At 35.8% G+C, this 57,671-nt stretch carries 51 protein-coding genes, 2 tRNA genes and 5 pseudogenes (2 of these 58 cut by a window edge); 27 read left to right on the forward strand and 31 right to left on the reverse strand.

Annotated elements, in window-relative coordinates; translation table 11 throughout:
• From ABWU58_RS05605 to ABWU58_RS05630, 6 genes are all read left to right on the forward strand, one after another.
• Positions 1-265: the 3' end of a ParA family protein gene (locus ABWU58_RS05605; protein ID WP_353282839.1), read on the forward strand. Its footprint begins 578 nt before the window's first position; only the last 265 of its 843 coding nucleotides appear in the window; its start codon lies beyond the left edge, outside the window; it ends in the stop codon at positions 263-265.
• Complete coding sequence (locus ABWU58_RS05610; protein WP_353282840.1) at positions 262-1,113, forward strand: ParB/RepB/Spo0J family partition protein; 852 nt, start codon at positions 262-264, stop codon at positions 1,111-1,113. The genes ABWU58_RS05605 and ABWU58_RS05610 overlap by 4 nt, the downstream gene beginning before the upstream one ends.
• A 792-nt stretch (positions 1,114-1,905) precedes the next feature.
• Positions 1,906-2,307, forward strand: a complete 402-nt coding sequence (locus tag ABWU58_RS05615; protein WP_353282841.1) for a transposase — start codon at positions 1,906-1,908, stop codon at positions 2,305-2,307.
• 107 nt (positions 2,308-2,414) lie between these two features.
• On the forward strand, positions 2,415-2,792 hold the full coding sequence (locus ABWU58_RS05620; protein ID WP_353282842.1) for a transposase: 378 nt from the start codon (positions 2,415-2,417) through the stop codon (positions 2,790-2,792).
• A 35-nt stretch (positions 2,793-2,827) separates the two neighbouring features.
• The gene (locus ABWU58_RS05625; protein ID WP_353282843.1) at positions 2,828-3,037 is read left to right on the forward strand and encodes a reverse transcriptase domain-containing protein; all 210 of its coding nucleotides are present in this window, start codon (positions 2,828-2,830) and stop codon (positions 3,035-3,037) included.
• Entirely contained in the window at positions 2,982-3,290 is a 309-nt protein-coding gene (locus tag ABWU58_RS05630) for a reverse transcriptase domain-containing protein (protein WP_353282844.1), read from the forward strand. The genes ABWU58_RS05625 and ABWU58_RS05630 overlap by 56 nt, the downstream gene beginning before the upstream one ends.
• 73 nt (positions 3,291-3,363) lie before the next feature.
• On the opposite strand, the gene ABWU58_RS05635 is transcribed toward ABWU58_RS05630, so the two are convergent.
• From ABWU58_RS05635 to ABWU58_RS05650, 4 genes are all read right to left on the reverse strand, one after another.
• The gene (locus tag ABWU58_RS05635; RefSeq protein ID WP_353282845.1) at positions 3,364-3,555 is read right to left on the reverse strand and encodes a hypothetical protein; all 192 of its coding nucleotides are present in this window, start codon (positions 3,553-3,555) and stop codon (positions 3,364-3,366) included.
• The gene (locus ABWU58_RS05640) at positions 3,545-4,225 is read right to left on the reverse strand and encodes a recombinase zinc beta ribbon domain-containing protein (RefSeq protein WP_353282846.1); all 681 of its coding nucleotides are present in this window, start codon (positions 4,223-4,225) and stop codon (positions 3,545-3,547) included. Before ABWU58_RS05640 ends, ABWU58_RS05635 begins: the two co-directional genes overlap by 11 nt.
• Positions 4,226-4,230: 5 nt before the next feature.
• Positions 4,231-4,575, reverse strand: a complete 345-nt coding sequence (locus ABWU58_RS05645; RefSeq protein ID WP_353282847.1) for a recombinase family protein — start codon at positions 4,573-4,575, stop codon at positions 4,231-4,233.
• A 113-nt stretch (positions 4,576-4,688) separates the two neighbouring features.
• Positions 4,689-4,838, reverse strand: coding sequence for a recombinase family protein (locus ABWU58_RS05650; protein WP_353282848.1), 150 nt, complete (start codon positions 4,836-4,838; stop codon positions 4,689-4,691).
• Between the two features lie 341 nt (positions 4,839-5,179).
• On the opposite strand from ABWU58_RS05650, the gene ABWU58_RS05655 reads away from it, so the two are divergent.
• Positions 5,180-5,674 (forward strand): reverse transcriptase domain-containing protein, encoded by a 495-nt coding sequence (locus ABWU58_RS05655; RefSeq protein ID WP_353282849.1) that lies wholly within the window; start codon positions 5,180-5,182, stop codon positions 5,672-5,674.
• Between the two features lie 430 nt (positions 5,675-6,104).
• Here ABWU58_RS05655 and ABWU58_RS05660 read toward each other — a convergent pair whose 3' ends face one another.
• Together ABWU58_RS05660 and ABWU58_RS05665 are read right to left on the reverse strand one after the other, a co-directional pair.
• Positions 6,105-6,803: an IS4 family transposase gene (locus ABWU58_RS05660; protein WP_353282850.1), complete on the reverse strand. Its 699-nt coding sequence runs from the start codon at positions 6,801-6,803 to the stop codon at positions 6,105-6,107.
• Between the two features lie 217 nt (positions 6,804-7,020).
• Positions 7,021-7,248: a hypothetical protein gene (locus ABWU58_RS05665; RefSeq protein WP_353282610.1), complete on the reverse strand. Its 228-nt coding sequence runs from the start codon at positions 7,246-7,248 to the stop codon at positions 7,021-7,023.
• A gap of 522 nt (positions 7,249-7,770) precedes the next feature.
• Here ABWU58_RS05665 and ABWU58_RS05670 point away from each other — a divergent pair.
• The 3 genes and pseudogenes from ABWU58_RS05670 to ABWU58_RS05680 all read left to right on the forward strand — a co-directional run.
• Positions 7,771-8,796, forward strand: a complete 1,026-nt coding sequence (locus ABWU58_RS05670; protein ID WP_353282851.1) for an extracellular solute-binding protein — start codon at positions 7,771-7,773, stop codon at positions 8,794-8,796.
• Between the two features lie 203 nt (positions 8,797-8,999).
• Complete coding sequence (locus ABWU58_RS05675) at positions 9,000-9,896, forward strand: aspartate carbamoyltransferase catalytic subunit (protein WP_353282852.1); 897 nt, start codon at positions 9,000-9,002, stop codon at positions 9,894-9,896.
• A 331-nt stretch (positions 9,897-10,227) separates the two neighbouring features.
• Positions 10,228-10,380, forward strand: a pseudogene (locus ABWU58_RS05680) (IS4 family transposase); the annotation flags it as partial.
• A 121-nt stretch (positions 10,381-10,501) separates the two neighbouring features.
• On the opposite strand, the gene rho reads toward ABWU58_RS05680, so the two are convergent.
• Positions 10,502-11,905 carry a transcription termination factor Rho gene (rho, locus tag ABWU58_RS05685; protein WP_353282853.1) on the reverse strand — a complete coding sequence of 468 codons (1,404 nt, stop codon included), beginning with the start codon at positions 11,903-11,905 and terminating at the stop codon, positions 10,502-10,504.
• A 197-nt stretch (positions 11,906-12,102) separates the two neighbouring features.
• A complete protein-coding gene (locus ABWU58_RS05690) occupies positions 12,103-12,711 on the reverse strand; it encodes a cell cycle transcriptional regulator TrcR (protein ID WP_353282854.1) in 609 nt (202 codons plus the stop codon).
• A 334-nt stretch (positions 12,712-13,045) separates the two neighbouring features.
• On the opposite strand from ABWU58_RS05690, the pseudogene ABWU58_RS05695 reads away from it, so the two are divergent.
• The 5 genes and pseudogenes from ABWU58_RS05695 to trpS form a co-directional block, all read left to right on the forward strand.
• A pseudogene (locus tag ABWU58_RS05695) lies at positions 13,046-14,857 on the forward strand (SurA N-terminal domain-containing protein); the annotation flags it as partial.
• Between the two features lie 401 nt (positions 14,858-15,258).
• Positions 15,259-15,579, forward strand: coding sequence for a 30S ribosomal protein S16 (rpsP, locus tag ABWU58_RS05700; protein ID WP_006279266.1), 321 nt, complete (start codon positions 15,259-15,261; stop codon positions 15,577-15,579).
• A gap of 11 nt (positions 15,580-15,590) precedes the next feature.
• Entirely contained in the window at positions 15,591-16,577 is a 987-nt protein-coding gene (locus tag ABWU58_RS05705; RefSeq protein WP_353282856.1) for a polyprenyl synthetase family protein, read from the forward strand.
• A gap of 61 nt (positions 16,578-16,638) precedes the next feature.
• Entirely contained in the window at positions 16,639-17,208 is a 570-nt protein-coding gene (locus ABWU58_RS05710) for a nucleotide exchange factor GrpE (RefSeq protein WP_353282857.1), read from the forward strand.
• Between the two features lie 24 nt (positions 17,209-17,232).
• Positions 17,233-18,225 (forward strand): tryptophan--tRNA ligase, encoded by a 993-nt coding sequence (gene trpS, locus ABWU58_RS05715; RefSeq protein ID WP_353282858.1) that lies wholly within the window; start codon positions 17,233-17,235, stop codon positions 18,223-18,225.
• 86 nt (positions 18,226-18,311) lie between these two features.
• On the opposite strand, the pseudogene ABWU58_RS05720 reads toward trpS, so the two are convergent.
• Positions 18,312-18,520 (reverse strand): annotated as a pseudogene (locus ABWU58_RS05720) (IS256 family transposase); the annotation flags it as partial.
• Between the two features lie 10 nt (positions 18,521-18,530).
• On the reverse strand, positions 18,531-19,046 hold the full coding sequence (locus tag ABWU58_RS05725) for a gamma carbonic anhydrase family protein (RefSeq protein ID WP_353282859.1): 516 nt from the start codon (positions 19,044-19,046) through the stop codon (positions 18,531-18,533).
• A gap of 144 nt (positions 19,047-19,190) precedes the next feature.
• Between ABWU58_RS05725 and secG the strand changes: the two genes are divergently transcribed.
• Genes secG through ABWU58_RS05740 form a run of 3 tightly spaced genes read left to right on the forward strand, consistent with a single transcriptional unit; the run spans position 19,191 to position 21,564 of the window.
• Positions 19,191-19,511: a preprotein translocase subunit SecG gene (secG, locus tag ABWU58_RS05730; protein WP_182319295.1), complete on the forward strand. Its 321-nt coding sequence runs from the start codon at positions 19,191-19,193 to the stop codon at positions 19,509-19,511.
• Positions 19,511-21,115: a CTP synthase gene (locus ABWU58_RS05735; protein WP_353282860.1), complete on the forward strand. Its 1,605-nt coding sequence runs from the start codon at positions 19,511-19,513 to the stop codon at positions 21,113-21,115. Before secG ends, ABWU58_RS05735 begins: the two co-directional genes overlap by 1 nt.
• A 41-nt stretch (positions 21,116-21,156) precedes the next feature.
• On the forward strand, positions 21,157-21,564 hold the full coding sequence (locus ABWU58_RS05740) for a nucleoside deaminase (RefSeq protein ID WP_353282861.1): 408 nt from the start codon (positions 21,157-21,159) through the stop codon (positions 21,562-21,564).
• A gap of 30 nt (positions 21,565-21,594) precedes the next feature.
• Here the strand turns inward: ABWU58_RS05740 and ABWU58_RS05745 are convergent, their stop codons facing one another.
• Both ABWU58_RS05745 and ABWU58_RS05750 read right to left on the reverse strand, forming a co-directional pair.
• Complete coding sequence (locus tag ABWU58_RS05745) at positions 21,595-22,800, reverse strand: MFS transporter (RefSeq protein ID WP_353282862.1); 1,206 nt, start codon at positions 22,798-22,800, stop codon at positions 21,595-21,597.
• Between the two features lie 509 nt (positions 22,801-23,309).
• Positions 23,310-24,047 (reverse strand): annotated as a pseudogene (locus ABWU58_RS05750) (IS110 family transposase); the annotation flags it as partial.
• Between the two features lie 205 nt (positions 24,048-24,252).
• On the opposite strand from ABWU58_RS05750, the pseudogene tnpC reads away from it, so the two are divergent.
• Positions 24,253-25,619, forward strand: a pseudogene (gene tnpC, locus ABWU58_RS05755) (IS66 family transposase).
• Positions 25,620-25,767: 148 nt separating this feature from the next.
• Here tnpC and ABWU58_RS05760 read toward each other — a convergent pair.
• The 7 genes from ABWU58_RS05760 to ABWU58_RS05790 form a co-directional block, all read right to left on the reverse strand.
• The gene (locus ABWU58_RS05760) at positions 25,768-26,187 is read right to left on the reverse strand and encodes a DedA family protein (protein ID WP_353282863.1); all 420 of its coding nucleotides are present in this window, start codon (positions 26,185-26,187) and stop codon (positions 25,768-25,770) included.
• A 6-nt stretch (positions 26,188-26,193) separates the two neighbouring features.
• Positions 26,194-27,567, reverse strand: coding sequence for a cysteine--tRNA ligase (gene cysS, locus ABWU58_RS05765; protein ID WP_353282864.1), 1,374 nt, complete (start codon positions 27,565-27,567; stop codon positions 26,194-26,196).
• On the reverse strand, positions 27,560-28,216 hold the full coding sequence (locus ABWU58_RS05770) for an exopolysaccharide biosynthesis protein (protein ID WP_353282865.1): 657 nt from the start codon (positions 28,214-28,216) through the stop codon (positions 27,560-27,562). Before ABWU58_RS05770 ends, cysS begins: the two co-directional genes overlap by 8 nt.
• A 90-nt stretch (positions 28,217-28,306) precedes the next feature.
• Positions 28,307-28,963, reverse strand: a complete 657-nt coding sequence (locus ABWU58_RS05775) for an exopolysaccharide biosynthesis protein (protein ID WP_353282866.1) — start codon at positions 28,961-28,963, stop codon at positions 28,307-28,309.
• Positions 28,964-29,189: 226 nt separating this feature from the next.
• Positions 29,190-30,209 (reverse strand): hypothetical protein, encoded by a 1,020-nt coding sequence (locus ABWU58_RS05780; protein ID WP_353282867.1) that lies wholly within the window; start codon positions 30,207-30,209, stop codon positions 29,190-29,192.
• 281 nt (positions 30,210-30,490) lie between these two features.
• Positions 30,491-30,658 (reverse strand): twin-arginine translocase TatA/TatE family subunit, encoded by a 168-nt coding sequence (locus ABWU58_RS05785; RefSeq protein WP_006013840.1) that lies wholly within the window; start codon positions 30,656-30,658, stop codon positions 30,491-30,493.
• 173 nt (positions 30,659-30,831) lie between these two features.
• Complete coding sequence (locus ABWU58_RS05790) at positions 30,832-31,560, reverse strand: ABC transporter ATP-binding protein (protein WP_253309408.1); 729 nt, start codon at positions 31,558-31,560, stop codon at positions 30,832-30,834.
• Between the two features lie 148 nt (positions 31,561-31,708).
• Here ABWU58_RS05790 and ABWU58_RS05795 point away from each other — a divergent pair.
• From ABWU58_RS05795 to ABWU58_RS05805, 3 genes are all read left to right on the forward strand, one after another.
• A tRNA-Arg gene (locus ABWU58_RS05795) sits at positions 31,709-31,785 on the forward strand.
• Positions 31,786-32,195: 410 nt separating this feature from the next.
• The gene (locus ABWU58_RS05800) at positions 32,196-32,516 is read left to right on the forward strand and encodes a hypothetical protein (protein ID WP_341821083.1); all 321 of its coding nucleotides are present in this window, start codon (positions 32,196-32,198) and stop codon (positions 32,514-32,516) included.
• Between the two features lie 16 nt (positions 32,517-32,532).
• Entirely contained in the window at positions 32,533-32,730 is a 198-nt protein-coding gene (locus tag ABWU58_RS05805) for a hypothetical protein (protein WP_253309883.1), read from the forward strand.
• 346 nt (positions 32,731-33,076) lie between these two features.
• Here the strand turns inward: ABWU58_RS05805 and ABWU58_RS05810 are convergent, their stop codons facing one another.
• Positions 33,077-34,513: an ankyrin repeat domain-containing protein gene (locus tag ABWU58_RS05810; RefSeq protein ID WP_353282868.1), complete on the reverse strand. Its 1,437-nt coding sequence runs from the start codon at positions 34,511-34,513 to the stop codon at positions 33,077-33,079.
• 83 nt (positions 34,514-34,596) lie between these two features.
• Between ABWU58_RS05810 and priA the strand changes: the two genes are divergently transcribed.
• On the forward strand, positions 34,597-36,906 hold the full coding sequence (gene priA, locus ABWU58_RS05815) for a primosomal protein N' (protein ID WP_410542036.1): 2,310 nt from the start codon (positions 34,597-34,599) through the stop codon (positions 36,904-36,906).
• A gap of 17 nt (positions 36,907-36,923) precedes the next feature.
• Here the strand turns inward: priA and petA are convergent, their stop codons facing one another.
• The 4 genes from petA to ABWU58_RS05835 all read right to left on the reverse strand — a co-directional run bounded on the left by petA (position 36,924) and on the right by ABWU58_RS05835 (position 41,400).
• Positions 36,924-37,523, reverse strand: a complete 600-nt coding sequence (gene petA, locus ABWU58_RS05820) for a ubiquinol-cytochrome c reductase iron-sulfur subunit (RefSeq protein WP_353282869.1) — start codon at positions 37,521-37,523, stop codon at positions 36,924-36,926.
• An 86-nt stretch (positions 37,524-37,609) separates the two neighbouring features.
• Entirely contained in the window at positions 37,610-40,318 is a 2,709-nt protein-coding gene (gyrA, locus tag ABWU58_RS05825; RefSeq protein WP_353282870.1) for a DNA gyrase subunit A, read from the reverse strand.
• A 52-nt stretch (positions 40,319-40,370) separates the two neighbouring features.
• A tRNA-Val gene (locus tag ABWU58_RS05830) sits at positions 40,371-40,443 on the reverse strand.
• Positions 40,444-40,524: 81 nt separating this feature from the next.
• Complete coding sequence (locus tag ABWU58_RS05835) at positions 40,525-41,400, reverse strand: tetratricopeptide repeat protein (protein ID WP_353282871.1); 876 nt, start codon at positions 41,398-41,400, stop codon at positions 40,525-40,527.
• A gap of 752 nt (positions 41,401-42,152) precedes the next feature.
• Here ABWU58_RS05835 and ABWU58_RS05840 point away from each other — a divergent pair.
• Positions 42,153-42,326: a hypothetical protein gene (locus ABWU58_RS05840; RefSeq protein ID WP_353282872.1), complete on the forward strand. Its 174-nt coding sequence runs from the start codon at positions 42,153-42,155 to the stop codon at positions 42,324-42,326.
• Between the two features lie 24 nt (positions 42,327-42,350).
• Here the strand turns inward: ABWU58_RS05840 and ABWU58_RS05845 are convergent, their stop codons facing one another.
• From ABWU58_RS05845 to ABWU58_RS05870, 6 genes are all read right to left on the reverse strand, one after another.
• Complete coding sequence (locus ABWU58_RS05845; RefSeq protein ID WP_353282873.1) at positions 42,351-43,568, reverse strand: ankyrin repeat domain-containing protein; 1,218 nt, start codon at positions 43,566-43,568, stop codon at positions 42,351-42,353.
• 1,733 nt (positions 43,569-45,301) lie between these two features.
• Positions 45,302-47,131, reverse strand: a complete 1,830-nt coding sequence (gene typA / locus ABWU58_RS05850) for a translational GTPase TypA (protein WP_353282874.1) — start codon at positions 47,129-47,131, stop codon at positions 45,302-45,304.
• A 105-nt stretch (positions 47,132-47,236) separates the two neighbouring features.
• Positions 47,237-47,833, reverse strand: a complete 597-nt coding sequence (pyrE, locus tag ABWU58_RS05855; RefSeq protein ID WP_353282875.1) for an orotate phosphoribosyltransferase — start codon at positions 47,831-47,833, stop codon at positions 47,237-47,239.
• 3 nt (positions 47,834-47,836) lie between these two features.
• Positions 47,837-49,021: a dicarboxylate/amino acid:cation symporter gene (locus ABWU58_RS05860; RefSeq protein ID WP_353282876.1), complete on the reverse strand. Its 1,185-nt coding sequence runs from the start codon at positions 49,019-49,021 to the stop codon at positions 47,837-47,839.
• Positions 49,022-49,227: 206 nt separating this feature from the next.
• Positions 49,228-50,553: a dihydroorotase gene (locus ABWU58_RS05865; protein WP_353282877.1), complete on the reverse strand. Its 1,326-nt coding sequence runs from the start codon at positions 50,551-50,553 to the stop codon at positions 49,228-49,230.
• A 122-nt stretch (positions 50,554-50,675) separates the two neighbouring features.
• Positions 50,676-51,923, reverse strand: a complete 1,248-nt coding sequence (locus tag ABWU58_RS05870; protein WP_353282878.1) for a hypothetical protein — start codon at positions 51,921-51,923, stop codon at positions 50,676-50,678.
• A 201-nt stretch (positions 51,924-52,124) separates the two neighbouring features.
• Here ABWU58_RS05870 and ABWU58_RS05875 point away from each other — a divergent pair, with 201 nt between their 5' ends.
• Together ABWU58_RS05875 and secF are read left to right on the forward strand one after the other, a co-directional pair.
• Positions 52,125-54,068: a heme lyase CcmF/NrfE family subunit gene (locus ABWU58_RS05875; RefSeq protein ID WP_353282879.1), complete on the forward strand. Its 1,944-nt coding sequence runs from the start codon at positions 52,125-52,127 to the stop codon at positions 54,066-54,068.
• Between the two features lie 1,972 nt (positions 54,069-56,040).
• Positions 56,041-56,916, forward strand: coding sequence for a protein translocase subunit SecF (secF, locus tag ABWU58_RS05880; RefSeq protein ID WP_341812395.1), 876 nt, complete (start codon positions 56,041-56,043; stop codon positions 56,914-56,916).
• Between the two features lie 6 nt (positions 56,917-56,922).
• On the opposite strand, the gene ABWU58_RS05885 is transcribed toward secF, so the two are convergent.
• Entirely contained in the window at positions 56,923-57,438 is a 516-nt protein-coding gene (locus tag ABWU58_RS05885) for a TIGR02281 family clan AA aspartic protease (protein ID WP_182182693.1), read from the reverse strand.
• A 134-nt stretch (positions 57,439-57,572) separates the two neighbouring features.
• Here ABWU58_RS05885 and yidC point away from each other — a divergent pair, with 134 nt between their 5' ends.
• Positions 57,573-57,671: the start of a membrane protein insertase YidC gene (gene yidC / locus ABWU58_RS05890; RefSeq protein WP_353282880.1), read on the forward strand. It continues 1,611 nt past the right edge of the window; 99 of the gene's 1,710 nt are visible here — the first part of the coding sequence; the start codon lies at positions 57,573-57,575; its stop codon lies beyond the right edge, outside the window.

Consider the following 57,671-nt stretch of genomic DNA (forward strand, 5'->3'; position numbering starts at 1 on the left):
GCGCAACAAACTCAGTGAACAGATTAAAAACGATATTTGCCAGTATTTAAATGATAAAGTATACAAAACTATCATCCCATTGTATGAGACTGTTATTCCACGTAACGTACGGTTATCAGAAGCGCCTTCTCATGGAAAACCCGCTATTGTGTATGATCTTAAGTGTCCTGGTGCACAAGCATATATAAGTTTGGCAAGGGAAATTTTAAAAAAGCACGCGAGCAGTTGTAAGGAGAAGAAGCTAGTGAGCGAGGGCGTGATATGAAGGATGATAGACGCCTCGGCAGAGGTCTTGCTGGTCTCATAGGCGATAATTATGATAATAAAGAAGATCGACAAGAGTATTTGCCTATTTCATTACTGCACCCGAGCAAATTTCAGCCTAGGAAACATTTTGATGAGGAGTCATTAAGAGAACTTGCAAATTCGATAAAGAAAAGTGGCATTATACAGCCTATCGTGGTACGCAAAGATTCAAATGATGATGGTTACGAAATAATAGCTGGGGAACGTCGTTGGCGAGCAAGCAAGATTGCAAATCTTGATAGTGCACCCGTTATCATAAAAGATTTAAATGACAAGGAATGCTTAGAAGTATCCATCGTTGAGAACATACAGAGGCAAGATATTAATCCAATAGAAGAAGGTGAAGCGTATAAGAGACTGATAGATGAGTTTTCCTATACACATGAAGAATTAGCTTCAACTATAGGCAAAAGCCGCAGTCACATAACCAATATGATTCGGATGTTGTCACTCCCTGATAGGGTGAAAACAATGATCAACGAAAAAAAACTATCTATGGGTCATGCAAGAGCGTTGATTAATGTTGAAAATGCGGAAAGTATTGCAGAAAGAATAGTTTTTCAGGCCTTAAGTGTTAGACAAACTGAAAAATTGATAAAAGACTTACATCAAAGTAACAACCAAAAAGAGCAGAGATATACTAAAAATCAAGATATGGCAGCACTAGAAGGTGCTATATCTTCTCAACTTGGTTTAAAGATCAAAATTAATGACAGTAATTCTAAGGGTAAAGTTATGATACGGTATAATAATCCAAATGAATTGAATTTAATATTAAAAATTTTAAATAGGAAACTTGAGTGCTAGTAGAGCAAAAAGATAATATAAAATACAACTGTTGGTGTCACCCAAGTAGCTATAGAAACGAAAAAACTTACTTGACAAACTCCGCCAGCCCCCTTATCATGAAACTGAAGCTATTTATTTATCTTCTCTGTACAGATTAAATGACAAAAAAACTCACGTATCTGGCGTCTCATGTTTAATTTTTTGCACTATGTGCACCTTATGTCTTTATAAAATTTCTACCTACATAAGCTGAAACGCGCTTATAAAGCGTTTAAAACATAAAAAAACGCCAACTTAAAAAATGGATAGTGAATAACTAGCTACCCTAGGGTTTCTTTTGCCTTTTTTTCTGTTTAGTAAATTTCTTAACGTTTATAATTTAGGTTAGTTGCATTTAAAAGTAGCTGAATCGCGGTTATTAAGTGTTTAGAATAAAAAAACGCCATACTTGAAAGTATAATGTAAGTAATTAGCCAACCACGGGGCTTCTTTTGCCTTTTTTTCACTTGGTAAATTTCTTAATATTTATGGCTAAACGACAACCGTCATCCCGCTACTTGTTAGCGGATGAGATACCGCGGCGGTATGACGGTTCGCGGTGGCATGACGATAACCTCATCATCCCGCTGCTTGTTAGCGGGATCTAGAGATACCGCGAATGAATCGCGGTATGACGGTTCGCGGTGGTATGACGTAGGACTGCTGTCATTCCAGTCTGGGATAGCTTTGTTGCATCGCTCAAGTGAAAAGAACTGGCAGTTACTGACAAAATTCATTATAAAATAGCCATTTAACCTTTGAAGAAAAAATATGCCACAAAAAATGAGAGTCCGTAGCCAAAACGAATATAACAAATTTCTCCAAGAAAGGGGAAATATTTTTCGTTACATCAATGAAGCTATCGAAAATTGGTATGAAAATAGTCCAAAAATGCAGGGTGGCAACAATATTTACAGCAATAAAGTGGTAATTTTGATACATATAATAACCCATCTATTCAGAGTAGGTTTAAGACAAACAGTCGGGTTTATAAAAAGATATTTGCAACAAATAGGAAGAGATTTGGCAGTTATCAGCTATTCACAAGCATCAAGAAGGTTTAAGAAACTTAATATTAAGATCAATGATTGCAGAATTGATAAAAATAATATGGAAGATATCGAAATTGCCATAGATAGCACAAGCATCAGCAATACCCCAGAAGGAAAATAGTGCAGACAGAACGGCTATGAGCAGACACGGAAACTGCATGTAATGTTGAGTATAAAAAGTCATAGCAGCAAAATACAGCAGCGGAGTTTATTCGGATCACTTGCGATTTGTTAGAAGAAGTTCATGCTGTAAAGGTATTATATGCGGATAGAGCATATGACAGGCATAAGCTTTACGAATTATGTAACAAGTTTGGTATAAAGACAAAAGTTCTTCCGAAAAACAACGCAACAGAGCACCAAAAATTGGATTACATGGATGATAGAAATGCTGCTGTTAGACTAATAAAGTCATATGATTGCATAAAAAAGTGGAAAGAAGAAGTAGATTATGGAAAGAGAGCTCGCATTGAAGGATTTTTCTCAAGATTAAAGCAAATATTCGGATTTAGTTTTAGGAATAAATCTGAGATAAATCGAGAAAAAGAACTAAATGCTATTTGCTCAATAAATTCACTGATATTGGTATGGCTAAATTTGAGATAGTTACATGAATTTACCATAAATCACCATCTCATAAAGTGCGATGCAACAAGGCCGTATGGATTCCAAAACCTGGTAAGCCATTGGAACGTCGTCCCCTTGGTATTCCCACTATATCGTGTCGAGCAAAACAAACACTTGTTAAAATGGCGCTAGAACCCGAATGGGAGGCAAAATTTGAGCCGAACATTTATGGTTTTAGACCTGGTAGATCTTGTCATGAAGGCCATATTTTATGCACTTTATAAGAAATCCGCATTTATTCTAGATGCAGATATTTCTGGATGTTTTGATAATATAAAACATCACGCACTGTTGGAAAAACTTAATACCACTCCAACCCTTAAGAGAACTATAAAAAAGTGGTTAAGAGCAGGTGTGATGGAAAATGGAACTTTCCAACCAACCAAAAGTGGTACAATTCAAGGAGGAACTATTACTCCGCCAACAACGTTGCAAATTTTTCTTTTCTTCTCCATTATGTCTAGAAGAGTTTGGTAGTTCTTTTACGCGAAACACCACGTTTACATCCTCAAGATTAATTTCAATTCTCTTGACTAACGTTCTGATAGTATCACAGCCAGTCTGCGTTATCAAGGTTCAATGCAATATTAGAAGAAAAGTCTTCTAAATTGGTTACAACTAGAGTTAATTCCTGTTTTAATTTCTTTTGATCGAATATTCTTTTTTTCCCTTCTTCAATTGTTTTTAAGCTTTGTTTCATTGCTTTAATTCGTGGTTCAAATTCTTCTTGATTATTGAGCATCACTATCAATAAGTCTAGCAATACCTCGTTTTAATTTATTTTCTTGTTTCTCTAGTAAATCGCTTTTTTTATCCCACGATGATTTTTTAAACTCTGAAAGTCTATGTTTGTATTCTTCTAAAACCCTATTTGGATTTTTTAATAAATGCTTAACCTCTTCCCACACAGCTGTTTCTAATGCATCTGTACGAATGTGTTTATTATCACAAATTTTATTACCACCAAAACGGTAAGAATCTCTACCAATACAACGATAATAAGCATAATGATCAACTTTTTCTCCTCGCTTATTTCTTACAGGACTTCCGTAATATGCATAACGACAACGCTTACATACGATTAAACCTTGTAGTAAATGTTTTGCTCCTCTTTCTCTTGTCCTTGCTATTTTTCTATTCTCAGCTAATTGTTCTTGAACTATATCAAATATATCTTCGTCCACTATATTTGGCACTTTAACATAAATCCAATTTGCTTTTTCAACAGAATAGGTAGAGTAATTATCTTTCGGTTGTTCACAAGAATGTTTCTGTGGTCTGATATGTTGTAACTTTACACCTACTTTTGTTTTACCAAAAGCCGCTTGTCCTTTGTAAGCAGGATTTTTTAACATACCCCAAATCACACTTCTATCCCAGCACTTTTTTCCTGTTCGTGTTATAATAGACATAGTATTTAGCCGACTTCCCCAATACTTGTCCTTTCTCTTCCTACCCACAAAAATACTTTCCGAACAACATTAGCTTCTTCTTCGTTTATTTCAAATAAAGCTTGTCCTCCTCCCATATATTTATCTATATAACGATAACCATAAGGAGCTCCTCCCATTACGCTTACACAACCTTTATTAGCCGCATAAATCTTTCCGCGACGGCTTCGTTCCATAATTTTCGCTCGTTCATATTCTGCTATCATACCTTGCATTTGCAACAGCAATTGAGATTCTGGTTTATCGTTAACCTCATAATTTAAGAAAACCATTTCTGCTCCTGCTTTCTCAAATTCTTCAAGTAATACCATTTGATATGCATATTTCCTAGATAAGCGATCAGGTGAATGAATCTATCAATTTTACCTTCTGTTACTTTATCACGTAACTTTTCTAGATCAGGACGGACTAAATTAGATCCACTTTAGCCATTATCAATAAATTTATACTCTCTTAATAATTTGTACCCATCCGTACTAATTTGCTTCTCTAAAGCTGCAACTTGACTTGCTATTGTATTTTCTTGTGCTTGTTTCCCCGAAGAAACTCTTGCATATAAACTCACTGTTACCATTTGATCCTCCTTGAATCCCATTTTTATGTTTTAAATTTTTTTGGCTTACTTGCTTTGACACGGCTTTTTCATAAGTATCTAACAAATACTTTTCTGCCAACCGGTTAGTTTCATAGCTACAGCTAATCCGTATAGCTAATCTCTTATTTCCCATGAACTTTCCTTGAAATAATATGTTCATATCATTCATTGAAACTGATGGTTAATTGATTGTTGGCACTATAAATAAATGGCACTCTTGTCTTTGGACACAGAAGTTTTCGAGAAATGCTTTTCTCTAATTTTATGTTTTTTGCAACGTTGTTGGCGGAGTAGTAAGCCCAATCATTTCTAACATATTTATGCATCATGCATTTGATATGTGGATGAGGCAAAACTACCCCACAATACCATCTGAAAGGTACGTAGATGATGCAATAGTGCACTGCAAAACCAAGAGACAGGCAGACTATATGAGGGAGGCAATCGAAAGAAGATTGGCACAATGCAAACTAAAGTTAAATCCTGAAAAGACAAGAATAGTGTATTGTAAGGATGACAGTAGGAGAGGTGAGTTTCCAACACAGAGCTTTGACTTTCTGGGTTACACGTTCAGACCTAGACTGGCAAAGAACAATAAAATAGGAAACTATTTTGTCTCATTTCTACCTGCAATTAGCAACAAAGCCAAGAAGAAGATTAGTCAAATCATAAGGTCATGGAGAATACACAGGCAAACATCAACAACTTTGGAGGAAATATCGAAGAAGGTAAACCCAATAGTCAGAGGCTGGCTATGGCAGATTTTACAGGATAGAGATATACAAACCTCTGAAGAACATAGAGCGGCAACTTGAAAAGTGGGCAAGAAGAAAGTACAAGAAACTTCAAACTCATGGAAGACTAGCAAGGCAACTTCTAGGAAAAATGAGAAAAGAAGGACCAGACACTTTCTACCACTGGACATTAGGTTTGGGACAAAAGGCTGAATAATGGGAGCTGTGTGAGTCGCGAGGTTCATGCACAGTTCTGCGACTTACTATTACCCACAAATATAAATGTTTGTTGCATAGCTCTTAATGGCATAACTTTTGCTTGAAATAACTGTTTATATGGTGCAATTTACAGCTTTTAGTTGCTAAAATTATAACTCTTAGTTTAATAATTTTAATCCAATAAGCTTTCAGGTTAATAAAATTAAATTATTTGAGTAAATATAATACTATGTTTTTATTTGTGGGTAATAGTAAGGTTCTGCGAGAGACTGGTGCATAAGTGTTGAAAGTATCAAAAATGGCGTGATATAAGATGATCGACAACATGTAAATTACCTCCTGATAGTAAAACAATTGAGCGTATAAAAGAATCATTAAGATCTAGTGTAAATTGCAATAATGCCATTTTAAATCCATGTAAATTGTTTTTAATTTTATAAACGAGAAACAGCAGGGCTGTAATAATAATCATATAAATATATACTTTCATTCCGTTCATGCTATGGCTCAAAAAGTGTTTATATCCAAGGTTTTGCTTTATAAATTTGAAGAATACTTCTATGTCCCACCTTCGCCTATACGCCTGTGCAACATCATAAGCAGGCATTGTAAACAAGTTAGTTAAAAACCTTATTTCATTTCCTGCCTTGTTTTTGATTTTTATCAAACGTAAGTTATGCTTTTCTGCAATTTTGCCCTGTGCGCGATAAAGATTAACTATTATATCTTCTAAAATTTCTGATCCATCTTGCTGTTGTCCTTGAATAACTTTACTCCTACTTACAACATCATGCTTTCTGCTTGTTTCAACTCTTGTTATAAATTTGTATTCCTTCTCATCAAACTCAGCAAAAGTTCCAACCTTTCTGATTCCCCTATCAAATAGCAAAATATCCTCTTTTTTAACTTTTGCTTCGTTGATTGCCCTTACCAGTGCTATGTCTTCACTACCTTCTTCTTGCCCTTTACAAAACCTTATACTTGTTGGCAATTGTCCTTTTAATCCCAGACTTACTTTGACTTATTACTTTGGTTACCTAACTTTAGTCCATCTTTTATAAGATACCCTGATAAATTTATGATTGTTGAATCAAATCTATGTAAATCATGTGACGTTTTTTTGGGCAACAATTTTTCAACTTTGTTTATCAGATCAATATATACTCCCTTAAAATAATCAGAACTTTTAACCTTTTCGACAAGCCACTTTATGTGACTGTACTTTTGTCATCATTTTTATCTATCACACACCTGTTTATTACCATTGCTAATGCTCTTAAGCTTGTTTTCTGACCCATTAATATTAACTTCATTAAGCCTTTAAATATGATTTTGCCCACTAACTTAGTATTGCATTTATCTATCTCACTTAATTTTCCTAGCCTTTCCAAATCCTTGTCTTTAATTAAGCTTAATATGCCTTCTATTTGATCCATTATTGCCTCCATTTTTCTGCAATAATAGCTCTTTATATCCTTTTTGTATTACTTTCAACACTTATGGAGACTAGTGGGGAAGTTCCGCCGGTCTACTCTCCCTAGTCCTTTACTATCTCTGTCGAGTATTGGCATTTTTTGATATCTTGTAACGCTTTATAAGCGCGTTCAGCTTATTTAGATAGAAATCTAGATGTAGATGAAGTTTTGTAAAGACATACGGTATCTATATACTGCAAAAAATTGAACATAAGACGCCGATACATTAAGTAATCCTTACCTTTTAATCTGCAGATTGGCGAAAGCAAATACAATAGCTTCACTGTTATGATAAAGGGGCTGGCGGAGTTTGTCAAGTAAGTTTTATGGCCTAGCGTCACGCGCTGGAATGACAATTTCGATTATTTCATACATTGACTTCGGTAAATCCAAATTATATTAGCTACATCTAACGAATTTTACACTTGCTAAGATTGCGCTATTTGAGTATCTTTAACTGAAAGAAGTTATTTTTTATCCAATATGAAAAAAGCCTTTATATTCACATCCTTAATAGCAGTTGTATTAATAGTCATTACTTATTTATACAGAAACGACGGAACTAATGACTCACAAATGGTAAATGTTTATTCATCGCGCAAAGAAGAATTAGTACGTACTTTATTTGATGAATTCACGAAAAATACAGGCATTAAAGTACGTTACATCATTGATGATTATTCTCAGCTACTTTCACGAATAGAAAACGGGGGTGAAGCTGACTTATTTTTAACTGCAGATGCAGTGAACTTAATTCTAGCAAAAAAAAGAGGGCTTTTATCTCAAGTGGATTCAGAGGTTTTAAAAAGTGTTATACCTGCAAAATTTAGAGACAGTGAAGATTATTGGTTTGGTCTTACAAAAAGAGCTAGGATATTGGTTTACAATAAAGAGTCAGTAGATCCTAAGGACTTAAGTACTTATGAAGATTTAGCAAATGAAAAATGGAAAGGAAAAATATTAGTGCGTTCTTCTACAAGTCCATATAACCGGTCATTGATTGCTTTTATGATTGCAAATAATGGTTTTGAAAAGACGAAAGAATGGGTAAGCAGAATTGTGAGCAATATGGCAAGAAAACCAAGTGGTGGTGATACTGACCAAATTTACGCCGTAGCAGCTGGTGAGGGAGATGTTGCAATAGTAAACAGCTACTACTTTGCGAGAATTCTTTCATCAGAAAATAAAAAGAATGTTGCAGACAAGCTAGGGGCTTTTTTTCCTAATCGCAACAATCATGGTGTAATGGTAAACATCAGTGGTGCAGCAGTAACAAAAAACGCAAAAAACAGGGAAAATGCTATAGTCTTATTGGAATTTTTAGTAAGCAAGCAGGCTCAAGAGTTATACGCTAAAAAAAACCAAGAATACCCTATTATTGAAGGCGTTGAAATTTCCGATATACTAAAGTCTTGGGGGAATTATTTACAAAGTGATTTGCCTCTAAGTGAACTTGAAAAGCACCTCTTCGAGGCTGTTATGATAGCGGATGAGTGTAAGTGGAAGTAATCCCCAGTGCCACTAAACACTGGGATGAAAGATTTATGCTAATATACCTTACTCTTGACTCGCTGAACTTTTTCTTCCTTCTAACTTAATTTTGACTTTACTATCTTTTTCTGTTCTTTCACCAAAACAATTGCTGCATAAGAGGTCTATTGAAAAAAGGTAATAAGGAAGTAGAATAGGTTCAAGTAGTTGAAAAGGAAACTATGAACAAGAGAAGGAATTTGTTAAACATCTCAGACCTTACAGTCGATGATGTAGAAAATATAACTAAGTTGGCCAACCAGTACCTTAAAAAAGAAGCTGCAAATAGTCATATCTTGGAAAATAAGACAGTAATAAATTTATTCTTTGAAGATTCAACGCGTACACTTGCGTCTTTTGAAATAGCAGCAAAAAGCCTTGGAGCGAATGTTGTAACTTTGCCAATAAGATCTTCTTCTATTAACAAGGGAGAAGATCTAAAAGATATGATCAAAACATTAAATGCAATGAATCCTGACTATATAATAATCAGGCAAAAAAATAGCGGTATTGTTAATATGCTGGCTAAGAATGTTAGCTGCTCGCTAATCAACGCAGGCGATGGAAGCAGTGAACATCCAACTCAAGCTCTTGCAGACTATCTTGTAATCAGCAATTATAAAAAGCAAACAAAGAATCTCAAAGTTGTGATATGTGGAGATATTCTGCACAGCAGAGTTGCAAGGTCAAATATAAGGTTGCTAAAAATGTTTGGAGCAGAGATAAGCTTGGTCGCACCACCAACTTTGATTTGTAAGCATTTTCCTGAAGTAGATTCAGTCCATTATTCATTAATTGAAGGTATAAAGGATGCTGACGTAATTATACTTTTGAGGCTACAGAAAGAACGCATGAATAATAGTTGTTTTGTTCCTTCAGAGAAAGAATATTTTCATTTGTATGGACTTGATTCACAAAAGCTATCATACGTAAAACCAGATGCGATTGTTATGCACCCAGGGCCAATAAATAGAGGGATTGAGATTAGCAGTGATGTAGCAGATTGTGTTATTTTACAGCAAGTAGAATTTGGATTGGCAATACGTAAGGCAGTGCTGCACTATTATAGGCCTTGTTAATATTAAAGATGCTACACAACTAATGCGAAAGAAGGGTTTTTTCATGAAATGACGAGGCTTGTAAATGGTTTGAGAATGGCCATTAAGATGTTAAGGCCGAGGATATGGTGTGGAAGTTTTTACGAAAGCCTGAAGTCAATCAACGACCTTGCAGAACGGCAAATTAGACGGCTATCGTAAAAACAGCTTTTTTACCTGGTTGGAACGTGGGAAAAGGTTCGTGGAAGAATGTTGTCGATATTTTTGACATCGCGTCTCAATGGCCAAAATCCCTTCCAAAAGTTACGACTGCTTAGTTCTTTATTCATTTTCACAATCCGTGAACGGTTACTTGTTTTTAGCGTTAAGCAGCAAAATTAATAATTTGAGAATTTTCCTGAAAAAACTTACCACAAACTGGTCACAATTTTCTGTGAAAGACAGATATAGAAAGACTAGAGTATCCACCTTAAGTTCATTGAATTTTCTTACCTTTGCTTCTTAACTTGACGCGTATAGTTTATTTAACGCTCCCTAAGTTCGCCATTGCCTGAACGGATACAATTATTTTAGCTATAAGAGCGTTTTACTTTTTGCTCAGCATATCCATCATAACTGGCTTACTTTTAGTGATTCATGGAGTTAAAAAAGTCAGCATTGCTCTTTGTTAAAAGTAGTTTGTCACGTAAAAATTCCATTGCTTCAACAGGTCCCATAGGATTGAGTATTCTACGCAACACCCATATTTTATTTAGTATAGCCTTATCAACTAATAGCTCTTCCTTCCTTGTTCCGGATTTTGTAATATCAATAGCTGGAAATATACGTTTATCAGAAAGTTTTCTATCAAGTATAATCTCAGCATTTCCTGTACCTTTAAACTCTTCAAAAATAACTTCATCCATTTTTGAGCCAGTCTCTATAAGAGCTGTGGCGATTATAGTTAAAGAACCCCCATTCTCAATATTACGAGCTGCTCCAAAAAAGCGTTTTGGTCTCTGCAGTGCATTTGAATCTACACCACCAGTTAGAACTTTCCCAGACGAAGGAATAACAGCATTATAAGCACGTGCAAGTCTAGTAATATTGTCAAGTAGAATTACCACATCTTTTTTATGCTCAACCATTCTTTTAGCTTTTTCTATTACTATTTCAGCAAGCTGTACGTGACGGTAAGCAGGCTCATCAAACGTAGAACTTACTACCTCACCTTTTACAGAACGTATCATATCTGTTACTTCTTCAGGTCTTTCATCTATAAGTAACACTATTAATTCTATTTCAGGGTGATTTATAGCTATAGAGTTAGCCATTTGCTGAAGCAATACAGTTTTTCCTGTGCGAGGTGGAGCAACTACTAACGCTCTTTGCCCTTTTCCAAGAGGAGCTACTATATCTATAGCACGCATGCTTAAGCCTTTTTTATCATCACCATTATTACACTCAAGTACTATGCTTTCCTCAGGATAAAGAGGAAGCAAATTATCAAAGTGGACGTACTTTCTTAATTCACTGACTTCAGTAGAGTTTATACTTTGAACCTTAGTTAAAGTAAAATATCTTTCTTTATCACCAGGTGGCCTTATTTCTCCACATGCCATATCTCCTGTACGTAAATTAAACTTCTTTATTTGCCCGTTAGAAATATAAACATCATCGGTACTTGGAGCATAATTTGCACTTGCTGAACGTAAGAAACCGAAACCATCAGGCAATATTTCCACTATTCCACTCCCTGTGGTTATGCCTCCTTCTTCGCTCATTTTCTTCATTAAGCTGAATATTATTTCCTGCTTTAGCATTCTACCATTGCTTTTACCGTTAGTTGAAATTTTTCTTTCTTCAGCTAACTCTAACAATTCTTCTGCTGTTTTCTCTTTTAGTTCGCTCAGATCTAATGTTTTTCTGTTTTTCTCAGTACCTTCATTGACCATCTGTTTTACTGTATCGTTATTGTGAATTTGCTCACTTTTTTCAGGTTGAGCTGTAACCTTTCCTTTTGCCAAAACATCTTCATTGATTGTTGTCATAATCCTCCAAAAATTTTAATTGATGCTTACTAACCTAAAATGTGACTATAAGATAATAAATTAGGCTGAGCTAGTTTTAGTGCGTATTAAGCTTAATTATCATTAAACCCCATACTTTACTTACATTATACTAATAAACATTAGCATGTCAAGTTAATTTAATTTAATGTTAACAAAGCACAAAAATTTGAGGATTTTCAATAGCTATTCTTTATATTTTTTAACCTTTCTTGCTTCTCTTTTTCTACTTTTGCTTTTTCCACTTCTGCTTCTAAATTTTCTTGACTACATAAGCCAAGCAGTACAGGATCTTGGGGTTTTATATTTTGCATGTTATGATGAGATCCATCTCTTACCTGCTCAACTGTGTAATTTGTTGTACTAATTAATTTAGCTATAACGTTATTGTCCAAGATAGGAAATTTTTTTACTAAATAATAAATCGCATCAGGTTTATCTCTACGCCTTGCCGCAGAGGCAAAGCCAAGAATGCTACTAATTGCTTTACTCCTTTTTTTTATATTTTTTATAATCAAATTTGGTACACGGTTTGGATTTTTTTTGCAATCATCGATTTCTTTTTCAGTAATTACCCCAGAAATAATAGGGTTATATTTTTCAACTTCTATTTCCTCATCAGCTATGTCTTGTACTTCTTCAAGGGCCAACCTACAGCATTGTGCTATTTGATTAAAAGTTAAACCAGTGTTGTCTACTAACCAAGCAGCTATTTGCATTAGAAACTGTTTATTTCTATCGTTATTGCCCTTAGAAGATTCCATTGACATCAAAAAAGCATCTCCCATTTAAAGTATCCCTTACTGTTATACAGAGCTAAAATATAAGCTATTAAAACTAAAAAAGCATTAATTTTGTCATTCAATGACTTTTTGTTTGTCACTTCCCACCTCTTAAGTTAATTAAATGCGCTTACCTTTAAGCATATTTCAAACGATTCAAAAAAATATTTTCCCTTCTTAAGGTATAGTATAACTCAGTCAAACATATGTTTCTATTTAAGAAAAGAGTTAAATTTTAAGTTAATATATTGTAATATCATATATATTAGCTAATAAAGCAACAGGTTTACAAGAATTAAATTATCACTATTCTATAATTAACCATTAATTAACTGAGTTTAAAATGAATGTTAAAAATTTTTTCACTAAAGTAACCGTTGTCCTTTTAGCTTGCTTATTAGTCTTCATGGGAATTGGCAACCTTTTATCAGGTGATGATGAAAAAGAAGAGGTAGCTAGGGTTGGAAAAGAAGTTATAACGTCAGATGAGTATAAATCACTATATCAAAATTATGAAAAGCAAATTTCTGGATCTGATGCGAGTAGAGAACAAGTAAAAAAGCTGAAATATGATTTGCTTAACGCACTTATAGAGCAAAAACTATTGTTTAACCTAATTAGTGAGCTGGGGTTGACAGTTGGAGAAGAGTCTATAAAAAACCATATTAAAAATACCAAATACTTTCAAAATGATAAAGGCGAATTTGACAAAAATAAATTCCATGAAACGCTAAATGACCTGCATATGACAGAGAAAGAGTATATAGCAAAGCTAGAAAAAGTTCTGCCTGCAATGATGTTCATGACTTCGTTATTTAAAGATAATTATCCGGTAACTTTTGGCGAGAGAGTTGATGAGCAGATATACAAAAGTCGCTACCAAACTAGAGTAGTTGATATTGTTAAAATAACTGAAGATGCAGTTACAAACATTCCTGAACCAGATGATCAAGCCTTACTTGATTTGTACGAAAGAAATAAATCCCATTTTTATTATCCTGAGTATCGAACTGCGCAATATATTTCCCTAGGCCAAAAGTATTTTGAAGATCAAATCAAGATCTCAGATGAAGAAGTTGATGGTATAATAGAACAACAGGAACTAAAAGATCAAAGAGATATATTCAATGTAATATTTTCTACCAAAGAAGAAGCTGAAACAGCAAGAAGAGCATTTGAGGAGGGTAAAACAAGCTTTGAACAGATAGTAGGAGAGTTTGGCAAAGCAAAACTTGAGGAAACTAGAGTAAATAATATAACCAAGGATTTTTTACCAGAAGACGTGAGGGAAAAGGTATTTGCTCTCAAAGTAGGTGAAGTAAGTGAAGTTTTAGCAAGCAGTTTTGGTTGGCATATAATAAAAGTGGAAAGTGCGCATCAAATCTCTGATGAAGACTTAGTTGATTTAAAAAAAGACATAAAGTCAGTTCTAACTAACCAAAAGTCTTTTGAAAGAGTCAATGATTTCATAAACCAAGTGAACTATAAGATATACAATGGTTCAGCAATTGAAGAAATATTGAGTGAATATAATTTACCTATACAAACTATTGGTCCAGTAGATGCGAGTGGAAAAGATCAAAGCGGTAATAACGTAGGAGATTCTAGTGATTTGATTTCTTTCATTTTTTCGCGAGAAAAGGATCAGAAAGGTTATTTCAAGGGCGTTGGGGACGCTGTTGTTAGTGTAAAAATCATTGATATCGTTCCACCCAAATTGCAAAGTTTTGAAGAAGGCAGGGCATTAGCGGTAGAGCTTTGGTGTAGTGAGTTTATAAAAGAAAGAATGTTTAAAATTGGGCAAGAGGTTGCAGTTCAACTAAGAGAAAAAACAGATTTGGAAGAAATTCAAGGTGTGGAATTAGTTAAAGGTCAGCAGATGCACCGCAATGAAGTGGATCAACAAAACTACCCCTTTTCTTTTGTAGAAGAGATTTTCAATATGAAAACAACTGGTTCAGTGACAGACCCTATTCAATACAATAATGAAATTATAATAGGTGTTCTAAAAGAAATGCATTCATCAAATGGTAAATTAAACACGCTTGACACCGGAAAACGTGTGATGATATCGCTAAAAGAGCAATTAATTAGCTATCTGGAATCAAAGTATAAAGTCGAAGTTAATCACGCTATACTTGATGATATATAATCAAAAATCTTATAAGTTGCTTCAAACGCATCCAGTGCCCAGACACACAACTGTACGAACATTGCGATTTGAGAGCAATCTTCACTAGAAAGGATGTCATCCCAGTGCCCAGACACTGGGATCCAGGAATTTTATTAAGTTGGTAAGCATAAAAGTAGCCGTTTTATGTTAAAATACAACGTTTTAATGATTAAAAAAAGGCTGGATTCCAGTGTCAAGCACTGGAATGACACCATTTGCTGTGCAATTTACCTTCAAAAATGAATGTTCGTATAGCTGTGCGCCCGGCACTGCCCTACATTATTGGTAATTATATTATAAGGTGCAAAAGTTGTATAATTCATTTGACTTAAAACGGCTCATTGTATAAAATTGTGACTAATATATGAATAAAGGTTAACATGGCAGTTAAAATAAGGTTGGCAAGGTTTGGCGCAAAGAAACGCCCTTTTTATAGGATAGTTGTAGCTGATTCACGAGCACCAAGAGATGGGCGTTTTATTGAGAAAATAGGACAATATGATCCAATGTTACCAAAAGACAATAAAAATCGTGTTGTGGTGAAGGCTGATAGATTAAAACATTGGCTAAGCGTAGGCGCGCAAGCAACTGAAAGAGTACTATGGTTCATTAAAAAAGGCATAGTAACTTTAGAAACAGAACCAAAGAAAACAGAAAAGAAGAAAGTAGAGAACGAGAAAGCACAGGGACAAGAAGCATAAGTCTCTTTAAAATGCTAAATACTGATTTAACAAATAATGGTAAATTAGACGATGTCGTATCTTCTGATTTATCAGCTATGAAGGACTTTATCTTCAAAAATGTCAATGATGAAGGTGCTAAGCTTGCTACTGATATTATATCTCATCTTGTTAGTTCAGGTGGAAAAAAAATAAGGCCTAAACTAGTTTTTATTATATGTAAAATGCTAAACTATTCTGGGGAGGATAGGATCAACGTTGCTGCATCGGTAGAGTTTATACACAATGCTACTTTACTTCATGATGATGTGCTCGATGAAAGTGAGGCACGCCATGGAGTTAAAACAGCGAATAAGATTTGGGGAAATAAATCAAGCATTTTAGTTGGTGATCTATTGTTGACTCTAGCATTTAGATGGCTTATAGAGTGTGGAAATTTAAATATTCTCTCTATTTTATCTAAAGCATCGCATTTACTTGTGAAGGGTGAAATAAAGCAGATGACAACACGTTTTGACCCCCACACAGTCAGGGAAAATTATTTTGATATCATTGGAGAAAAGACAGCATCTTTATTTTCTGCATGCTGTGAAGCTGCATCTACAGTATCTGGTGCAACAAATGACGAAACAGAGAGGCTAAAGAATTTTGGTTTTAATTTTGGTATGGCGTTTCAAATAGTTGATGATATGCTCGATTATACTGCTAATCAAGGCACTTCTGGAAAGCAAGTCGGAAAAGACTTTTTCGAAGGTAAAGTCACCTTACCTGCTATTATAGCATACGAAAAGGGCAGTCCAGCAGAGCAAAAATTCTGGGAAAAATGCTTTTCTTCAGCTAGACACAATTTTGACCAAGCATTACACTATATTAATCACCATAATGCCATTCAGCTTTCTATGGAAAAAGCTAGACACTACATTAATATGGCACAAAATGATATTAGTACTTTTTCTGATTCTTTTTATAAAACTACTTTAATTGACTTTTTAAATGCGAGCATAGAAAGACAAATGTAGCTGGCGCTTGATATTTTCAGATTAATTGTTATATATTTATTAGATTCTTAAGGGTAATGATATGTCAGATAGCAGTAAGGAGAAAAAGAAGAAGTTTGCTGATATGGTAAGTAGGCAGAAAGGTGACGACCAACAAAGTGATAACCATAAGCAAACTGATGATTTAAATGAAGATCTCAATACATTAAAAGAACGTGCAGCTCAGCTTGAAGATCATTTACGCCGTGCTGTTGCAGATAATGAAAACGTCAAACGTATAATGCAAAAGCAAATTAGCGATGCAAGTGACTACGCAGTCACAAAATTTGCACGTGATATGATCGACTCGTGCGACAATTTAAAAAAAGTAATGGAAATTTTGAAAGACGGTGATCCTGTTCATGAAGGAATCAAAGTAGCTTATCAAAAAATTATAAATGATCTAAAAAAACATGAAATAGAAGAAGTAGACCCACTTGGTGAGCTTTTTGATAGCAATTTACACCAAGCTGTTGTGGAAAGAGAGGACGATGAAAAAGAGCCTGGCACTATTATAGAAGTATTACAAACTGGTTATACTATCAAAAATAGGTTGCTCCGTCCTGCAATGGTTATTCTTTCTAAGAAATCTGCTGATTGTGGAAACGATTAGCAGAACACATGAGGTAAATGTATAATGACAAGTATTGTCTTTTCAGGTATCCAGCCAAGTGGCGTACTACATTTAGGTAATTATCTTGGTGCAATCAAACAGTGGATAGACTTACAGGATAAATACAAATCTCTTTTTTGTATTGTTGACCTACATGCAATCACAGCAAATAAGCTTCCCGCAAATGAATTAAAAAATAATATTTTCAAAACAGCAGCAGCTTATATTGCATGTGGAATAGATCCAGAGAAGTCCATTATTTTTAATCAGTCCACGGTTAGTGGTCATGCCGAACTGGGCTGGCTGCTTGGGTGCTATACACCAATTGGTTGGCTTAATCGCATGACTCAATTTAAAGATAAAGCTGGCGGCAATAAACAAAAAGCCTCTCTTGGATTATATAGTTATCCAGTACTTATGGCTGCAGATATATTGTTGTATCAAACTAAATACGTTCCTGTTGGTGATGATCAAAAACAGCATTTGGAGCTTGCACGTGATATTGCATCAGCTTTTAACAATCATTATAAGCTGGATCATTTCATCGTACCTGAAATCCTAACTTTGGATTGCACATCAAGGATAATGAGCTTAAGAGATGGTACAAGCAAGATGAGTAAATCTGACCCTTCAGAACATTCGTGCATTAACCTTGATGATACGGATGACTTAATTGTCAAAAAAATAGAAAAAGCAAAAACAGATTCAATTCTAGGCTTTGCTACTTTAGAGTGCCGACCAGAAATAAGCAATTTGATAAACATTTATTCAGTGCTTGGTAATGTAAATGTGGAAAAAGTATGTGAAGAAGTGAACAAACATGACATGAAGCACTTCAAAAAAGAGTTAGCTGATTTAATTATCAGTGTTATATCACCCATACGTGAGGGGATGAATGATCTTTTAAAAGACCAATTCCATTTACATGAAATATTAAAAAAAGGTACAAAGAAAGCAGCAGAAATTGCAACCCATAATATAAAAGAAATCAAGGATATTATTGGATTTGCTCAATAGACCTCTTGCATAACCTAAGGAATCAATTCAAAATTGTAAAAACAGGCAATAAGGAAATGTTCAAAAAAGTGTGTCAAACCGCATTTTTAACTCAACTCAATTTTCAATCTACCAGGAAAGAAAATATCAAGTTGAGATATAGTTAAAGCCCAATTAGGATAGTCCAATTTTGCTCTGCCTTTTTTATAGCACAATATACCTGTTTATACAAGCTAGTAAATGAGCCCTTAGTTTTAGTGAATTTTCTAATCTGTCTATGCAGTCCCTCAATAGGATTGGTAGTATAAATTAGCCTCACGCGAACTTTAATTTTTATATTCTTTCATTAGCATAATATAGTTTTGTGCCGATTGTGCAATATGTTTAATTTCTTCATTTGACATTTTTTTGAAGAATTTTGCTGGCCTACCAGCCCATATTTCACCACTTTTTATCACTTTTCCGTGTGTTACCAGTGAGCCAGCAGCTACCATAGCTTCAGACTCCACAACTGCATGGTCCATCACGGTAGAGCCCATACCAATAAACGCTTTATCATGCACCGTGCATGCGTGCAACATACAAAAATGTCCCACTGTTACCATACTGCCAATAATTGTGTCACCACCTGGGTTTCTATCCACATGAATTACCGTTCCATCTTGAATATTTGTTCCATCACCTATTTTTATTGATCCAACGTCCCCTCTGACCACACAATTAAACCAGATGCTTGCATCTCTTCCTATTTCAACCTTGCCTATGATATGCGAACCACCTGCGATGAAAGCACTTTCGTCTATTTTTGGTTCATAATCTTTGTATTTTAAAATGTGATACATATTAAGCCCAAAGTCTTATGCATATGTTAATCAAAATAAGATAAGCAGTAAATACATACTTAGATTTCAAGCTACTTGGGTGACAGATGTTCTTGACTTACGTGCTTTGTACTGCTAAGATTTTTATTTTCAGCCCTATCTATAATGTCAGTAGCGGTATTAAGTATATTTCAAATAATATTGGTTGTTGTGTTAGTAATTTTAGTGCTCTTGCAGCCACCTGGGAGTAGTTCGTTAAGTGGTTTTAGTAATGCACAACAGGGGGTCAATTCGATGATTCCGGTGAAATCTTCTGAAAACCCGCTCAGCAGAATAACGGCTATTGTTGCTGGATTGTTTATTATAAACACATTGCTATTGTCAGGATTATGTTCAAAAGACGTACATAAAAAATCGATTGCAGAGAAAATTATATTAGAAAAAAAGCAAGAAAGTGAACCTACTTCTGTTCCATTTGAAAATTAATGAAGGAAGCTAAATTTATCTTTGTCACAGGTGGAGTTGTGTCATCGCTTGGTAAAGGCTTAGTTGCTTCAAGCGTTGGTGCGCTTCTTCAAGCTTACGGTTTTAAGATCCGTATCAGAAAACTTGACCCGTATCTCAACATTGATCCTGGGACAATGAACCCAACTCAGCACGGAGAGGTATTTGTTACCGAGGATGGTGCTGAAACTGATTTGGATCTTGGGCATTATGAGCGTTTTACTGGAATTAAAGCAACAAAAGATGACAATATAACAACTGGTAAGATATATCATGAGTTGTTGAAGAAAGAGAGGCGTGGTGATTATCTGGGCAAAACTGTGCAAGTCATTCCTCATGTGACAGATTTAATCAAATCGTTCATTTTTAATGGTACGGAAGGTTTAGATTTTGTAATATGTGAAATAGGCGGAACTGTAGGTGACATTGAAAGCCAACCATTTTTGGAGGCTATACGCCAAGTTAACTACACATTAGGAAAACAAAGAGTTATCCTTATTCACTTAACTTTAATACCATATCTTACCGCAGCGCAAGAATTAAAGACAAAACCAACACAGCATTCAGTTCGAGAGTTAAATTCCGCGGGGTTACAACCAGATATTATATTATGCCGCAGTGAGAAAGAAATTTTCGATAATCAAAGAGAGAAAATAGCTAAGCTTTGCAATGTTTCTTTATCCAATGTGATACCTGCTCCTGATGTGAGTCATATATATGAGTTACCGGTGTTGTATAGCCAATGTGGGCTTGATACGCAAATTTTGGAGCACTTTCATTTAAGTAAGCCAAAACCAAGCTTGATTGAATGGGATCAAATAGTGCATTCCATAAGGCACCCAACACAGGAAGTTACTGTGTCTATAGTGGGAAAATACACCGAATGCCCTGATGCGTATAAATCACTGGTTGAAGCATTAAATCATGGTGCGATTAGTAATAAAGTCAAAGTAAGGATAAATTGGGTTAACTCAAGAGAGAAGGAAGAAAAACCTATAAATGAGAAGCTTATAGAAGAAAAATTACAGAATTCTCATGCAATCCTTGTTCCAGGGGGGTTTGGTGATGACGGAGTAGAGGGTAAAATATTAGCAATAAATTATGCCCGTACAAATAATATCCCATTTTTCGGAATTTGCCTTGGTATGCAGCTTGCAATTATTGAGTTTGCTCGTAACGTTATTAAGCTTGAAGATGCACACTCTGAAGAATTTCATAACTGTAAACATCCAATCGTTAAGTTAGCTGGCGATCAAGATGACGATCTTGGTGGAACCATGAGACTTGGGGCATACAAATGTAATATAAATGCAAACTCTAAAATGATGGATGCATATAGTAACACTACTATTTCAGAAAGACACAGGCATAGATACATAATCAATTCAGATTATAAAGATGATTTAGAAAAAAATGGGCTGCTATGCAGTGGCATATCAGAAGATGGAACATGTATAGAGGCAGTGGAGTTAGAGAGTCATCCGTGGTTTATTGGTGTGCAGTTTCATCCAGAGTTTCAATCAAAGCCGTTTTCTCCTCATCCTCTTTTTGTATCATTTGTTGAAGCAGCAGTTAATAAAATTTAAAAGAAGAAGATTAGCAAAGGAAAGTGTTCAAGTATCAATATATGGAGCTTGCCATAGAGCAAGCCAAACTTGCTCAGAAAGATGATGAGGTTCCCATAGGTGCTGTAATAGTTAGTAGAAGCAATGTTGTTTCTTCTGCACACAATATATCCAGCGATCCAACTGCACATGCAGAGATGTTAGCGATCAGACAAGCATTTTCAACTTCCACGCTTTGTGATGCTGAGATGTACGTAACATTAGAACCATGTCCGATGTGCGCCCAGGCTATTTCCTTTGCCAGAATTAAACGATTGTACTTTGGGGCTTATAATCCAAAAGGTGGAGGAATTGAAAATGGTGCTAAGATATTTCAATTTTGCAGCCATATACCTGAAGTTTATGGTGGGATGTTGGAAACAGAATGCTCTTTTTTGTTAAAGGATTTTTTTGAGAAACTGAGAACCTAATTTAGGCTACGGTATAAATTTAAGAGAAAACTAAGACCAATCACATTTTTTATCTTGTGGCTTTATTTGCAATATTGCTATCAGGCTGACCAATAAGCAGAAGACTATATAAAGTCCAGCAGCAAAGTTTATTTGAGGGAATGTTATAGTAAACCAAGTGCATATCATAGGAGTAAATCCCCCATTCAAAGCAAAAGAGATGTTACGTGATAAACTCACTCCACTAAATCTAACATTGGTAGGAAAAAGTTCAGCAGCAACTATTCCTATGGGAACTATACCTCTTTCTATTATAGAAAGAGCCATTACACTAAGCATAATTATAAGGTAATTTTTGTAGTAATATGCAATAGATAACGCAGGACAACATAGTGCCATTGTAATTGCTATAAATAAGATTGCAGTGCGCTCTTTTCCAACTTTATCAGCCAACATTCCAAACGCTATTGAAGATATCGGCATTAATACACTGGTTATAATGAGCACAATTTCGTTGATATATGTCGTTACATACACATCCACTGATGCTATTTCCTTTGCGAGTGTTCGAAGAAATATGGTAAATCCGACAGCAACATTAACAGGTACAGATATTAAAATAGCAAGTATAAGAGCTCTCTTGTGGCGCTTTATAAGCTCTATTATTGGCAAATCAGGTAAATTTCTTTGTTTTCGATTTTTTTCATATGCTGGAGTTTCTCCCAATGTGTATATGCTATACGCGCTAATTAATCCTAAAATAGCTGAGAAAATAAATGGCAATCTCCAACCCCAGGTACAAAAATCAGTAGTTTTTTTGCAGATAATTACTATCACCGCAGAAAGCAAGACACCAATGGAGCGGCCAAAACCCATTATTCCAAAATACATCCCTAAGTTCTCTTTCCTACTGGATAAATGCTCTATAAGATAAACAGAACTTCCTTGTTCACCACCAAGTGCAATTCCTTGTGTTATATGGATTGCAAGAAGCAATATAGTAGAAATGATACCTACTTGATTGTGACTTGGAATAAATGCAATAAGACTTGATGGTATCGATATTAGCAAGATAGTAATTATTAATGCTATCCTTCTTCCATACCTGTCACCAATGTGACCAAATATGAATGCACCAAGTGGCCTTACAATTGCGCCTAGCCCTACAATTCCAAATAATTGCAGTATGTTACTGTAGACATCTTTTGCAAAACAAAACTCTCTGCTGATTATGTTAATCAAATCAATAAAGAGCATGTAGTCATACCATATTGCGATTCTGCAGAGTATGGTTGATATCAACACCCTTGTTTGCACTAAATTCAATTCGTAAATGTTTGCTTATTCTATTCTGGTTGCTTTTTGGGATTTTACAACCTAAACATATGGTGTGGACTTTTTTATTATGGTATGTGATAATTGAGATTGTTAAAATTTAGGTATTCACTGACCGTTCTTGTTATAAACACCAGAATAATAAGCTACTGATATTCTCCATCTTTTTTATCTTTAATCCATCATAGCTAGCGATGCAACAAAGCCATTCCAGTGTCCGCTACTCAAATAACATGGTGAGGCGTCATCCTGCTGCTCCTTTCTTGTCATCCCGCGCAGAATAATTAACCGTCATATCAACTATGTTTTTTTTAAATTTTTTGAATTTAGTTTTATTACAACTCTTGTTTATAATTTTGTATTTTTATTCAATTAGAAAATGCATTTTTGACAATAAACACCCTAATTTATCATAGAAAAATTTTATATCAAACAACAGATTTGGACTTTGCAGCAGCCATTGCAGCCGTTAGTACGAACATTGCTTCTACCGCCTGTTATTCTTCGATAACCAATAGCTTTTCCACTTTCTTTTGGATGCGCCAGCAAGACTTGCTACTTCTTTTCTGTTTAAGTAGCCAAGCTCTGGCATCAGACACACAAAATCTTGAGATAACTTTGCCTGGCACTGTTCTCAGAATTTTTTGGCGCTTCTGTAACTCTAGATTTTTATCAATGATTTTTTGTATAGTATTATTGAGTTCATCTATTTGACTATTAAAGAATTCTATAGTTTTTTGACAACTTTCCCTTACATGGTCATTTTCCGGTGCTTCCAGTCTACATTTTTCTTGAGCCCTCATTTGTGTAACGACGTTGACAAACAAAGTCGATTGTTCTTTAGAGGTAGGTACAAATAGAGAAAGAGTTCTATGACGCATACTGAGCAAGAGCCATTGCATCTAGACTTTGCTAAAGTTCCGTGAGACAAGATAAAGCTTTTGGGTATTAGCTCAGCGATATTCTTGTCAATAAGAAAATGCGATAAACCAATTCCCTGTATTTTCTAAAGTTACTAAAGAATTAGGTAAGATATCTGAAAACTTTTTAAACAATTGTTGCCAACCAGAAGCATTATTATCAAATTCGACAACACTCTTCTGTGTGTGAACCGCAACAACATTTTTAAATTTTCCGATGTCAATAAAGTTTTGATAAGATGTAACCATATTAATAACCTCGATAGTTTATTGATTTAAGATTGTAAACGGGTGCATACATATGTCCCATGCAACTATTCAAACGTATCGAGGGCTAGTGTACCTTGATATAAACGGTTGTTATAACACCAACGCCGTATCCGTTCAGCGGAGTGGCAGAATAAGGTAGACAAGGTGATCTAAAAAGATAATCATAGAGCAAAAGTGAGATAATATGGTAAACCTTTTAGAACTTTGCAAAAATTTACAGCAAAAAATAGAAAAGTTAGAAGCAAAGATAGAAAAACTGGAAGCAGAGATAGAAAACTTAAGAGCAGAAAATAAAGCTTTAAAGATAGAGAATGCTGAATTAAAGGAAAGGCTTGGTTTAAATTCAAAAAACTCATCCCTGCCCAGCTCAAAAGAACTGTACAAAATAAAAAAGGACAAGCCAAAAAGCGAAAGGAATGTTGGCGGTCAGGTTGGGCATAAAGGAAGTTTTCGTGCCAAAATGGAAGCAGATAAAGTAGTAAAAATAGAGTTGCCTGATACTTGCGAATGCGGAGGAGAGCTTGTAATATGCGAAAAACCTTATGTTCACCAAAAAGTTGATCTTCCGGAAATTAGGTCTTATGTAGTGGAATATCAGTTGGAACATGGCCGCTGTCGAAAATGTGGAAAAAGAAAAAGTAGCAAATTACCAGAAGGTGTTACATCAGATACATTTGGTCCAAAAGTTAAATCGATAATTGCAGCACTCAGCGGATTTTACAAGAATTCAAAGCGCGAAGTGGCTAGCATTATAAATGATATTTTTAATTTGAATATAAGTGTTGGCAGCATATCAAATAGTGAACATAGAGTTGCTTCAAAATGCAAAAAAATGTATGAGCAGATCGAACAAGAGATAAGTAGGAGTAAAATTCTACATATTGATGAAACGAGCCATTATAACAAAGGTAAACTCGCTTGGTGTTGGATGTTTGCAAGCAATACGGCAAGTTTTGTAAAATTGACAGAATCAAGAGGAATGAAGGTTTTGCAAGACAGCACATTTTGCAATCGCAATAGTTTGATAGTAACTGATAGATATTCAGCCTACAACTACTTTAATGATAAGAAAAGGCAAATCTGCTGGGCTCATTTGATAAGAGATTTTGAAAGGCTGGCTCATAGCTGGAACATTGAAGTTAAGATTCTTGGCTGTTATGTAAGAGATGTCGCTACTGAATTATTTGCACTAAAAAAAGCTTTACTAAAAAATGAGATAAAGATTTGCCAAACGTGCAAGAAAGTTGCGAAAACGTACAAGGTATTATTTGAAGGAAATATCTCGCTTACCTGAAGCAATTGGAGCTTCTCGAGTTGCGAAGAATATTTTGAAATCTGAAAGAATGATGTGGAATTTTTTAGATGACCCAGAAAATATTCCGCTGACAAATAACCATGTTGAACGGCAAATACGGCATTATGTCGTTTACCGTAAAAACTCATATTTTACACAATCGGAGCGAGGAACTTGAGCGGATAATTTCGTTATACTTAACATGGAAACAAAAGGGGCTAAACCCTTTCCAAAATCTCCTATCTATTGTTTCTTAAACCACTCTGCTGAACGGATACTGTGGAATTGCTTTTAGCTCATGGTGCATCCTATGACTACTGAAATTTTGCATTTAATTTATAGCTCAGCCTCTGTCAGGCCATAGGATGACAGAAGTGGGCTTTAATAGCTGTAGTACTATAGCTGTTATACGCCAAAAGTAAGTATTAGATATAACAAATAGAAGAAATTAGATAGAATGATTAAAGGGGCAAGGATATAAAGGTTTAACTTGAAATAACCTGATAAAATTTGAATCACACTTCCAAGTGCTGGCACCCACGAAAGTAATAAAGTTGCAAAAATTAGCAAATTTTTTGTAACTTTTGGCGTTGTATATTCGTTTTCTAATTTGTGATATGATTTTCGTATAGAGATTGTTATTCTACCTAAATACCAGTTAACTATTCCACCAAGGCTTGATCCTAGTACTCCAAAAAATAACATAAGTAGTGGAGTGTAATACGACCTGAAATAAAGCATGGTATTGAACACAAAACCTTGGTGTATAGGCAAGATTAACGATGATAATAGGCTGTCTTTAAACAGCAGAAAGTAATCTTCCATATAAGTTTACCAAGTTGTTGTACCATCTTCATTGTCAGAAATTGTAATCCCCATTTGTTTCAACTGATCCCTTATTTTGTCTGCAGTATCGTAATTTTTATTTTTTTTTGCAATTTTTCTTAAGTCTATCAACCTTTCTATTTCTTGATGATTTACATCCACAGCAAACCACTTTTCATAACTTGACTCAAGAAGACCAATAAATCTGGCACTCTTAACAAAACTCTCAGTTAATTTAAGCTTTTCACTTTCATTACTCATTTTGTTGATTTTTGCAGCCATTTCATGTAATATAGCTAGAGCTTCAGGAATGTTTAAGTCGTTTTTTAAAGCGTCTATAAAATCTTTAGAAATCTCTGCGTTACTTTCATCAATATTTGTTGTGTCTAAACCACGTAATAACCGATAAAATTTGTTTAAGGTTTCCTGTGCATCAGAAATAACGTTTTCTGTCCAATCAAGTGGTTTTCTGTAGTGAGTTTTGAGCAGTGCATAGCGTATTACTTCACCCTTTATTCCACTATTAAGCAAATCCCTTACCTTGACTATATTAAATAAGGACTTGCTCATTTTCTCTTCATTTACTGTAAGAAAGCCGTTATGTATCCAATATTTTGCAAACATTGATCCAGCAAATGCAGACTTACTCTGTGCAATTTCATTTTCATGATGAGGAAATTGTAAATCTATGCCGCCACCATGAATATCAAAATCTTTGCCAAGATAAGCATATGACATTGCTGAGCATTCTATATGCCATCCGGGCCTGCCCTCTCCCCATGGGCTATTCCAATAACTTGAAAGTTTGTAGTCAATATCATTTGGAGGCTTCCACAGCACAAAATCTCCAGGGTGCTTTTTATTTTCATTAACTTCAACTCTGCTACCTGGAACCAATTCATCAGTTTTTTTTCCTGATAAAGCGCCATATTCATGGTAAGATTCTATATTAAAATACACGTGTTTGTCAGATTCGTAAGCGTGGCCTGATTGCAGTAAATGTTCAATTAATTCTATAATATAATCTACGTTTTCCGTTGCTTTTGGCTCGTGTGTTGGCTCTTTACAATTTATGCTTCTCATATCTTCATGAAAAGCCTTGGTGTAATATGTGCTGATACTTTCTATATTACTACTTTTCTCATTTGCTGCATTAATTATCTTATCATCAATGTCGGTTATGTTACGCACATAGGTAACTTTGCCATAACAAAACTTAAGTAGCTGAAATAACACATCATACACAACAACAGACCGTGCATTGCCTATATGTGCTGTGTCATATACTGTTGGTCCGCAAACATACATTTTCACATGATCTTTATCGATTGGTGTAAAAAGTTCCTTTTTTTTTGTTAAGGTGTTGTAAAGCCTAACCATATACGAAGCTTTTGAGAAAAGAAAATGCCCCAATGATAAGTTGTGGTCCTTTGACTACTACAACAAGAGTAAGCAATAGTCCACACAATGATATTAAAACTCCCAATATGGATAGAAACCCATCTTTACTCATAATACCAAGTGAAATAAGAGTCGTACCAATTGCAGGAATAAAGTTGGTAAGAGGTAATGGAAGAGCTATTGATAATGCACAAAGCAACATTACAAAAGCTAAAATTTTTCCGCCAGGCCCATAGAAAATAAAAGACATTCTTGGTTTCATGAACTTTTCTATTTTTTTTAATGCTGGAGAAGTTTTTTCCACCACAAGAGCTAGTGTTGAACGCTGAAAAGATCTTCTTTCCAACCAATGCGGCATCCAAGGAGAATCAAATCCAAATAAAAGCTGCAGTGAGAATAAGATTAAAGGTATAGAAAGAATAGTTGTATAACCAGGTGGAACCGGTATAGGCACCGATAGCGGCAAGGAGAAGATGATTATTAAAATACCAAAACCGCGCTCATGCAAAGCTGTTTTAATATCGAACAATGTTACTTTATCGCTATCATTGTTATTGGTATCTGCAACCTCTTTTAGAATATCAGAAGCTAGTTTATCACTTTTAGTCAACTTATCATTTTGTGACACGAAAAACCCTTGATAAAAGTAATTCTTAACACAATTATTGTTTTATTTCAATATGCATTATTCATTTCGCGCTAGTACTTCATTCTTTTGTTAAAGTGTTGTAAAGCTTTTAAGAAGAGAAAGTGCTCCGGTTATAAGTTGTGGTCCTTTGACTATTACAACAAGAGTAAGCAACAACGCACACAATGACACTAAAACTCCCAATATGGATAGAAACCCGTCTTTACTCATAATGCCAAGTGAAATAAGAGTTGTGCCAATTGCAGGAAGGAAGTGAGTAAAAGGTAATGGAAGAGCTATTATTATTGCACAAAGCAACATCATAAAAGCCAGAATCTTCTCACCAGGCCCATAGAAAATGAAAGACAGTCTTGGCTTCATGAATTTTTCTATTTTTTCTAATACAGGGGAAGTTTTTTCTACCACAAAAGCTAGTGTTGAACGCTGAAAAGATCTTCTTTCCAACCAATGCGGCATCCAAGGAGAATCAAATCCAAATAAAAGCTGCAGTGAGAATAAGATTAAAGGTATAGAAAGAATAGTTGTATAACCAGGTGGAACCGGTATAGGCACCGATAGCGGCAAGGAGAAGATAATTATTAAAATACTAAAACCACGCTCATGCAAAGCTGTTTTAATGTCAAACAAAGTTACTTTATCGCTATCATTGTTATTGGTATCTGCAACCTCTTTTAGAATATCAGAAGCTAGTTTTTTATCTTTAGTTAGTTTCTCACTTTTTTGCACAATTATCCTTTAATCAAACTATTCCTTTTAAACTAACGTAATTATTGCTGTATTTCAATATACATTTATTATTGTTAATTGTTAGAGTTAAAGTACAATCGTAATTTTGTCATTATACTTGCAGTTGGTGCAAATGAAGTTGTTTGTTACAGCACCAATGCAATACAGTTTTCCCTTGCGTGTTTTTTGGGTTACACGCAAGGGTTAAACTACCTATAAAAAAAAGTTATAGTATATCATTAGTATCTGACTGTGAATAATGACTTTCGTCACTTAATGGATCAGAATACAATGAACTCTGTGATAATTCGATAGATTCACTTTCTTCTTCTGTGCCCCATATCCATGATATAAAACTTCTAAAAATAGATGCAATAGATGAAAATGTACCAGGTTCACTCGTTTGTGTAGATTGACTTTCTTCTGTGTTGTCATCTAGCTTAGCGGTTTCTTTTTGCACTTCTCTTTTATCATCTTCATCGCTTTCTCTAAGCTCTAATGCCTTGTTATGAGCTGGATTTTCATATTCTTCAGTTTGATATTCTTTTGTCTGTCCACTATCTATATCTTTTTTATTTTCTTCTTCTACTTGATTCCCAATTAAATTTCCAACTAATTCAGGGTCTAATGAATTCTTCATACTTGTTAATAGCTCATTTTGGAACACATGGCCCAGCTCATGACCTAAAACAAAGTCCATACCGGCAAATTTGTATACTACTATCGCTTTACCATCAGTTGCACCATAAGCATTATCTGCGTCAATGCCAGCTAATTCATTATATTTCTGGTAATCATTCTTGTTGTTAAAAACATTAACTTCTAAATTTAAAGTTGTTTCAGGTTTGTTTACATCAAACAATTTTTTAAAATTTTCATAAGCAGCATGAATGTCCTTTTGAATTTGGAATTTCTCTTGTGATGACATGTCATCATACTTTATATTATATTTTATACCTTCATCTTGGAATGAAAATACTTTTGGTAATACTTCCTCTATAGTTTCTGGTGCTTTGTCAAAGATCTTTGACTCTGAAGGTTTATATATCTTATTAAAGAATTTTGGTATACATTGTTCTCTAATGTTATATATATGATTCCCATCCATATCACGAACTTCATAATTGTATACAGGATTTGAGTTATTTTTGATTAATTGAAACTTTTGTCCATTAGTGTCAATACCTATTTTACCATTATAATCTTCAGAATAGTTTTTGTATTGTTGATTGTTATTTTTACTCATTTTCGTACCTCACTATTTAAATAAATTTACTCTTACATTATCAGTATAGTATGTATAAAAATTTATTAATAATAATGATTGTATTTTTAAATTTTCACTACAAGACTTGTTTGTATGTTATATAAAGTGACCACGAAAATTTCTACAAAGCATTTTAACAGTATTAGAAAAACCAGAGGAAGGTGAAGCAGACGCGACAGCTTAAGCGGAAAGATTGAAAAATAATTGATGCTTTAAGTGAGTAACACGCACCTTAGTGCGTGTCACGAAGTATGAGGACGCTAACGATCTGGTTCATTAGACGATAATTTTTCTGAGTCCTTAAGCTCCTGTTTAAGGTTTTTGATGCCTTTTCCTAAATCACCCATAACTTGCGGTAACCTGCCTGCACCAAACAGAACTAAAATTATTATTAAGACTAGAAACAATTGCCATGGTCCTAAACTCATTTTCACCTCCATTTAAAATATTGACCTTTAAATATTAAAACTTGACTGAAGTCAAGTAACACATAGATTATATCACCTTTATTTAATTATAAATCAAGGTTTTTTAATTATTTTATAACAATTCCAAACTAGATTGTTTTCTTGCAGCGAATAAGTGGAAACTTTTCGCTTAACTATAGAGTAGAGGAGAGCTCACTAAAAAACTTTGCTAGCGTATCATCTTTAGGCCTATGGTATATATCGCTAGAAACTCCTGATTGAATAATTTTACCATTTTTCATTACGTAGATAAAATCTGCAACTTTCAATGCTTCTTGCGGGTCATGAGTTACCATTAGCACAGGGATATTTTTACTTCTAAAAAGGGACAATATATGTTGTCTTATTCGGCACTTGAGCAGTATATCCAAATTAGAAAATGGTTCATCTAACAACACAACATCAGGGTTTTGTGCCATCACTCTTGCTATCGCAACTAATTGTTGCTGTCCTCCAGATAAGGCGTTAGGGTACATATTTTCATATTTTTCTATATTGAGTAACTTCAAGATTTCCAATGCAATTAGGTGCTTTTCTCTCTTGGAAGAGCTGCGGATAGCAAAGGTTATATTTTCTACTACTGTTTTGTGAGGAAATAATGCAGAATGCTGAAAAATCAATCCGATATTTCTATGCTCTATAGCGACTGATGCCTTATTGCTTGCAACTAACCTATCATTTATAAAAATAGTTCCAGATTTTGGATTTTCTATCCCTGCAATTAATTTCAAAATTGTTGACTTGCCACAGCCAGAATGCCCCAATAAACATGCAACACTTCCTTTTTTTACTTTAATGTTTATATTGCTTAAAGCAAAGTCGTCTTGATTGTTATAGAAATAACCAATGTTGTTAACTAGCATTAATCTTACTTAAACCATGTTATTAAATATAATAGCATTATACTCAAGAAGTACAGAAATGTTTTTTGTCGTCATAAATTGGTTATGCAAGAAATCTAGAAAAGAGAAGGATTTTTTGCTATAACTTTACATAAATGGTAGAAAACACGGGACTATAGCTCAGCAGGATAGAGCGTTGGACTCCTAATCCGAAGGCCGTGCGTTCGAATCGCACTAGTCCCACCACATTAAATTTCATGGAGATTTTTTTTCACAAATACACACACCTTTTTTTGCGGTTTTGAGATATAAATTCCCTTTAAGTTAATATGTATAGCTGGCCCAAGCAACACGTCATACCGCCGCGGTATCTCTTAGCATAGATCCCGCTAACACGTAGCGGGATGACGGTTGTCAGGGTGTCATCCAAGTAGCCTCTTTCTTGTTATCCGAGTAGCCCCTTCTCCTGTCATTCCAGTGCTCCTTTTTTTGTCATCCGAGTAGCCCCTTTTTTGTCATCCCAGTGCCCAGACACTGGGATCCAGCCTTTCCATAATCATCAAAACGTTGTATTTTAACATAAAACGGCTACTTTTATGCTTACCAACTTAATAAATTTCCTGGATTGTATATTAAATCAAAGTCGCAAGACTATAATGAGCAAGCTGTTAACTGGATTGATTGGGTGGAATCTTAGTACACTCCTAGCTAGAAAAAATGTAGTACGAACGGTAGGGGGATCTAAAAGATCGAATCACAATCCTGTACAGCATTTGCATTATTATTTGATTATATTTATAGGTACAAAAATGGCTAGAACAGTTTTTATGGGTATTGATGTTTCAAAAGAAACACTTGATATCTCAATCAACAATAAACATCAGCGTATAGAAAATGTAGAGACAGCTATATCTGAGTTTATAAAGTCAAAAATGGCTAACGTATTTGTTAAGTTATGTGTAAACAGGAGGTTATGAGAAACTTGTAATAAAGTTGTATAACATAGCTGTTCATAGAGCTCACCCAAATCGGGCATATGCATTTGCAAAAGCCTGCAATCACTTTGCAAAAACCGATAAATTAGATGCAAAACTGTTGGAAAAATATGCTGAATTCATCGCAAAAAACGATGGGGTAAAAGACTTACTATTACCTACAAATAAAAACATAGTATTGTATTTACTCAAATAATTTAATTTTATTAACCTGAAAGCTTATTGGATTAAAATTATTAAACTAAGAGTTATAATTTTAGCAACTAAAAGCTGTAAATTGCACCATATAAACAGTTATTTCAAGCAAAAGTTATGCCATTAAGAGCTATGCAACAAACATTTATATTTGTGGGTAATAGTAAGATCTAAATCCGATAGAGCATTGTTGGCACACCATCAAAAGTCGCCTCAGACCTCTAATGCATCAATGTACAGACTTACACCTTTTAGTTGGTAATACCATTTTAGACGTTTATCATTCGTTTTAGAAAATACTATGGAATCCAGAAAAAAACATGCCTAGACGAGCTATTTGAATGACATTAGTTGTTAGTTACGCAACTTTCATAACATTCGCTATGACATTTGTTTACTGTTATGTCTGTAAGATACCCTACTATACCACCTAATGCTGCACCTGCAATTCCTAATAATACAGCAGTTGCAATTACTCCGATAGCAATAATCTCAGGTATAATTCCTATTGCAGCTAGTGTGGCTCCTACAGCACCAAATAATAATGCTAAGCCTATAACTCTTGGGGAAATTCCTGAAGCTTGTTTTTGTGGAGAATGATGATTCTTATTATCTGTTATAGGTGGCTGAGCACTTTGCTTTTCCACTGTATGTAAGTTATTGTTAGTTGCTTTTTCTTTGTGTTCATTAAATAATTTTACAAGCTTACTTTTCTTTTTTAAGTCGGCCCAACATGATGCACTGGCGTTTGACTCCCCCTTTTCTTGACCACAAAATTTAGGGTCAGCGTCTGCCTTCAATAGTAATTTTGCAATTTCAATATCATGATCAGTTTCCACACTATCACTGTAAGCAATACATTGTAACATCTTACTTTTTTGCCTATTAGATGCATACGGTAAAAGCATTTCTACTGTACTCTGACTATATTTTGTAATATTGCCGATAATTAACTTTTCGTCTACATGATCTAAACCAATTTCAGCACCGTGTTCAAACAGTACCTTAACAACATCATTTTTGCTTTCTTCTAGAGCATAATACAGCGGTGTACATTTAGATACACTACATGTATTAGGATCTGCTCCATGCTTTAGAAGCATACTTATGACATCAAGATTACCTAGATCACATGCAATATGTAAAGGGGTGTCAATACCTTTCATCAAAATATTAACATCTATTGCGTTAAGTTGTGAGCATAGCTCGACACTGCTATTATGAGCTGATATTGAATTGTTAGCGCTATACTTTGATAAAACTTCTTCAAGTAGCTCTATCCAACCTGATTCAAAATTGCTGCAGGAATTTTTTACAATGTAGTGCAATATTGACTCCCCAGTCCATAAATCAAAAGGTCTGGTTTGTGAATTGATATTTTTGACTTTTTCTAACAAAATTTTTGTCTTGGCTAGATCTTTATCATCAAGAGCCTTAAATAAATCAACCTCTTCTTCACTTAGATGTAAGCCGTAGCGTTCTCTACGAAGTTCTTTTGCCCTGTTTTCAAAATATTCAGCCAAGTTGTTAATCCAATCATCATTAGGCTGTTGGCTAATGAATTCTTCAGTCATCTCGCCTATTGATATTTTATATGCTACTGATATTTCTTTAAACTTTTCTGTTGCTGTCTTTTGCTCTTCTTGGCTTTTATCTGACCATTTGTCGGGATGCCATTTCAATGCAAGCTCGTGATATGCCTTCTTAATCTCTTCTGTGCTTGCACTCTCTGACAATCCTAATACTTTGAATGCCTCTTTACGTGTTTTTGGAATTATACTCACTCCCCCAATCAAATTAATTTAGTATAATGCTATACCAGTTTAACCAATCAATCCACAAAAATCAAACGAAGATTTTCAAAACAATGCTAAACTTAATCACTATGGCAAGAACAGTTGATGTATTACTACCACTTCCAATTGATCAGTTATTTTCATATGCAGTTGAGGAAAATACTGAGATTTTACTTGGAGATTACGTAGTGGTGCCATTTGGCAAAAAACGCTTGATCGGAATAGTTTGGAAATATAGTGACAAGAGTGGTCGAGCATTAAAATTTATTGAGCAAAAAATCGATTTACCAAATATTAGACCAAAATTGATCACATTTGCAGAGTGGGTTGCACAATACAATGTAATGCCTATTGGTATGCTTGCCAAAGTAATAATGGGAGGAGTGTTAAAAGTAAACCAAATAGATAAATTGGTTTGTGTTGAACAAAAGCAGGAAATAAGTGAAATAAGTTGCCAATTAAACCCTGAACAGCAGATAGCTAGCGATAAAATAATAAGCAGTTTGAATGAGTATTCAGTGACTTTGCTTGACGGTGAGACAGGATCTGGAAAAACGGAAGTTTATCTCTCTGTGATTGCACAATTGATTAAGGGTGACAGTAATATACATGTCATTCCAGCATTTGATGCACAACTGTACGAACTTTGTAATATAAGAGTAATTTTCACCAAAAAGGATGTCATCCCAGTGCCCAGACACTGGGATCCAGAAAACTTAACTTTAAATGAGTACACCAGGTGGTTGTATAATAAGAACTGGATTCCAGTGTCAGCTACTTGCATGACACCACCTACTGCGCAAATTACCTGCAAATTCCAGTGTTCGTACACTAGAGTGTCAGTTACTCTGATGACACCAGAATATATTGAAATGACATCAGGGGAAGGTAATGCGCAAGTGCTAATCCTCTTGCCTGAAATTGTTTTAACTTCACAATTGGTAAACCGTATTCATGGTCAGATATCAAAAAACTTAGTTGAATGGCACTCAGAGCTCACTCCAAAAACTCGCCGGAATAATTGGCTCAATATAGCAAGTGGAAATGCGCAGATAATTATTGGTGCACGGTCAGCGCTTTTTTTGCCTTATAAAAACCTAAAATTGATTATCGTTGATGAAGAGCACGACTCATCTTTTAAACAAGAACAGGGAATTATATATAATGCTCGAGATATGGCAATTATCTTAGCCAAATTTGAAAATATTCCGATTATTTTATCATCAGCTACTCCACTGCTTGAAACGATTCATCATGTTAAAAGCGGGAATTACAATCATGTAAAGCTAACTAAGCGATTCGGTGGTGCAGAATTGCCACTCATTAAAGTAGTGGATATGAGGAACAACAAGCAATGGATCTCCTCTGAGCTTTTTGAAAGCATCAAACAAACCATAGAGAAAAAACAGCAGGTTATGCTTTTTCTAAACCGCAGAGGGTATGCACAACTGGCAATTTGTAAAAAGTGTGGATATAAAATTTCCTGCTTAAATTGTGCTGTTTGGCTTACGTATCACAAGAAAAAGAATGTCCTTTTATGCCATCATTGCTCTTATCAATTGAAACTTCCAGAAAAATGTTCTAATTGCCAAGGTGAACAGTCATTGTCCCTTTATGGCGTAGGAATTGAAAGGTTGCTTGAAGAAATGGTGAAATTAATACCAAACGCAAAAACTGCGATGATAAGCAGCGATCAGAAGTCGGTTAGTAACGTAATTGACTTGGTACTGAAAGAAGAGGTGAACATTATAATCGGCACACAAATAATTGCTAAGGGGCACAATTTTCCCAAATTAACTTTGGTTGGAGTAATAAATGCAGATTTGAGTCTCGAAAATTCTGACTTAAGAGCAGCGGAAAAGACGTATCAATTATTGCACCAAGTTGCAGGCAGATCAGGAAGGTTTAATGAAAAAGGAATGGTAATAGTGCAAACCAATAACCCTGAAAGTTCAATAATAAAAGCATTGCTGCATCAAAAAAGGGACTCATTTTATGAAATTGAACTTAAGTCAAGACGCGAAGCCAAAATGCCACCATTTAGCAGATTAATAGCGCTTATAATCTGTGGTAAGAATCAGATTGCAACACAAAAAGCAGCGAATGAAATAGTAAAATCTCTTCTCCGTCATCCAAGTAGCTCAACTACTTGTATCCAGGAAAAAAATGTAGGTGCAGACAAAAAGGAATTTGAAATTCTTGGTCCATCACCAGCAGCAATAAATTTCTTAAATAATAAGTATCGGTATAGGGTGTTGCTAAAAATACACAATAAGCACAGTCTATCTGTACAAAAGAAGCTGAAATGTTGGATTAAAAATTGTAACTTGAATTCGAGTATTGCAGTGATAATAGATGTTGATCCTGTGAGTTTTTTTTAACAAATTTATTGTATCCATTAAGCCTTCTTGCCAATTACCACAACATTCTCACTGGGAAAAAAATAATCAGGTACAACCATATTTTTTGGTGCTGGCCCCCCAATTACTCGGCCTGATGTGTCATAATATGAACCGTGGCAAGGACAGAACCAACCATTACCATCTCTTGTAGCATGGTCAACTGGTACACACCCAAGATGTGTACATATTCCGATCATGATTAACCATTCATCTTTTCCTTCACGTACTCTCTGCTCATCTAATTGAGGATCCCTCAAGCTCTTCACATTCACAGCTCTTGCAGCCTCAATTTCTTGCTTTGTGCGTCTACGAATGAATACTGGTTTACCTTGCCACTTTACTTTCACTCCGTGTCCTTCCTGGATTCCAGACAAATTCACCTCCACTGTGGAAGTTGCTAGAACTTCAGCAGAAGGATTCATAGACTTAACCAGTGGCCAAAGTCCACTTGCAGCTCCTATACCTGCCATAGCGCATGTAGTTAATGTTATAAAATCTCTCCTACCCTTATTTTTAGTAAGATCTTTAACAGGAGGTGTTTTTTTATCCTCTTTGTTTGCCAGTGGTTTTTTATTTTTAGTTAAATTTTTGTCCATTGATCTTTACTTAGCTATAAGTATATATTTTAATTTAAATACTGCGTATTAATCAACAAAAACTTGCGCTTTTTGTTTAACCTGTACTACAGCTGAGAAGAGATAGAGTTTTCAACTTCAGAAATACTATCTTCAGTGGAATCAGGATCTTCAATTTTCGCTACTGACACCACCTTTTCTCTACTCTCTGTTTTAAACAGAGTGACTCCTTGAGTGCTACGTCCTGCAATTCTGATATCATTTACTGAAATACGAATTAACTTTCCTTTATCTGTAATAAGCATGATATTATCACCCTGCTCAACTGGAAAACTAGCAACAACATTACCGTTTCTGTTGGTAGTAAGAATATTGGTGATACCAACACCACCCCTGTTAGTTATTCTATACTCATACGCAGAAGTTCTTTTACCAAAGCCATTTTCGGTAATAGTTAATATAAACTCCTCATTCACTGCAAGTTTTAAGAATAATTCGTTATCTATTCCTAAATCATTCAAAGTCTTTTCCAATTTAGAATCAATGGAGTTATTAATTGCAGTCCCCAGTCTTTTTGCAAGTGGAACTTTTAAGTAAAGTTCTTTTGTTTCTGTTGCTACACCTATCCCATTTAATATGGTCATGGATATCACGCTGTCATTCTTTGCAAGTTTGATACCTCTTACGCCATCTGAATTGCGACTTTTAAATTGACGCACATCACTTACAACAAATCTGATACTTTTGCCGAATCTTGTTGAAAGAAAAACATGATCAATTTCATTGCATACTTTAACTGATATTAACTTATCTCCTTCATCGAGCTTGATTGCTATTTTTCCATTGCTTGGAATATAGTGAAAATCCGCTAAAGAGTTGCGCCTTATGTTCCCATGAGCAGTAGCAAAAACTATGTTTTGATTTTCGTCATTTTCACTTGGTAATGGCATTATATTAGTTATTGTTTCACCTTCAGCAAGAGGGAATATATTAACAAGCGCTCTTCCACGTGCAGTTGGCTCTGCAAGAGGTAATTTATAAACTTTTAATCTGTAAACTCGACCAATGTTAGAAAAGAATAAAAAGCTAGTATGGGTATTTCCAACAAATAATTTTGTGGTTACATCCTCTTCTTTTAATCCTTGTCCTAGCTTTCCTTTTCCACCACGACGCTGAGTTCTATAATGAGAAAGCTTCACACGTTTGATATAACCATTCATAGTTACGGTTATCACCATATCCTCTTGTGGAATTAGATCTTCAGCTTCAATGTCCGTATCTGATTCCTCTATTGAAGTTTTTCGCGGCACAGCAAATCTGTTCTTTATTTCTTGTAGATTGTTTTTTATTTCTTTCATCAACTTCTCTCCTGAGCCAAGAAAAGCGATATATTCTTTTATCAGGTTGATCATTGAACTTAGCTCAGCTTCTAATTTGTCTTTTTCAAGGCCTGTTAAACGTTGCAATTTCATGTCAAGAATAGCTTTCGTTTGCAGCTCAGTTAATCTATACACTCCGTCTTTCAAAAAGCTTGTGCTGTCTGAGATTAATCCAATAATTGTGTTTATCTCAGCTGAAGTTTTCCATTCTTTATTTAAAAGTTCTCTACTTGCTTCCGCAGGATCTTTTGCACCACGGATGATTTTTATCACTTCATCTATGCTCAAGACCGCAATGTAGAGCCCTATATATATATGAGCTTTTTCTCTCGTTTTTCTTAGACGAAATTCTGTTCTTCGAATTAATACTTCTTTTCTAAAATCAATAAAGGCCTCTATGATTTCTTTCAATGACATCAAAGCAGGTCTGTTGTTATTGAGGACTAAAGTGTTAACACTAAAACTGCTTCTTAATGGAGTAAGTCCCAATATTTGGTTTAGTATAAAATCTGCTGCAGCATTTCTTCTAAGGTCAATCACTACTCTAATGCCGGACTTATCAGACTCATCCCTAATTTCTGTTATGCCATCAATTCTTTTTTCTTTTACAAGCTCACCTATCTTCTCAATTAATTTTACTTTATTTACCTGGTAAGGTATTTCATCAATCACTATTGCTTGCCTATCTTGTGGCAGGTCTTCCATGTGAGTCTTGCCTTGCACAACAATTGATCCACGACCCGTTGCAAATGCTGATCTTATTCCAGACCTTCCAAGAATCGTTCCCCCAGTTGGGAAATCCGGCCCTGGCATCACTTCAAGTAACTCATCCAAAGTAACTTCAGGATTATCTATATATAACATACAAGCATCTATTATTTCTCCAAGGTTGTGAGAAGGAATATTGGTTGCCATACCAACTGCAACACCGCTTGCACCATTTACCAATAGATTCGGAAATTCTGCAGGCAGTACAACAGGCTCTGTTTCATTTCCATCATAGTTTGGCCTAAAATCAACTGTATCTTCGTCAATATCATTTAGTAAAAAGTGTGACACCTTCTGAAGCCTTGCTTCTGTGTATCGCATTGAAGCTGGTGGATCTCCATCTATCGAACCAAAATTACCTTGCCCATCAATAAGTGGTAAAAGAAGAGAGAAATCTTGGGCCATTCGCACCAAGGAGTCGTAAATAGCTGCATCACCATGTGGGTGATATTTCCCCATTACATCCCCTACTATACGAGCCGCCTTTTTATATGGCTTACCAGCATCGTATCCAGCCCTTGACATTGCATATAATATGCGCCTATGAACAGGTTTAAATCCATCTCGCACGTCAGGTATAGCCCGGCTTATGATAACGCTCATTGCGTAGGAGAGATAAGAATCTTCCAGCTCTTTTACTATTGAGATTGGTACTATATTATCCTGCATTTTCTATATTTTGATTGAAGTAATTAATAATATTAACATTCAGTTAAGCAAATGGGCAATGACAGACTTGAACTGCCGACCTCCTCGGTGTAAACGAGATGCTCTACCAGCTGAGCTAATTGCCCCTTTAGATCTAATTCTATAGCTCAATATTATTATTGTAAACAAAAATAGCGATAAATTAGATTTAGGTAAGCTATAAGCTTTTATGAAATCTTTGAGTGCATGCTGTGAAGTTTTATAAATTTTAGTCTTGCTGTCACTTTGTATAAAGGTATTTTTTCACTCATATCTTTCGAAGTTGTAGCCATGTTCAACAACTTTAAGTAGAATATTGTAGCATTTTTAAAATCTGAAAGTTTATCTAGAATAACAGCTAAATTATAGGTATAAAAAATATTGTTTTCATCAAGGGAAACAGCAGTTGTCATATACTCTTTACCTTTTACATAATCCTCCTTTTTCATATAAATCAGACCTAAATTTGCCAATAAAGGAGCATAATTTTTATGTATATCATACAATTTCAACATTTCACTCAACGCCAGATCAGGATCATATTGTGAGATTATCGTCAGAAAATTTTTTAATATGTAAGGGTTACTAGGGTATTCTTTTAACAGTCTTGTGTAAATCTCTACAGCTTTTTTGTATTCTTTATTAGCGTAATAAATATTTCCCAATCCAATTAAAGCATTTTTATGATAAGGAAACTTTGTGATGATCCGATTAAGGAGAGAAATAGCTGTTTCATTATCTCCTGACTCAAAGGAATCTTTTGCTTTTTTTAAAGTAGAGTATATGTCAAAACTCTTGCCAGAATTCTGCGCAATTTTGATATTAAATTTGTCACTTTTTCTCTCAATAACATCAAGATCTTTATACTTTTTATCAGCTTTTATATGCTTGACAACACTATCAAAGGCCTTCTGTATCTCCAAATTTTCACTAGCATAGGTAACAGAAGACCTCCATAAAATCACAACGCAAATTAACATGCAGACAAACATAGATCCTAGTGTTGTGGCATTGGCTGCAGCGTGTAACCAGTAAACCTTATTTCTTTGAGCTATGCGTAACACATTACAAATTCATAAATGCTAAATTACCTATCTCATACAATAATAAAGATATTATTAATTAGCGATGCTGCGTAGAATGCACTTATCTTTTGTCTTCCATATTTCGCTCTATTAGACTTCTTGCATAACCCAAACTTAAGTAGAAAAAAGGCAAATAGTTCTAAGTTTACCAACACCGTCATTCAAATCGCCCCTCCCTGCCATCTAAGTAGCCTTCTTCTCCTGTCATTCCAGCACCTTCTTCCTGTTATCTGAGTAGCTGACACTGTACGAACATTGTCTATCAGGAAGGTGTCATGCAAGTAGCTGACACTGGTTCTTTTATGACGGTGTCATTCTAGTCTGGAATCCAGGAAACTTAATTGCAAGTAATGCATTGGGTTTGGTGAGTATGGGTTTTGCGTTATAGAATGAAGCACTTTTGGTGAATTTGTAAAGAAAACTGGATTCCAGACTGGAATGACAAGTTCTCGGCAACCCCTACGTCATACCGCCGCGGTATCTCAGCAGATCCCGCTAACACGTAGCGGAATGACGAGGTTATCATCATTCCGCCGCAGACCGTCATACCGCGATTCATTCATCGTCATACCACGATTCATTCGCGGTATCTTAGCATAGATCCCGCTAACAAGTAGCGGGATGACGAGGTTATCGTCATGCCACCGCGAACCGTCATACCGCCGCGGTATCTCATCCGCTAACACATAGCGGAATGACGAATGACTTAACCGTCATACCACGATTCATTCGTGGTATCTCTTAGCATAGATCCCGCTAACAAGCAGCGGGATGACGATTGTCAGGGTGTCATCCCAGTGCCAAGCACTGGAATGACAAGAAGAGGGTACTTGGATGACAAAGGAGGACGTTATTCCAGTGTCAGCTACTTGAATGACACCCTTCTTGGTGGAGATTGCTCTTAAATCACAATTCTCGTACAGTTGTGATTAAGCTAATGCATTGTCAATTCTTTTAGAATTGTCCTCGGCATTTAGCCCAACATTATTTACTACTTTTTCAGTAATAACTTCAGCAAATTCAGGAGAAGGTTCTTTTGTTTCTGTGAGAAATGCTGCCTTCACAATACCTCTTACAGCAAGACATGTAAAGATTGTACAAATTACTGCTGGTATAAAGCACCAAGGGGAATACATAACACCCAAGGCAGTAAAACCTGCTGCAAAACAGCAAAAGACCAGAGCTTCTATTGCTCGATTACGCAGGTAGTGCTTCTCAACACCACTGTATTGTGCTAGTAGCTTTATAATCTCAACCCTGTTCCTATGTCCTAGAAATTCTACTGGACTTTTACCATCAACCTTTCTTTTAGGATCTGCACCATATTTTAAAAGTAGTTCTACAACATCAACATCACCACTTTGGCAAGCCCAAACTAATATAGCATTTGGGTCTGCACGATATTGCAGTAATAACTCTATAATTTCATTGTACTTACAATAAAATGCCCAGCTCAGTGCAGAATTACTATTGGCAGCAGGGTCAGTACCGTATTTTAAGAGCAACTCTACAGCCTTGCTATTCCTGTAAAAACATGCATCAGATAATATGGTATCTTTGTCATTATTTTTTATGTTAGGGTCAGCACCACATTTCAGGAGTAATTCTACAATCTTACTATAACCTCCTCTTCTACAGGCATAATGTAACGCAGTATCACCATATTTGTCTTGTATGTTATAATTAGCACCATGTTTCAAGAGTAGTTTTATAATTTCAATGTTTCCTCCTTTAATCACAGCACAGATCAGTGCTGGATGGACATATACACTATTATCATTAATATAATCACCAAACTTTTCATCTTTATCACTTTTGAATTTAGAAAGTATTCTTTTTAGAAAGTTCAAGTCTTGATCAATAATAGCCATACGTAAAAGGACCAATAAATCATTGGTAGAACTAACTTCATCTAAATCTTCATCATGGGTTACCATAGCTTCTTTTGCACTTTTCCCGGTAAGAAACTCATATGCAACATTTAGTTGTTTACATTTCTCTTCAGCTTTTTTACGCTCTTCCTGTTCTTTATCTAAGTTTTTATCTGGATGAAGCTTAACTACTAACTCTCTATACGCTGTTTTAATTTCCCGTTCACTGGGATTTGCATTTAAGCCCAATATTTTTAAAGCTTCCCTTCTATTCACAATAAATCCCCTACCAAAATATCTTAAGTTAATTATAACCCAAGATTTCAAAAAGCAAAGCTTTTTATGTCAAACTGTGCCTGTTGCACAATTCCATAACTGCACGAACATTGTAATTTATCTCCATCTAGGAAAGGGTGTCATCCCAGCGCCCTGACTACTTGGATCCAGATTGGATACTGAGTTGGTGAGTATAAAAGTATAGCTTCTACGTCATGCCACCGCGAACCGTCATACCGCCGCAGACCGTCATACCGCCGCGGTATCTCAAAGCATAGATCCCGCTAACACGTAGCGGGATGACGATTGTCAGGCTAGTACCTTTTTTTGTCATCCCAGTGCTTGACACTGGGATCCAGGAATTTTATTAAGTTGGCAAGCATAAAAGTAGCCGTTTTATGTTAAAATACAACGTTTTGATGATTATGAAAAAGCTGGATTCCAGACTGGAATGACAGCAGTCCTACGTCATTCCACCACGAACCGTCATACCGCGATTCATTCGCGGTATCTCAAAGCATAGATCCCGCTAACACGTAGCGGGATGACGAGTTACTATACCGTCACGGTATCTCAGCCGCTAACACGTAGCGGAATACTTAACCATCATCTACACCTTCATACCGCCGCGGTATCTCAAAGCATAGATCCCGCTAACACGTAGCGGGATGACGATTGTCAGGCTAGTACCTTTTTTTGTCATCCCAGTGCTTGACACTGGGATCCAGGAATTTTATTAAGTTGGCAAGCATAAAAGTAGCCGTTTTATGTTAAAATACAACGTTTTGATGATTATGAAAAAGCTGGATTCCAGACTGGAATGACAGCAGTCCTACGTCATTCCACCACGAACCGTCATACCGCGATTCATTCGCGGTATCTCAAAGCATAGATCCCGCTAACAAGCAGCGGGATGACGAGTTACTATACCGTCACGGTATCTCAGCCGCTAACACGTAGCGGAATACTTAACCATCATCTACACCGTCATACCGCCGCGGTATCTCAAAGCATAGATCCCGCTAACACGTAGCGGGATGACGAGCTTATCGTCATTCCACCACGAACCGTCATACCGCCGCGGTATCTCATCCGCTAACACATAGCGGAATGACGAATTACTTGACCTTTACAGGGATGACGGTTGTCGTTTAGCCATGAATATTAAGAAATTTACCAAGTGGAAAAAAAGGCAAAAGAAACCCTAGTCACTGTCTATTTTCTGTATTGGCGTTTTTTAAGTCTTAAACACTGCAATTTAGCTGCTTTTAAGTGCAACTAACCTTAGCTAAAATGTTTAAGAAATTTACTAGGCAGAAAAAAAGGCAAAAGAAACCCCGTGGTAATTAGTGTTCACTTCCTAATCCTGCAAATTGGCGTACTATACTGTCTTAAACGACTTATAAGCGCGTTTCAGCTTATATAGGTAAAAACCTAGAAATATTGTGAAGACATAAGGTGCACATAGTGCAAAAAATTAAAAATAAGACGCCAACTACGTTGTTTTCTTGCTGTTTAATCTGCACAGATGAAGATAACTGAATACCTTCAGTATCATGGTAAGAGAACTGGCGGAGTTTGTCAAGTAAGTTTTTCACTTCTACGGACTACTTGAATAACGGCTACAATGTTTGTACAATTGTGCGTTATGCGCTGACCCATTTGTTGTGCTTAACAAAAGCAAATGTTCGTACAATACACACTGGAATCTGTTACCCTGCAAAAAGAAACCTCTACTCCTTATTCTTCGCCCTTCCTGCACGTTTGCGTTCATTTGGATCGAGGAATTTCTTGCGTAAACGTATAGATTTTGGGGTTACTTCTACCAATTCATCATCGTCTATATACGCTATCATATCCTCCAGTGTCATCATCTTTGGAGGAGTGAGTTTTATGGCTTCATCACTACCTGAAGCTCTTACGTTTGTTAATTGCTTACCTTTTAGCACATTTATCTCCAAATCATTGTCACGGCTATGCTGGCCGACAACCATGCCACAATATACCTTATCCTGTGGCTTGATAAACATAATTCCCCTGTCTTGCAAATTGAAAATTGCATACGCCACAGCCTCACCCTTATCTGTAGAAATTAAAACTCCATTGCGCCTTCCAGAAATTGGACCTTTATGTGGAGCATAGCTGTGAAATAAACGGTTAATTATGCCTGTGCCCCGAGAATCAGTTAAAAACTCTCCTTGATAACCAATTAATCCTCTTGATGGCACTAAAAACGTTAATCTTGTCCTGCCATTGCCAGAAGGTCTCATGTCAGTCACTTCACCTTTTCGGAAGCTGAGTTTTTCCATGATAATTCCACTATATTCATCATCTACATCAATTACTACTTCCTCTATAGGTTCAAGTTTTTTGCCATCTTCTTCCTTAAATAGCACGCGAGGGCGTGATACTGAAAGCTCAAAACCTTCTCTCCTCATATTTTCAATTAACACTCCAAGCTGTAGCTCACCACGTCCACCTACTTCAAACGCTTCACCACTTGATGCCAAAGTTACGGTAATTGCAACATTTGTTTCTGCTTCTGCATATAAACGATCCTTTATAACGGTTGAGGTAAGCTTTGTTCCCTCTTGTCCGGCAAAAGGTGAATCATTAACACTCAGAGTAATCGCCATTGTCGGCGGATCAACTGGAGTTGATCTTACTGCAGTTGTAACCTCTGGTGCTGCTATAGTGTCAGAAACTGAAGCTTTCTCAAGTCCTGCAATTGCAATTATGTCTCCCGCCACAGCTTGTTCTACTGGAATACGTTTCAAGCCAGAAAATGAGAGCAACTTAGTTAATCTCCCTCGTTCAATTACTTTACCGTCCAGATCAAGTACCTCAAGATCTGAATTGACTTTTGCAACGCCCTGATAAACCTTTCCTGTCAATATTCTGCCAAGAAACTTATCAGACTCAAGTAGAGTGACCAACATAGCAAAAGGGGCATTTTGATCATAAACAGAAGGTTTTATATAATCTATAACCGTTGAAAATAATGGGTTTAAATCTTTTCTTTCATCAGAAAGCTCCTTGGCACACCAGCCATTTCTACCTGAAGCATACAACACTGGAAAATCTAGCTGCTCGTTGGTTGCATCAAGGTTAAAAAACAACTCATATATTTCATTTAATACTTCATCAATTCTGCTGTCTGGTCGGTCGACCTTATTGATTATCACAATTGGCTTCAAATTTGCTTTTAGTGCTTTTGACAACACAAATTTAGTTTGTGGCATGGGACCTTCTGCAGCGTCAACCAGCAGCAACACACCATCTGCCATGCACAATACCCTTTCTACTTCTCCACCAAAGTCCGCATGCCCTGGCGTATCAATAATATTGATCTTTTCATCGCCCCACATTATTGATGTGCATTTTGCAAGTATTGTAATTCCGCGTTCACGCTCTTGATCACCACTATCCATCACTCGTTCTTGAACTTCTTGATTCTCGCGGAACGTGCCACTTTGTTTTAGCATGTTATCAAGTAAAGTAGTTTTACCGTGGTCAACGTGTGCGATTATTGCTATATTTCGGATCGATTTAAATTCGTTCATTTTCTATCATTTCAAAATTAATTTAGTAATAAGTATACATAAAATACACTTGGAGTAAATAACTAAAGCTGTGTATAGGTGCTGTGTTTCCAAGATATTATAGGATTACTTTGTTAAATATTCTCTACTCCCAGGTTTTGTTATGGGCAGTTGTTTTAATTCACTTGGAAGTTCTTCCCCGCTGTAGTTTTGGATGTTCAGTTCAATCAAAGATATGACAGGAAAAGGCAGTTTCGTTTCACTATTCCTCTTTATTAGAGAAGCTTCAGCAATGACTTTACCTCCCTCCCCTTCTGCACATTTCACTGCTTCAAGTGAAGACTTGCCTGTGGTTATCACATCCTCGATAAGTAATATTTTCTCACCTTTTTTGATCTTAAATCCACGGCGTAATTCAAACTTACCATTAACACGCTCGCAAAACATTGTCTTTATTCCAAGCTGCCTGCCAATCTCATAACCTACAACTATTCCGCCAATTGCAGGAGATAGTATTAAATCTATTGAGCTATTTAATTCTTTTTTTATTTTATCTGCTAATAATGCGCAAACTTTCATGGCTCTGCTTGGATTTTCAAAAATCTTCGCACACTGTATGTATGTGTCACTATGCAGTCCGGATGATAAAACAAAATGCCCATGCAAAATTGCTTCTGCTTCTTTAAATTCTTTTATTATTAGGTTATTTTCGTCTAATATCATTTTTTAAGTTTCACTATTACATTCTTTATTAATTATCTGAGTGATACAAATATCAGACCACACGTTTATTGCAGTTTCAAACATATCGATGATTGTATAAATAGGCAAAATCAGTCCCATAATATGCAGAGGAACATTCATCGACATGAGATAACTGGTTGCCATAAAATAGCACCCCATCGGCACTCCAGCGTTACCAATTGCTGCACTAGTTGCTAAAAAAATCCATATAAACATTTCGCTTAAGGAAAATGCGCATCCATTCATCTCTGCAACAAACATTACAGTGATTAGTATAAATGCAGCACATGCATTCATATTAATTGTTGTGCATATTGGTAAAATAAAGGACGACAATTTCTTTGGCACCTTTAGCTTATTTTGCACACAGTCTATAGTTGTTGGCAATGTTGCACTGGATGATTTAGAAAAAAACGCAAGTGTGAGTGCCGGCATAACCCCTTTCAGCGTTTGAATTGGTGATATGCCTTTATACCACATAAGTAGCGGTAAAATCAGAAATGCCTGCACAAAATTTGCAGACATTATGCAAACAAAATACCATAAAAGACTGTAGAACTCGCTACCACCTTTTAATTCGTGCAAAAAACATGTAATAAAAGACCACACAGCAAGTGGAACAAGCTTTAGTAACCCCTGAGCAATTTTAAGTAACGTATCGAAAAGTGCAGAGAATATTTGATGTAATATGTCCTGCTTTTCTTTTGAAAGTGAAACAATAGCTCCACCCATCAAAAAAGCGATCAATATGCTACCAATAACGTTATTTTCAAGAAAAACTTGCACAAAATTCGAAGGAATGAGTGATTTTAAGTATGAAAAGTAACTGTAATTGTTATTATCCAAACTTCCTATCGTGTTACATATGAAATTTTTTTTCACTGGGTCTATTAGCAGGTAAAACGATAATGCAACAAACGCAGCTATAATAGTTGTAAGCAGCGTATAAAATAGTGTTTTCTTAACTAAGGTTTTAATTTCGATTGAGTCTTTAAGTCCTGAAATTGTGGAAACTATTGATAGAAAAACTAAAGGTAAACTTATTAATTTCAACAAACTAACAAATATGTCACTAAACAGCTTTGCTATTTCAAATATAATCTCACTGTTTAAATAGTAAGCAACTATTGCAAACAGTATAGAAAAGAGTATTGCAAACTTGTGCATTGAAAATAAAACTTCAAAGTAACATTATACAACAATTTTGCTGTTTTGGAATCAGATTGATAGACAAAATAACTTTATAGATTAGGGAAAGATAAGAGGATGCGTTTATTCGGAGACAGTGGAATTGACTAAGATTTCTTAATTTAAATTTAGGTGCACTTAGCCCATTCTGGTGATAACAAATTGGAATAGATAAGGTATGATAACTAACTCTTCTGTGAGTATATAGTTTTGCCGGACACAACAGTACGTACCACGTGTCCTTTTACTTTGCGCCCATCGAAAGGGGAATTCTTTGATTTACTAGCAAAGTTGTCAATTTTAATTTCCCATTCATGATTGAGGTCAACTAAAATTAAGTCTGCAGCAAGGTTTTTTTGTATACGACCACGTGGTATGTGTATTATATCTGCAGGCTTATATGTCAATTTTGCGAGCACATCAAGTAGACCCATTTGCCCACTGTGATAGAGTTCAAGTGAAAGGGGAAGCATTGTTTCAAGGCCAACAATACCAAATGCAGCATTTTCAAGTGGCAGATCTTTAGAATTACGATCATGCGGAGCGTGATCGGTTGCAATGCAATCAATCACACCTGTCTTTAAACCTTCAATCATAGCTAAACGATCTTCTTCAGTGCGAAGTGGCGGGTTCATTTTTGCAATTGCTCCATGTTGTTTTACTATATCTTCAGTCAAAGTGAAGTGATGAGGGGTTACTTCGCACGTAACATTTAATCCCAAATCTTTTGCACGTTTAATAGCATCAAGTGAATCTTTTGAAGAGACATGCAAAACATGGTAGTGCACATTTTTCATATCTTTCATCAGTAGTATATCGCGACTCACCATAACAGATTCTGATGCACCCAAGATTCCCTTTACTCCTAATTCTTCAGAAATTTTACCCTCGTTGATTGCACCACCAGCAGATAAATTTAAATCTTCTGCATGTTGAGCAATAGGGACATTCAGCATACTTGAATAAAGCAGCGCCTGTCTCATAATCATTGGGTTCATAACTGGCATGCCATCATCAGTGAACCCAACCGCACCTACTTCCTTTAAAAGTGCCATTTCAGTCAACTTTTCTTCCGAAGTGGTGATTTTAGCGTAAAATTCAACGTTTACATGTGAAGTTTCAAATGCTCTATATTTCAAATATTTAGCTAAAATAACACTATCAATTGCTGGAACAGTGTTCGGCTGACAAACTACAGTTGTAACGCCTCCCGCAGCTGCAGATTTGCTGCCTGTATATATAGTTTCTTTATGCTCCTGACCTGGTTCACGAAAATGTACGTGAATGTCAATAAGGCCTGGCATTAGAACAAGCCCTTTACAATCTATTGTTTCGTCAACTCCACTTGTTGAAAATAATGATTCACCAAAGTCAACAATTTTATCCCCTTCAGTCAATAATGAACCTTTTATATCAAGTTTAGTTTCCGGGTCGATAATACGAGCATTAGTATACGCAATTTTATAGCCTTCCTTTTGCCCTGTTTGCAGCAAATTCCAAGTTTGAGTCATTATATTTGAGTATCGATTATAAAATAAATCTAAAGTTTTTTTAACAAAACACAACCAAATAAAAACGCAGACTAAAGTTGCGAGAGCTGTCTTGAATTAAAATTGTCCCAAAAATTTGGCTCTTATAACCGAGTTACTTCAGTTTTAACGTTAATGTGTGAAACTCTTAGCTCTGTTGGAGGATTTTCTAGCTGAACATCTAACTTATTCTGTATGTTCAATAAACAAATTAAAGCTGAATCAAAATCTTCATCAAACTGCTTCGCTTCATGCATACCATCGATTATTTCCTCTAATTCTTCCACATCATCCATTTCTTGCGGCGTACTTTTTAATATCGCTTTTATTTGGTTTAAGTTTTGACGAATTTTCTCCTGATATCCAACAATTCTCTCTTGATATATATCAATCATTTTTTGACATGCGTTGCCTCTAAATGGATGTTCTTTTTTCTCTTTTATGTAAGAACTTTGAAAGTCTTTACAGTTAAGGATTGCTTCTCTATGTTTTTTTATGTCATTAATTGCACTGACTATCGACTTATCTATTTTCTTCAAATTTTTTTCCCGTTCTTCTCTTTTAATTATACTTTTGGATTCATTTTTCATTTGGTTCATTTTGTCATACAGGTTTCTGCATTCTTTATAAGATATCAGTGGTCGCAATGCTTTATCTTGCAACCTATCGTAAGCTGCCCTCAATTTTTCATCCGCTAATACTTTTACAGCACTTTTTCTTTCGTTCTGTGACTTGGGGTATTTTTTATTTAATAGATTGACACGATTCAACAAGAAAGTCTTAGCAGAATTTTCCTTATGCTCTTTTAGCTCTTCTAATGTAATTCCTATTTCCTCTTCCAGTGACTCTATGTACTTCAAAATTTGTTCATAATCTTGCCAATTAGAAGTAATGGATGCTTTTTTTTCGATTTTACGCTTGTTTATAGGCTTATTTAGAGGCCTATTAAATAATTTTACATCTACCTCTTGTGGATCAATTGCATTCGGCGTAATATTTTTATTATGTTGATCTTCGAAAAAAGCTTGTACCTGTTTTTTTAATGTTAATACGTTATTTAATTTACTCTCGATGTTACGAGTTTTTCCAATAGTATTATCAACATTTCTTGCTGCTTTGCTGTTCTTTTTATCTTTCTCAATTTGTTTTTCAAACGTGCTCCACAGTTTATCTCTTAACTGTTTCCTGTTGCTATCACACAGCTCGTTGATCTGACTTTCAAAATCATTCTTATCCTTAAATCCCAAAATAGTATAAGGATTTAGAATTTCTTGTTTGTAATCTTGTAATGTTGTGTTACCACTTATATTAAATAGATTACAAGAAAAACCATTTCGTGTAGCTGTAGTCATAATATTACCTCAATATTAACGTTGTATAATAAAAGTATAAAAGTTTAATACTTAATTTTTACTTACTGCTGACATGGTTAGCACAGTTAACTGTGAAGATATCAGAAATATCAATAGCAAAAAATTATATATTTTGCTCCTATATTAAAACTTTAATTCCTAGTTCGTTATCAGTAATATTTATATAAACAACTATAATTTATGCCTGAATTTGGGAATATATTGCTATTGGTAGCCTGCTTATTGTCTTTGACATATTTGTTTTTACCGCTCAGTTCTTGTCGGTTTATTACCACTGCCATATTTTTTTGTGTATCAACATCAATGGCTATTTTAATCTACTGCCACATTACAAATGATTTCTCACTTGAAAACGTATACTACCACTCACACACAACAAAACCTTTGATCTATAAGATTTGTGGTGTTTGGGGCAATAAAGAAGGGTCTATGTTGCTTTGGACATTAGTGCTTACCTTTTACCTATTTCTGATGGGTATTTTTACTGATAACGACAGTAAATTGAAGAAAGTATCCTTGATCACCCAAGGCTTGATTTGCTTTTGTTTTTTACTGTTCACTTTAATTGAATCCAGCCCCTTCACTAAAATGCCAAGCGTTGAAAAAGATGGATCGGGTTTTAATCCGATATTGCAAGATATAGGCCTTGCTATTCATCCACCGATATTATATTTGGGGTACCTTGGATTTAGCGTTCCTTTTTCGCTCTCTATAGCTGGATTAATTGCAAATACTGAAGGAAATGTTTGGGCTAAAATTGTCAGGCCTTGGGTACTTATTTCTTGGTCGCTGCTCACTTTGGGCATCAGCTTGGGTAGCTGGTGGGCATATCGCGAACTTGGGTGGGGTGGATTTTGGTTTTGGGATCCAGTGGAAAACGTTTCTTTGATGCCGTGGCTAATTGCAGTGGCGCTGACGCATTTGTTGCTCGTGGTGCGAAATTTCAATACTTTAAGGAATTTTGCTATTTTACTTACGCTTACAACTTTTATATTGAGTGTGACTGGAACATTTCTAGTCCGCTCAGGAATACTCACCTCAGTGCACACGTTTGCAGATGACCCAAGGTATGGACTATATATATTAGCTCTACTTGGTATAATTACAGCCAGTAGCTTAGTAATATTTGTAGTGTTTACGAGAAAGAATCACACATCTGCGATGTCATTCCAATGCTTGACACTGGAATCCAGAAAGAAACTTGCTACTCAAGTGACAGAGGGTAGAAGATTCTTTTCACGCCTTACGATGATGCTGATGAACAATTTATTATTCATCACTGCCTTTTTCATCGTGTTCGTTGGCACTTTATACCCTACAGTGCTTGAGTATTTAACTGGTGAATTAATTTCAGTTGGAGCACCATATTACAATTCTTTATTTAATCCTATTGCACTGGCTATTCTAGTGCTCACCATGATCGGGCAATACTGCCGTTGGCAGGGAAATAGTCTATTGCCAATATTCCGTGAATATAGATTTTCATTCTGCAGTGCTGCAGCTATTTTGCCGTTTATCTTTCACATGGAGCTAATAATTGTGCTATCAATTACTATCTCCATAGCATTATTAATCTTTGTTTTAGAAGCATACAGTAAAAGAATTCGTTTATTTAAGAGCGAATCAATTTTATTAGCAAGAAGAGTTTCTAAATCCTACTATGCAATGATGCTTGCTCATGCTGGAGTGGCAATTCTAGTGCTTGGTATAGCTTATTCAGTTGGTTGGCAGGAGAAAAAAGAAAATTACTTAAAAATAGGGGATAGCATAACAGTCAATAAATTTAAAGTTACTTTGCAAAATATTGAGCTAATAAAAGAAAAAAATTTCCATGCAGTGAGAGGTACAATGGATATCAGGAATTTGCTGAATAACAAGATATTGGGTGAAGTAACTCCTGAATATAGATTTTACCTTGCGGAAGGTCAGAAAAATGTTGAAAGCAGTATCTACCACAATTTGCTTTCTGATATTTATGTTGTAATTGGAGAGATTGATAAGAGTAAGAGCAAAATTGCAGCTAAAGTGCACTATAAACCTGGAATGTCTATAATCTGGCTTGGATCCTTTCTCATCGCTTTTGGTTCGCTCCTTGCCGCTTTTCCTTTATTGAGAAGATTTTAATAGGACTCCTTTATACTATAACGAAAAAACTTACTTGACACCCTTCGCCAGTCCCCTTATCATAGAGTTGAAGCTATTTATTTATCTTCGCAATCTGCAGATTAAAACGACAAAGGGAACTTTGTATTTGGCGTAAATCATGCTTAATTTTTTGCACTATGTGCACCTCATGTCTTTATAAAACTTCTGGGTTTCTACCTATACAAGCCGAAACGCGCTTATAAAGCGTTTAAGACATCAAAAGACGTCAAATAGAACAAGGGAGAATTTGAATACTAGCTACCCTAGGTTTTCTTTGCCTTTTTTTCTGCTTAGTAAATTTCTTAAACACTTGCGGTGTAGGTTAGTTGCAAGTTAAAAGCAGCTAAATCGCTCTTAATCAAGCGTTTTAGAATAAAAAAAACGCCGATATTTTAGCACATAGTAAATAGCCAACCACCACGGGGCTTCTTTTGCCTTTTTTTTCATTTGGTAAATTCCTTAATATTTATAGCTAAACGACAACCGTCATCCCGCTACGTGTTAGCGGGATCTCTTGTTAGCGGATGAGATACCGCGGCGGTATGACGTAGGACCGCTGTCATTCCAGTCTGGAATCTAGTTCTTATTGTACATTTACTTAGTGTAGAGTTAAGTTTCCTGGATCCAAGTAGTCAGGGCACTGGGGTGACACCCTTTTGGATGGAAACCAGTGTCAGCTACTTTCATGACACCATTCTTTCTTCTGGATCCCAGTGTCAAGCACTGGGATGACATCATAGGGGTACTAGCCTGACAACCGTCATCCCGCTACTTGTTAGCGGCTAAGAGATACCGCGGCGGTATGACGGTTCGCGGCGGTATGACGGTTCGCGGTGGCATGATGATAACCTCGTCATCCCGCTGCTTGTTAGCGGCTAAGAGATACCGCGGCAGTATGACGGTTAAGTAGGGTGTCATCCCAGTACTGGGATGAAAGGGGAAGGTATTAGGATGACACCGTCATAAAGTAAAATGAGATCCCAGTGTCACGCACTGGGATGACATTATAAGGGCACTGGGATGACAGAAGAAGGCACTGGGATGACGGGGGAAGGTACTACCTTGACAACCGTCATCCCGCTGCTTGTTAGCGGGATCTAGAGATACCGCGAATGAATCGCGGTATGACGGTCTGCGGTGACATGACGGTTAAGCAATTCGTCATCCCGCTACGTGTTAGCGGCTAAGAGATACCGCGAATGAATCGCGGTATGACGGTTCGTGGCGGTATGACGGTTCGCGGTGACATGACGATAACCTCGTCATCCCGCTGCTTGTTAGCGGGATCTAGAGATACCGCGAATGAATCGCGGTATGACGGTTCGTGGCGGTATGACGGTTCGCGGTGGCATGACGATAACCTCGTCATCCCGCTGCTTGTTAGCGGCTAAGAGATACCGCGGCGGTATGACGGTTCGTGGCGGTATGACGGTCTGCGGTGACATGACGGTTAAGCAATTCGTCATCTCGCTACTTGTTAGCGGCTAAGAGATACCGCGGCGGTATGACGGTTCGTGGCGGTATGACGGTTCGCGGTGGCATGACGATAACCTCGTCATCCCGCTGCTTGTTAGCGGCTAAGAGATACCGCGGCGGTATGACGGTTAAGTAGGGTGTCATCCCAGTACTGGGATGAAAGGGGAAGGTATTAGGATGACACCGTCATAAAGTAAAATGAGATCCCAGTGTCACGCACTGGGATGACATTATAAGGGCACTGGGATGACAGAAGAAGGCACTGGGATGACGGGGGAAGGTACTACCTTGACAACCGTCATCCCGCTGCTTGTTAGCGGGATCTAGAGATACCGCGGCGGTATGACGTAGGACTGCTGTGATACCATTATAGAGTGAACCAGTGTCAGCTACTCGGATGACAGAGAAGTCCAACCACAGAATAAACTAGTGAATTTTTTGAAAAGTATATAAAATTCAAGTTTAAGTAAATAGCATGGCACTTAGACTCATTCCAGATAACCTCAATATCAAGTTTAGTAAATATAGGGATTTGACTGCATTAATTAGCATTATTTTTATCATCTTTTCAATGCTCATTGTTGTGTTACGTGGAGTGAACTTAGGCATAGACTTTGCAGGCGGAATTTTGATAGAGATAAAATCTTCAGATGAGAATCACTCTATTCTTGATGCATTAAAAGAAAATGGTTTTACAGTGCAGAGTTCAAAAGCGGGTGATAATCTAGTCATGCGTTTTAAAGATGAAGGAGATGAAGATAAAATCAAAAAGATAAAAAGCATACTAGAAGAAAAGCTGGGGAGCTCAATAAGCTATCGTAAAATAGACTATGTTGGCCCACAAATAAGCTCAACACAAATATTTGAAGGAATGTTATCCATGTTGATCGCGATTGTTGGAATATTTTTTTACGTTTGGTTTAGATTTAATTGGCAATGTGGATTCAGTGGAATAACAGCACTGATTCATGACGTGGTTTTAACTGTTGGTTTTATTAGCCTAACTGGCATTGAGTTTAATATTTCATCAGTTGCAGCTCTCCTCACTGTCATTGGTTATTCAATCAATAACTCAGTAATTATATACGATCGGATTCGAGAGTATTGCAAGAGTGGTAAAAGTGGGCGGATGAGTGAGATGGTAGATGCAAGTATCAACGCTACATTATTTCGCACTATATTAACCTCGGGTACAACCCTTCTTGCTGCTCTTCCTTTGACATTAATCTGCACAGATGCAGTGAGAGACTTCAGCTTGATCATTTTTTTTGGTATTTTGATTGGCACTTGTTCTGCAATATTTATTTCTGCTCCTATATTAACCTACAGAGCTTTGATAAGTAGATTGTAGAAGTGTTTAGTCGCGGTATAATATCAACTTATTATCTCTTATAGTGAAATGAAAATACCTTAAAAAGCTCATTCCAAGTAGTGAATGAGACATAGAATGAGTGTTAACGCTCGCCTGTACATCATTAACTAAAAAATTTCCTATTTTAACCTGAGGGATGTGAACAACACCAGCTTTTATTTGACCTTTCGCAGTTTCATATATTTTAAAATCCTGAACGTTTTGTAAGTTAATACCAACATGTAATGCGTCTTTTTGTGATAGAACAATATCGGTTGCTCCGGTATCAAGCAAAAACGTTATATTGCGATCATTGACCTGAGCCTGAATATAAAAGTGTCCATCGTATGATTTCGTAAATTCGATACTTCCACTATTCTGACCACTATTTTGAATTCTCCCTTTATATGGTAAAAAAGTACTGAGAAATCTGTCGCTTAGTTTGTCCCTTTGTGAATCAATAAGCATTGAAGTGGCGGCTATTATTAGTAACCAAATAACTAAATTTTTCACCGCGTTCATATTGTTAAAATTTGAAGCTATTAAAATAAATTTTAAAGATTAGCGTTAAAAGTTATTATTAAAAATAAGTAAATTTTATTGTTTTAGTACAATATTTAATATACACTTTAAGAAGATATGTTTGATTTAATTTCATGTCAGAAGCAAAAAGTTTAATTTTAGCAGCTATCCTTTCCATGTTGATCATGGTATCTTGGCGCATTATTTATGATAATTTTTTTAGTGCAAACCAA

The sequence above is a fragment of the Wolbachia endosymbiont (group A) of Pogonocherus hispidulus genome (genome assembly GCF_964028195.1).
Lineage (GTDB): Bacteria > Pseudomonadota > Alphaproteobacteria > Rickettsiales > Anaplasmataceae > Wolbachia.

What these genes read in the sequence shown, in the direction of transcription:
- ABWU58_RS05640 (WP_353282846.1), bottom strand. Translation starts at nt 4,225, where the DNA reads ATGTCTATTATAACACGAACAGGAAAAAAGTGCTGGGATAGAAGTGTG.
- ABWU58_RS05740 (WP_353282861.1), top strand. Translation starts at nt 21,157, where the DNA reads ATGGAGCTTGCCATAGAGCAAGCCAAACTTGCTCAGAAAGATGATGAG.
- ABWU58_RS05875 (WP_353282879.1), top strand. Translation starts at nt 52,125, where the DNA reads ATGCCTGAATTTGGGAATATATTGCTATTGGTAGCCTGCTTATTGTCT.
- ABWU58_RS05690 (WP_353282854.1), bottom strand. Translation starts at nt 12,711, where the DNA reads ATGGGAGATGCTTTTTTGATGTCAATGGAATCTTCTAAGGGCAATAAC.
- ABWU58_RS05650 (WP_353282848.1), bottom strand. Translation starts at nt 4,838, where the DNA reads ATGGTAACAGTGAGTTTATATGCAAGAGTTTCTTCGGGGAAACAAGCA.
- ABWU58_RS05725 (WP_353282859.1), bottom strand. Translation starts at nt 19,046, where the DNA reads ATGTATCACATTTTAAAATACAAAGATTATGAACCAAAAATAGACGAA.
- priA (WP_410542036.1), top strand. Translation starts at nt 34,597, where the DNA reads ATGCTAAACTTAATCACTATGGCAAGAACAGTTGATGTATTACTACCA.
- ABWU58_RS05630 (WP_353282844.1), top strand. Translation starts at nt 2,982, where the DNA reads ATGGTTTTAGACCTGGTAGATCTTGTCATGAAGGCCATATTTTATGCA.
- ABWU58_RS05645 (WP_353282847.1), bottom strand. Translation starts at nt 4,575, where the DNA reads ATGGTATTACTTGAAGAATTTGAGAAAGCAGGAGCAGAAATGGTTTTC.
- pyrE (WP_353282875.1), bottom strand. Translation starts at nt 47,833, where the DNA reads ATGATATTAGACGAAAATAACCTAATAATAAAAGAATTTAAAGAAGCA.
- ABWU58_RS05665 (WP_353282610.1), bottom strand. Translation starts at nt 7,248, where the DNA reads ATGGATCAAATAGAAGGCATATTAAGCTTAATTAAAGACAAGGATTTG.
- ABWU58_RS05710 (WP_353282857.1), top strand. Translation starts at nt 16,639, where the DNA reads ATGTCAGATAGCAGTAAGGAGAAAAAGAAGAAGTTTGCTGATATGGTA.
- ABWU58_RS05615 (WP_353282841.1), top strand. Translation starts at nt 1,906, where the DNA reads ATGCCACAAAAAATGAGAGTCCGTAGCCAAAACGAATATAACAAATTT.
- ABWU58_RS05800 (WP_341821083.1), top strand. Translation starts at nt 32,196, where the DNA reads ATGAGCAAGCTGTTAACTGGATTGATTGGGTGGAATCTTAGTACACTC.
- typA (WP_353282874.1), bottom strand. Translation starts at nt 47,131, where the DNA reads ATGAACGAATTTAAATCGATCCGAAATATAGCAATAATCGCACACGTT.
- ABWU58_RS05705 (WP_353282856.1), top strand. Translation starts at nt 15,591, where the DNA reads ATGCTAAATACTGATTTAACAAATAATGGTAAATTAGACGATGTCGTA.
- petA (WP_353282869.1), bottom strand. Translation starts at nt 37,523, where the DNA reads ATGGACAAAAATTTAACTAAAAATAAAAAACCACTGGCAAACAAAGAG.
- ABWU58_RS05790 (WP_253309408.1), bottom strand. Translation starts at nt 31,560, where the DNA reads ATGCTAGTTAACAACATTGGTTATTTCTATAACAATCAAGACGACTTT.
- ABWU58_RS05865 (WP_353282877.1), bottom strand. Translation starts at nt 50,553, where the DNA reads ATGACTCAAACTTGGAATTTGCTGCAAACAGGGCAAAAGGAAGGCTAT.
- ABWU58_RS05655 (WP_353282849.1), top strand. Translation starts at nt 5,180, where the DNA reads ATGCATCATGCATTTGATATGTGGATGAGGCAAAACTACCCCACAATA.
- gyrA (WP_353282870.1), bottom strand. Translation starts at nt 40,318, where the DNA reads ATGCAGGATAATATAGTACCAATCTCAATAGTAAAAGAGCTGGAAGAT.
- cysS (WP_353282864.1), bottom strand. Translation starts at nt 27,567, where the DNA reads ATGGTTAGGCTTTACAACACCTTAACAAAAAAAAAGGAACTTTTTACA.
- ABWU58_RS05870 (WP_353282878.1), bottom strand. Translation starts at nt 51,923, where the DNA reads ATGACTACAGCTACACGAAATGGTTTTTCTTGTAATCTATTTAATATA.
- ABWU58_RS05885 (WP_182182693.1), bottom strand. Translation starts at nt 57,438, where the DNA reads ATGAACGCGGTGAAAAATTTAGTTATTTGGTTACTAATAATAGCCGCC.
- ABWU58_RS05745 (WP_353282862.1), bottom strand. Translation starts at nt 22,800, where the DNA reads ATGCTCTTTATTGATTTGATTAACATAATCAGCAGAGAGTTTTGTTTT.
- rpsP (WP_006279266.1), top strand. Translation starts at nt 15,259, where the DNA reads ATGGCAGTTAAAATAAGGTTGGCAAGGTTTGGCGCAAAGAAACGCCCT.
- ABWU58_RS05780 (WP_353282867.1), bottom strand. Translation starts at nt 30,209, where the DNA reads ATGAGTAAAAATAACAATCAACAATACAAAAACTATTCTGAAGATTAT.
- ABWU58_RS05735 (WP_353282860.1), top strand. Translation starts at nt 19,511, where the DNA reads ATGAAGGAAGCTAAATTTATCTTTGTCACAGGTGGAGTTGTGTCATCG.
- ABWU58_RS05760 (WP_353282863.1), bottom strand. Translation starts at nt 26,187, where the DNA reads ATGGAAGATTACTTTCTGCTGTTTAAAGACAGCCTATTATCATCGTTA.
- trpS (WP_353282858.1), top strand. Translation starts at nt 17,233, where the DNA reads ATGACAAGTATTGTCTTTTCAGGTATCCAGCCAAGTGGCGTACTACAT.
- ABWU58_RS05610 (WP_353282840.1), top strand. Translation starts at nt 262, where the DNA reads ATGAAGGATGATAGACGCCTCGGCAGAGGTCTTGCTGGTCTCATAGGC.
- ABWU58_RS05860 (WP_353282876.1), bottom strand. Translation starts at nt 49,021, where the DNA reads ATGCACAAGTTTGCAATACTCTTTTCTATACTGTTTGCAATAGTTGCT.
- ABWU58_RS05785 (WP_006013840.1), bottom strand. Translation starts at nt 30,658, where the DNA reads ATGAGTTTAGGACCATGGCAATTGTTTCTAGTCTTAATAATAATTTTA.
- ABWU58_RS05675 (WP_353282852.1), top strand. Translation starts at nt 9,000, where the DNA reads ATGAACAAGAGAAGGAATTTGTTAAACATCTCAGACCTTACAGTCGAT.
- secG (WP_182319295.1), top strand. Translation starts at nt 19,191, where the DNA reads ATGTCAGTAGCGGTATTAAGTATATTTCAAATAATATTGGTTGTTGTG.
- rho (WP_353282853.1), bottom strand. Translation starts at nt 11,905, where the DNA reads ATGACAACAATCAATGAAGATGTTTTGGCAAAAGGAAAGGTTACAGCT.
- ABWU58_RS05670 (WP_353282851.1), top strand. Translation starts at nt 7,771, where the DNA reads ATGAAAAAAGCCTTTATATTCACATCCTTAATAGCAGTTGTATTAATA.
- ABWU58_RS05635 (WP_353282845.1), bottom strand. Translation starts at nt 3,555, where the DNA reads ATGCTCAATAATCAAGAAGAATTTGAACCACGAATTAAAGCAATGAAA.
- secF (WP_341812395.1), top strand. Translation starts at nt 56,041, where the DNA reads ATGGCACTTAGACTCATTCCAGATAACCTCAATATCAAGTTTAGTAAA.